38 protein-coding genes and 1 other RNA gene (1 of these 39 running past the window's edge) are annotated in these 57,671 nt (G+C 63.8%); 22 read left to right on the plus strand and 17 right to left on the minus strand.

All coding sequences use genetic code 11. The annotated features are described in order from the left end of the window. Positions 1-197: 197 nt before the first annotated feature. From IRI77_RS00005 to IRI77_RS00015, 3 genes are read right to left on the minus strand one after another with little or no spacing between them, the layout of a single operon-like run. Positions 198-1,442, minus strand: coding sequence for a DUF362 domain-containing protein (locus IRI77_RS00005; RefSeq protein WP_194450049.1), 1,245 nt, complete (start codon positions 1,440-1,442; stop codon positions 198-200). After that, a complete protein-coding gene (locus IRI77_RS00010) occupies positions 1,439-2,932 on the minus strand; it encodes a hypothetical protein (protein ID WP_194450050.1) in 1,494 nt (497 codons plus the stop codon). Before IRI77_RS00010 ends, IRI77_RS00005 begins: the two co-directional genes overlap by 4 nt. Then, positions 2,929-4,173 carry an amidohydrolase/deacetylase family metallohydrolase gene (locus tag IRI77_RS00015; RefSeq protein WP_194450051.1) on the minus strand — a complete coding sequence of 415 codons (1,245 nt, stop codon included), beginning with the start codon at positions 4,171-4,173 and terminating at the stop codon, positions 2,929-2,931. Before IRI77_RS00015 ends, IRI77_RS00010 begins: the two co-directional genes overlap by 4 nt. A gap of 116 nt (positions 4,174-4,289) precedes the next feature. On the opposite strand from IRI77_RS00015, the gene IRI77_RS00020 reads away from it, so the two are divergent. Continuing rightward, entirely contained in the window at positions 4,290-4,643 is a 354-nt protein-coding gene (locus IRI77_RS00020; RefSeq protein WP_194450052.1) for a nuclear transport factor 2 family protein, read from the plus strand. On the opposite strand, the gene IRI77_RS00025 is transcribed toward IRI77_RS00020, so the two are convergent. Continuing rightward, entirely contained in the window at positions 4,640-6,037 is a 1,398-nt protein-coding gene (locus tag IRI77_RS00025; protein ID WP_194450053.1) for a glycoside hydrolase family 125 protein, read from the minus strand. The genes IRI77_RS00020 and IRI77_RS00025 overlap by 4 nt on opposite strands. 246 nt (positions 6,038-6,283) lie before the next feature. On the opposite strand from IRI77_RS00025, the gene IRI77_RS00030 reads away from it, so the two are divergent. From IRI77_RS00030 to IRI77_RS00060, 7 genes are all read left to right on the plus strand, one after another. Then, positions 6,284-7,627 (plus strand): ankyrin repeat domain-containing protein, encoded by a 1,344-nt coding sequence (locus IRI77_RS00030; protein ID WP_194450054.1) that lies wholly within the window; start codon positions 6,284-6,286, stop codon positions 7,625-7,627. A 218-nt stretch (positions 7,628-7,845) separates the two neighbouring features. Further along, the gene (locus IRI77_RS00035; RefSeq protein ID WP_194450055.1) at positions 7,846-10,611 is read left to right on the plus strand and encodes an InlB B-repeat-containing protein; all 2,766 of its coding nucleotides are present in this window, start codon (positions 7,846-7,848) and stop codon (positions 10,609-10,611) included. A 32-nt stretch (positions 10,612-10,643) separates the two neighbouring features. Next, positions 10,644-10,832 carry a hypothetical protein gene (locus IRI77_RS00040; protein WP_194450056.1) on the plus strand — a complete coding sequence of 63 codons (189 nt, stop codon included), beginning with the start codon at positions 10,644-10,646 and terminating at the stop codon, positions 10,830-10,832. Between the two features lie 150 nt (positions 10,833-10,982). After that, the gene (locus IRI77_RS00045) at positions 10,983-11,330 is read left to right on the plus strand and encodes a hypothetical protein (RefSeq protein ID WP_194450057.1); all 348 of its coding nucleotides are present in this window, start codon (positions 10,983-10,985) and stop codon (positions 11,328-11,330) included. A gap of 23 nt (positions 11,331-11,353) precedes the next feature. Continuing rightward, on the plus strand, positions 11,354-12,928 hold the full coding sequence (locus IRI77_RS00050) for a M28 family peptidase (protein ID WP_194450058.1): 1,575 nt from the start codon (positions 11,354-11,356) through the stop codon (positions 12,926-12,928). A gap of 26 nt (positions 12,929-12,954) precedes the next feature. After that, on the plus strand, positions 12,955-13,503 hold the full coding sequence (locus IRI77_RS00055) for a DUF1572 domain-containing protein (RefSeq protein ID WP_194450059.1): 549 nt from the start codon (positions 12,955-12,957) through the stop codon (positions 13,501-13,503). A 53-nt stretch (positions 13,504-13,556) separates the two neighbouring features. Next, positions 13,557-14,018, plus strand: a complete 462-nt coding sequence (locus tag IRI77_RS00060; RefSeq protein WP_194450060.1) for a hypothetical protein — start codon at positions 13,557-13,559, stop codon at positions 14,016-14,018. A gap of 81 nt (positions 14,019-14,099) precedes the next feature. Here the strand turns inward: IRI77_RS00060 and IRI77_RS00065 are convergent, their stop codons facing one another. The 4 genes from IRI77_RS00065 to ssrA all read right to left on the minus strand — a co-directional run bounded on the left by IRI77_RS00065 (position 14,100) and on the right by ssrA (position 17,234). Beyond that, the gene (locus IRI77_RS00065) at positions 14,100-14,798 is read right to left on the minus strand and encodes a HEAT repeat domain-containing protein (RefSeq protein ID WP_194450061.1); all 699 of its coding nucleotides are present in this window, start codon (positions 14,796-14,798) and stop codon (positions 14,100-14,102) included. A gap of 16 nt (positions 14,799-14,814) precedes the next feature. Continuing rightward, positions 14,815-16,092: a Gfo/Idh/MocA family protein gene (locus IRI77_RS00070; RefSeq protein WP_194450062.1), complete on the minus strand. Its 1,278-nt coding sequence runs from the start codon at positions 16,090-16,092 to the stop codon at positions 14,815-14,817. Positions 16,093-16,477: 385 nt separating this feature from the next. After that, a complete protein-coding gene (locus IRI77_RS38515) occupies positions 16,478-16,723 on the minus strand; it encodes a GIY-YIG nuclease family protein (RefSeq protein WP_194453520.1) in 246 nt (81 codons plus the stop codon). A gap of 161 nt (positions 16,724-16,884) precedes the next feature. Then, positions 16,885-17,234, minus strand: a transfer-messenger RNA (tmRNA) gene (gene ssrA / locus IRI77_RS00080). A 212-nt stretch (positions 17,235-17,446) separates the two neighbouring features. Between ssrA and IRI77_RS00085 the strand changes: the two genes are divergently transcribed. Continuing rightward, complete coding sequence (locus tag IRI77_RS00085; RefSeq protein WP_228486527.1) at positions 17,447-17,716, plus strand: ATP-dependent Clp protease adaptor ClpS; 270 nt, start codon at positions 17,447-17,449, stop codon at positions 17,714-17,716. Positions 17,717-17,739: 23 nt separating this feature from the next. Here the strand turns inward: IRI77_RS00085 and IRI77_RS00090 are convergent, their stop codons facing one another. Further along, positions 17,740-21,225, minus strand: a complete 3,486-nt coding sequence (locus IRI77_RS00090) for a carboxypeptidase-like regulatory domain-containing protein (protein WP_194450064.1) — start codon at positions 21,223-21,225, stop codon at positions 17,740-17,742. Positions 21,226-21,443: 218 nt separating this feature from the next. On the opposite strand from IRI77_RS00090, the gene IRI77_RS00095 reads away from it, so the two are divergent. The 7 genes from IRI77_RS00095 to IRI77_RS00125 all read left to right on the plus strand — a co-directional run bounded on the left by IRI77_RS00095 (position 21,444) and on the right by IRI77_RS00125 (position 29,883). Then, the gene (locus IRI77_RS00095; protein ID WP_228486528.1) at positions 21,444-22,772 is read left to right on the plus strand and encodes an aspartate aminotransferase family protein; all 1,329 of its coding nucleotides are present in this window, start codon (positions 21,444-21,446) and stop codon (positions 22,770-22,772) included. Next, positions 22,772-24,001, plus strand: coding sequence for a Gfo/Idh/MocA family protein (locus IRI77_RS00100; RefSeq protein WP_194450065.1), 1,230 nt, complete (start codon positions 22,772-22,774; stop codon positions 23,999-24,001). Before IRI77_RS00095 ends, IRI77_RS00100 begins: the two co-directional genes overlap by 1 nt. A gap of 123 nt (positions 24,002-24,124) precedes the next feature. Then, the gene (locus tag IRI77_RS00105; RefSeq protein ID WP_194450066.1) at positions 24,125-25,741 is read left to right on the plus strand and encodes an SLC5 family protein; all 1,617 of its coding nucleotides are present in this window, start codon (positions 24,125-24,127) and stop codon (positions 25,739-25,741) included. Positions 25,742-25,759: 18 nt separating this feature from the next. After that, positions 25,760-26,560 (plus strand): IclR family transcriptional regulator, encoded by an 801-nt coding sequence (locus IRI77_RS00110; RefSeq protein WP_194450067.1) that lies wholly within the window; start codon positions 25,760-25,762, stop codon positions 26,558-26,560. After that, positions 26,557-27,960, plus strand: coding sequence for a hypothetical protein (locus IRI77_RS00115; protein WP_194450068.1), 1,404 nt, complete (start codon positions 26,557-26,559; stop codon positions 27,958-27,960). The genes IRI77_RS00110 and IRI77_RS00115 overlap by 4 nt, the downstream gene beginning before the upstream one ends. Continuing rightward, positions 27,957-29,120, plus strand: a complete 1,164-nt coding sequence (gene dgoD / locus IRI77_RS00120) for a galactonate dehydratase (protein ID WP_194450069.1) — start codon at positions 27,957-27,959, stop codon at positions 29,118-29,120. The genes IRI77_RS00115 and dgoD overlap by 4 nt, the downstream gene beginning before the upstream one ends. Positions 29,121-29,124: 4 nt before the next feature. Next, positions 29,125-29,883, plus strand: coding sequence for an SDR family NAD(P)-dependent oxidoreductase (locus IRI77_RS00125; RefSeq protein ID WP_194450070.1), 759 nt, complete (start codon positions 29,125-29,127; stop codon positions 29,881-29,883). Here IRI77_RS00125 and IRI77_RS00130 read toward each other — a convergent pair. Then, positions 29,880-31,619, minus strand: a complete 1,740-nt coding sequence (locus IRI77_RS00130) for a hypothetical protein (protein ID WP_194450071.1) — start codon at positions 31,617-31,619, stop codon at positions 29,880-29,882. The two genes, IRI77_RS00125 and IRI77_RS00130, sit on opposite strands and share 4 nt — an antisense overlap. 184 nt (positions 31,620-31,803) lie before the next feature. On the opposite strand from IRI77_RS00130, the gene IRI77_RS00135 reads away from it, so the two are divergent. The 4 genes from IRI77_RS00135 to IRI77_RS00150 all read left to right on the plus strand — a co-directional run bounded on the left by IRI77_RS00135 (position 31,804) and on the right by IRI77_RS00150 (position 40,076). Then, complete coding sequence (locus IRI77_RS00135) at positions 31,804-34,992, plus strand: TonB-dependent receptor (RefSeq protein WP_194450072.1); 3,189 nt, start codon at positions 31,804-31,806, stop codon at positions 34,990-34,992. Positions 34,993-35,082: 90 nt separating this feature from the next. Next, entirely contained in the window at positions 35,083-36,285 is a 1,203-nt protein-coding gene (locus tag IRI77_RS00140) for a Gfo/Idh/MocA family protein (RefSeq protein WP_194450073.1), read from the plus strand. Positions 36,286-36,524: 239 nt separating this feature from the next. Beyond that, complete coding sequence (locus IRI77_RS00145; RefSeq protein ID WP_194450074.1) at positions 36,525-37,265, plus strand: PEP-CTERM sorting domain-containing protein; 741 nt, start codon at positions 36,525-36,527, stop codon at positions 37,263-37,265. 105 nt (positions 37,266-37,370) lie between these two features. Beyond that, positions 37,371-40,076, plus strand: coding sequence for a serine/threonine-protein kinase (locus tag IRI77_RS00150; RefSeq protein ID WP_194450075.1), 2,706 nt, complete (start codon positions 37,371-37,373; stop codon positions 40,074-40,076). A 6-nt stretch (positions 40,077-40,082) separates the two neighbouring features. Here IRI77_RS00150 and IRI77_RS00155 read toward each other — a convergent pair whose 3' ends face one another. Continuing rightward, positions 40,083-45,842 carry an MG2 domain-containing protein gene (locus IRI77_RS00155; protein ID WP_194450076.1) on the minus strand — a complete coding sequence of 1,920 codons (5,760 nt, stop codon included), beginning with the start codon at positions 45,840-45,842 and terminating at the stop codon, positions 40,083-40,085. Positions 45,843-46,190: 348 nt separating this feature from the next. On the opposite strand from IRI77_RS00155, the gene IRI77_RS00160 reads away from it, so the two are divergent. Beyond that, positions 46,191-46,940, plus strand: a complete 750-nt coding sequence (locus tag IRI77_RS00160) for a hypothetical protein (RefSeq protein ID WP_194450077.1) — start codon at positions 46,191-46,193, stop codon at positions 46,938-46,940. Between the two features lie 55 nt (positions 46,941-46,995). Here the strand turns inward: IRI77_RS00160 and IRI77_RS00165 are convergent, their stop codons facing one another. From IRI77_RS00165 to IRI77_RS00175, 3 genes are all read right to left on the minus strand, one after another. Continuing rightward, positions 46,996-49,281, minus strand: coding sequence for a response regulator (locus IRI77_RS00165; protein WP_194450078.1), 2,286 nt, complete (start codon positions 49,279-49,281; stop codon positions 46,996-46,998). Beyond that, positions 49,278-49,895 carry a thioredoxin domain-containing protein gene (locus tag IRI77_RS00170; protein WP_194450079.1) on the minus strand — a complete coding sequence of 206 codons (618 nt, stop codon included), beginning with the start codon at positions 49,893-49,895 and terminating at the stop codon, positions 49,278-49,280. The genes IRI77_RS00165 and IRI77_RS00170 overlap by 4 nt, the downstream gene beginning before the upstream one ends. 169 nt (positions 49,896-50,064) lie before the next feature. Then, the gene (locus IRI77_RS00175; protein WP_194450080.1) at positions 50,065-51,366 is read right to left on the minus strand and encodes a Gfo/Idh/MocA family protein; all 1,302 of its coding nucleotides are present in this window, start codon (positions 51,364-51,366) and stop codon (positions 50,065-50,067) included. Between IRI77_RS00175 and IRI77_RS00180 the strand changes: the two genes are divergently transcribed. After that, positions 51,365-53,362 (plus strand): glycosyltransferase family 39 protein, encoded by a 1,998-nt coding sequence (locus IRI77_RS00180; protein ID WP_194450081.1) that lies wholly within the window; start codon positions 51,365-51,367, stop codon positions 53,360-53,362. The genes IRI77_RS00175 and IRI77_RS00180 overlap by 2 nt on opposite strands. Here the strand turns inward: IRI77_RS00180 and IRI77_RS00185 are convergent. The 3 genes in view from IRI77_RS00185 to IRI77_RS00195 are tightly spaced (at most 47 nt apart) and all read right to left on the minus strand, a layout consistent with a single transcriptional unit that may run on beyond the window. Continuing rightward, positions 53,334-53,831: a hydrogenase maturation protease gene (locus IRI77_RS00185; protein WP_194450082.1), complete on the minus strand. Its 498-nt coding sequence runs from the start codon at positions 53,829-53,831 to the stop codon at positions 53,334-53,336. The two genes, IRI77_RS00180 and IRI77_RS00185, sit on opposite strands and share 29 nt — an antisense overlap. Before the next feature lie 47 nt (positions 53,832-53,878). Next, positions 53,879-57,349: an ImcF-related family protein gene (locus tag IRI77_RS00190; RefSeq protein WP_194450083.1), complete on the minus strand. Its 3,471-nt coding sequence runs from the start codon at positions 57,347-57,349 to the stop codon at positions 53,879-53,881. A 9-nt stretch (positions 57,350-57,358) separates the two neighbouring features. Next, a protein-coding gene (locus tag IRI77_RS00195) for a DotU family type IV/VI secretion system protein (protein ID WP_194450084.1) crosses the window boundary here: on the minus strand, positions 57,359-57,671 show its 3' portion. The gene runs 404 nt beyond the window's last position; 313 of the gene's 717 nt are visible here — the last part of the coding sequence; its start codon lies beyond the right edge, outside the window — the gene reads right to left on this strand; its stop codon occupies positions 57,359-57,361.

Genomic DNA, 57,671 nt, shown 5'->3' on the forward strand with positions numbered 1-57,671 from the left:
ACCGCCCACCGCAGCCAACCCCGGAGGAGGGCGGACGCCCTCGTCCGCGCCGGACCCCCTGGTCTGGCCCCCTCAGTCGTAGAACGGATCGCAGTCAAGCCTCTGCCCGGTCAAGCACCAAGCACCGCCCACCGCAGCCAACCCCGGAGGAGGGCGGACGCCCTCGTCCGCGCCGGACCCCCTGGTCTGGCACCCCCTCACACCTTGTACTTGTCGTAGTCGAACCGCTCCGCCGTCAGGTGCAGCATCTCCTCGCCGGCCTTCACCAGGTACGGGCTCTTCAGCGGAGTCCTCGGGAAGTCGCTCAACTTCCGGGGCACCGCCCGCCCGTCCACCCACTCATACACCGGCACGTCCCACGGATTGAACGTATCCGACAGCCCGCGTTCCTTCGCGATCCGGTACAGGTGAACATTCCCCGGCTCATGCCCGCCTAGCCACAGCCCGATCAGGTCCAGCCGGAACTTGTCCTTGCCGAACATCACCAGGTTCGTCAGGTAGTCGTTGCCGATATCGAAGCCGTCCCCATCGCGGCCATAGATGCCCTCAATCATCGACAGGCCCGTCTTCAGCACGCTCTGGTTGTCGCAGGTCTTGTGCGCCCAGATCTCCTGCGCGATCGGCGAGACCTTCTGCTCCTCCGGCACGTTGTACCGTTCATACCCGATCCGCCGGTGGTTCTCAAAGAAGGTCTCCACCCGCCGCTCCACGTTCTGTGCGATGTTCTCCTTCATGTGGTCCGGACAGCCGGTCACCATCGACCAGCCCGGACAGAACCGCACATACGGCAGCACCACCAGGCCCTGCTCGTTCTTCACCGACTGGGTCAGGCACATGCTGTGGCCCTTCCACTTGGCGATGTTCAGCAGCCAGGTATCGCTCTCGTTCGTCGGAGCGAAGTGCGGGATCCTCTTATAGACCACCGCGTCCGGCACCGTGCTCCACACCACGTCCGGGTTCTTCCGCTTCGTGTCGAACCGCTGCTCCGGCTCATTCGATCGCACCCCATGCCGCTGGTGAATGTCCATGAACCCGCGGTAGTGCCAGCCGTAGTAGAGGTTCGCCTCGGCAAAGTGGAACCGCTTCAGGCCCAGCTCCTTCAGCCCCAGGATCAGGCCTTCGTAGAAGTCCGGATCCGTGCCCGTGCCCCAGTTGTCCACATCGGGCCGCCGGCTCCGTACACTCGTGATGTTCGGCTTCAGCAGGATCTTGTGGCTGATCGGAATCCCGCCCTCGGGCTTCGGCACGAAGATCTCACGAGCCAGTTGCAGGCCCTCCTGCAGCTTGCGCGCCGAGTCCATCTTCTGCGGCACCTTCGTCCGTCGGATGAACACTGCCTTCGGGTTGGCCTCAATGAAGGAATGCAGGCCGAAATATGGCGCCTGTCGCAGCAGAGTCCCAGCGGCTGCGGAGGCTAGAAACTCCCGTCGGGAAGTAGTCATCGCCCAAGCTCCTCTAGGTAGATAATGGCGCTTCGGCCCGCCTGTTTCAAGTTAATCTCCATCCGGCCCGTCCTCGGCATCAGCGTCAGGGGCTGCTTCTCCGGCCGCGCCGGGTCGATCATCGACGCGCTGCGGTACCGCCCCCGGAAGCTGATCAGGAAGTCGTGGTTGGGTGGATTGCCATATGAGGTCAGCACCGCCGCCAGTTGCTTCGGCCCGGTCCGGTGCAGCACCACCTGGATCGTGTCCGCCGCCCACAGCCGCACATCCAGGTTCTTCGGCCCGTCCGTGGGTGCGCTCTTCTCCGCATAGGCGTCCTTCAGATCCAGCGCGAAGGTGCCCGGGTCCAGCACCGGGTCATGATAGCCATACACCAGCCCGCGCCCCAGCGCGTACTTGTCGCGCTCCTCCTCTGACTCGATCTTCCGGCCGCCCGTCCACCACCGCGTCTTGTCCCCCTCCGCCGGAGCCGCCAGCACCGTGCCGCCCGCGGCCGCAAACCGCTTCAGGTTCGCAATCACGGGGGCCGGCAAAGGAACATTCGCCGCCACCACCACATCGACCTGCGCAGGGGACAGCGCCGGCACCTGGGACGCCGCCACCACCTGTGGACAGAGATTGCGCCGGTACGCCAGGTTCAGAACCTCGCCGGACTGCTCCAGGTCGCCCGCGATCACCAGCGTTCGGGCGTACCCCGGCTTCTGCACCACCTCCCGGTGGGCCGCCTGGAACGCCGCCAGTTTCGCCAGTTCTTTCCAGCCGGAGGTCATCCGCGCTTCGCCCGCCAGCAGGCCCTTCCGGAAACTCTCCGGGACGGACAGCACCACATAGCCCCCCGCCGCGTACGCGTCCGCCAGCACAACCTCCATTGCCCGAGGCGGCAGACTCCTAGTCTCTGGTACGCCCGCATCCTTGTCCGGCCGGTAGCCGAGCACCGCCGGCCGGTTGGGGTACATCGCCCGCAGATACGCCACCAGCGAGGCGTTCGCGTTCAGCCACACGGCCTCGGTAGCTCCGGACGCACCCGGATCCCGCGGCGCAATCCCGGGCCACACCCCGCTCCGCAACACCGCCAAAGCCGGCGCCACAGCCCAGCCGAGCTGCTCGGGCTTCAGGTAGACCACCGCGACGAAGCCCGCCTGCGCCTTCACGAACGCCTGGAATGCCGCCGCTTCGCCCACCGCCTGGACCGCCGCGCCCGCGTAGCCCGCCGCCTTGGCCGTCTCCAGCGCAGCCGCCAGCGCCTCAATCGATCCGCCCGCCGACGCCTCGAACAGCAGCGTCATGCCCGCCGCCTTCGCGGCAGTCGCCGCCTCCGGCGTTGTCGAGATGAGCGTCTTGACGCCCAACTCCTTCAGCAGTCCGACAGTCTTCCCGTTGGCTTCCGGCCAATAGGCAATGAGACCCTGTTGCGGGTCCACCAATCCCGGAGCGGCGCAGACCAGGTTCGCCGCGCACAACAGCGTGGCCATCAGTCTGCTCCACCTCATTGTGCGAATACCTTCAGGGTCTTCCCGTACGAGTAGTCCTTCCAGTCCGGCGCCGCGATCCCGTTCAAGTCCCAGACGACGACGCCCTTCCGCACCGTCAGCTCCGCCACAAAGCGCTGCGTGCCGGGATACCTCGCTCCGGCGCCGTCCAGGAAACCGAAGTGGCCCTTCTCCACCTGCAGCACGGCGATATCCGCCTCGGCGCCCACGTCTAGGTTGCCGAGCTCCGTCCGTTGGATCTCCTTCGCCGGATTCCAGGTGGACAACCGGATCACGTCATCCACCGGCAGGCCCAGGGCCAGCATCTTCGACATCACGTTCATCATGTCCTTCATGCCGGCATTGATACTCCCCATGTGCAGGTCCGTCGACACTGTATCCGGGAAGAACTTCTCCTGGATCGCCGGCAGCGCCACCGGCCAGTAGAAGCTCGCTCCGCCGTGGCCGAGATCAAACAGGACACCCCGCTTCCGCCCCTCCTGCATCACGGGATTCCACTTGCCGCCGGGCAGCACTTCCAGCCGCCGCCCCGAGTAGCAATGCGTATAGATATCGCCCGGCCGCAGCTTGTCCAGCAGCAGGGTGCTGATGTTCCGGTCCGCATCGGTAGTGCCGAAATCGACCATCACCGGACGCTTCGTCGCGTTGCCCGCCTTCACGGCATTCTGGATGTCGAGCCAACCGCCATGCGGGAAGTGCGCGACCTTGAAGCCCACGATGACATCCTTGTTCTCCTCGGTCACCCGGATCGCTTCATTCGGATCCATGTCCTCCGGATTGTTCTCACCCTTTGGCGCCATGCCCACCGCGCCGATGTTCAGGAACGCCAGCACGCGTGTCTTCGCCCGGTCGATCACGCGCTGCCGGAAGTCCGGGAAGTTCCGCCACCCCGACGTGCCCGCATCCACCATGGTCGTCACGCCGTTGCGGAACGAGATCGGATCCGGATACACGCTCAGGTCGCCGGTCAACGACTTCAGCCCCGTGCCCGCATAGACATGCACGTGCATGTCGATCAGGCCCGGTGTCACGTAGAGCCCGGCCGCGGAAGCCACGCGTTTGGCCGTTGCCGGGTCAATGTTCGGCGCGACCGCAGCGATTCGCCCGTTCGCCACGGCGACATCCATCAGCCGGCTGATGTTGTTCTTCGGATCGACGACGTGCCCGCCCTTGATCAGCAGATCGTAGACCGGTTGCGCGCTAACTGATAGGGAAATGAAGACAAAGACCGCCAGTTTCATGAGTTCTCCACCTGAGCGGACAGTGTATCGACAACGGTCCGCGTTGGGAAGCGCCGCCTATCCCTGGTATCTTCAAGGCAGAGGGATGTAGTCGACTCCTCGGAAACAGGAGCACCATGCCGGCAACAGAGCAGTCCCGGTTAGAGACGATGTATGAGGCCTTCAATCGCCGCGACATCGAGGCCGTTCTCGCTGCGATGCACCCCGATGTCGATTGGCCCAACGGCTGGGAAGGCGGGCGCCTGCAGGGGCGCGACGCCGTACGCGATTACTGGATTCGCCAGTGGGCCGTGCTCGACCCCATCGTGGAACCCGTTGGCTTCCATGCCGGCGAGCAAGGATCCCTGATTGTCGATGTCCACTCAGTGGTCCACGACAAGGAAGGCAAGCTGCTGGCCGACTCGACAATCCAGCACGTTTACCGGTTCGGGGACGGCCTCGTCCGGTCGATGGAGATTGTCAAAGACTAGCCGCGCAGCAGGCCCGGCTTCGTCTGGTGGACCTTCAGGATCAGTTCACCGAACATCGTGTTGGCCCACGCGAACCACTTCCGGGTGTACTTCGCCGGATCGTCCTTGTGGAAGGACTCGTGCATCAGGCCCGTGCCGGCATGGGTCGATTTCAACGTCGCCAGGCACGCCGCGATCTCCTTGCTGTCCTCGGTCGTGATGGCCTGAATGATGATGCCCAACGGCCAGATCATATCCAGCCCGCTGTGCGGTCCGCCCAGCCCGGCGCCGGCCTTGCCACGGTAGTAGAACATGTTGTCGGAGCTCAGGATGAACTTCCGGGTGTTCAGGTACACGGGGTCATGCGGAGCCACGCTGTTGATATACGGCAGCGACATCAGGCTCGGCACGTTTGCGTCATCCATCAGGAGCCGGCTGCCGTAACCGTCCACCTCATACGCGTAGATGCGGCCATGGACGGAGTGCTCCACCACGGCATACTTGGCCAACGCCTCGCGGATCTCCTGGGCGAAGGCCTTGCACTCACTCGCGAAGGCGGAGTCCGACAGCACGGTCGCATGGATCTCGGCCAGTTGCGTCAGCGACTGGGCCGCGAAGAAGTTGGAGGGTACGAGGAAGGGAAAGACGCAGGCGTCGTCAGAAGGACGGAAGCCGGAATAGATCAGGCCGACCGGCCGGGCAGGATTGCCGTAGCCGCCATTCGGCATCGTGTCCGAGGCGACCGGCGACGAGCGCTGGAACTTGTACGGTCCGCGGTTGGTCTTGCGCTGCTGTTCGCGGAAGGTCTTCACGGTCAGGGCGGCGGCTTTGCGCCACTCGGCGTCGAAGCACGACGCGTCGCCGGTGGACTTCCAATAGGCGTGCGCCAGCCGGACCGGGAAGCACAGCGAGTCGATCTCCCACTTGCGCTCGTGCAGTTCGGGCTTCATCGTGGTCAGATCCTTGGCCCACTCGCTGCCCGTCGGTCCGAAGTTGAAGGCGTTGGCGTAGGGATCGATCTGGACGCACTGCGCCTGGCGGCGGATGACGCCCCGCAGCAGCGACTTCAGTTTCGGGTCGCGTGAGGCGAGAGGCAGATACGGCCAGACCTGCGCCGTGGAGTCGCGCAGCCACATGGCGTTGATGTCGCCGGTAATGACGAACGTATCGGGCTGGCCGCCGTTCTCGCTGTAGCGGACCGTGGTGTCCAGCGTGTTGGGGAAACAGTTGGAGAACAGCCAGGCAAGCTCAGGATCGGCGATGGCTTTGCTGACCGTCGAAATCGTCTCTTCCACGGCGGCGCTGGTGAACTTTCGATCGGCCGCAGCGGGCCGGCGGCTGGCAAAACTGCCCTGCTGGGCAAACGCGGCAGGCAGGGCCGCGGCGGTAGTCAGAAAAGTGCGACGGGTAGGCATGAGGAGGCTGGAAAAATGAGGTATCCGCGACCATTGTTCTGCCTGGCCCACGTGCGCGTCAAGTCGGGAAAGGGAGAGGGATGTCGGAAATGCCAGCCATGGTAGAATCCTTCGCAAGGCCGTTTGGGCGGCCCACGGTCCGCGTAAAGGGTCGAACCCACCCCACAAGTGCTTTGCCAGGTCAGAGACCCTGACTTCCAGCCCGAGAGACGCGGACACCGGGCACGAAATGGAAGGAAGGTGTCTATGCCGAATGCCCAACTCCCCGAGCGCCCCTCGCTGGAATACCTCAAAAAGCTGGCCAAGGAACATCTGACGGAGCTGCGCCGGTCCGATCCGCACGCGAAGCTGGCCAGTGCGCTGCTTGCCGTGGCCCGCGACCACGGGTTCCCCAGTTGGCGGAGCCTGAAGGCCGAGGTCGAATCTCGGCTAACGAAGGCCACTGAGGAGTTCTTCGAAGCCTGCGACCAGGGCGACACGGAAGTGATCACCCGCCTGCTCGCCAATGAACCCGGACTGGTGACCGCCCGCAACCCGCGCCGCTACAACGCGACTGGGTTGCATGCCACCGCCGTCCGTGGACACCTGGACGCGGTGCAGTTGCTGCTCGCCAGGGGTGCCGACCCGAATGCGCGAGAGACGGGCGACGACACCTATCCGCTGCACTGGGCTGCCGCCCGCGGCTGCCTGGACGTCGTCCGCGCCTTGCTGGATGCAGGAGGCGACGTCCACGGCTTCGGCGACGACCATGCGATGGATGTCATCGGCTGGGCCACGTGCCTGTGCGAGCCCGGCGACAACCCGCGGGACGTGCTGCCGCTCTTGCTGGAACGCGGTGCGAAGCACCACATCTTCTCCGCCATCACCGTTGGCGACCCACAGCTCATCCAGAAGTTGGTGGAAGAGAATCCAGAGGCCCTCGACCGTCGCATGTCGCCCTTCGAGAACGGCCAGACCCCGCTTCACTTCGCCATCAACCGCAAGCGCCGGGACCTGCTGGAACTGCTCATAGAACTCGGAGCGGACCTGGAGGCCACCGACAAGAGCGGGCAGACCGCGATGAACATGGCGATGCTGCGCGGCGATCGGGAGGCGATGAGCCGCCTGCACGCGGCCGGCGCCAAACAGCCGGAGGCGGTGCCGCCAGCGGACTTCCGCGCGGAGATGGCGAAGCTGGTAGGCTCCGTGAAGCGCGTCGTTCCGTTGATCAGCGTTCCGGACGTCGCGGCGGCGCTCGACTGGTATGTTTCCATCGGCTTCCAGGAACTGGGCCGCTACGAGTACAACGAGGTGGTGAACTTCGGCATGGTCGGGCTGGGCGAGGCCGAGATCATGCTCAACCTGCATGGCAAGTCCGGGCCGCACGACGTGAGTCTGTGGCTGCACACGGATCGGATCGACGAGATCTACCAGACGCTGAAAGCCAGGCAGTTGCAGGCCGCCCAATCGGCTCTGGCCGGCGACACGAGCCCGTTCAGCATTGAGTTCGAAGAGGACCTCAACGACACCTTCTATCACGCAAGGCAGTTCGGCATCCGTGACCTGAACGGGTACGTGCTGTACTTCATCCGGCCCAGCGGCTCAACCTAGGGCACATGCGAACCGCCGCTTGAGGGCCGATCTCGAATCGCTCACTTCAACTGGGCATCAGGCTTGAGCCGTCCGCTAATTGGCGAGTATATACATTATCCATTCCGTCATATATGGATGGATTTGGATTTGCAGCCGTCGCCGTGGCGTACTATCTTAGATCTATTGCTCGCGCCTGGTCGACGCGAGGTGCAATGATCCATTTCTGGTGGTGCTCAATGAACGCAAGGCATGAGATTCCGGCTGGCTTGCGGCAGGGCTGCCGCGTGGCTGGGCTAATATTCGGCACGATTCTGTCGGTGTCTGGACAGAATGGGGCTCTCCAATGCGTCGCCAATTCCACGGCGGTACCGCGTCTGAACACTTCGGAGATCACGGCTCTTGCGGGGGACCTGGAAATTGCCTGCACGGGCGGCACGCCGACTCCGGTGGGCCAAGCCGTGCCCCTGATCGATATCCGCGTGTATTTCAATACGAATTACACGGGCCGGTCCACGGGCACTCACACGGAATCCCTGCTGTTGATCGATCTGCCGCAGCCGGCGCAGCAGTTGCCGTGCTCGACGGATGCCGCGGCCTGCGGCTGGGTGGGCGGTTCGCGCGGCGCCAATGTGTTCCAGGCTCAGGTGCTGTCGGCGAACGGCATCACCTTCGCGGGCATCCCGCTGGATCCTCCCGGCCCGGGCGGAGTGCGCCGGTTTACGATCACGAACATCCGGGTGGATGCCTCCCTGCTGCGCAACGCCTCCGAATCCGCGCCGGTGCCGATCGAGGCGGTGGCGGCTTCCACGGGGCCTTCCATTGCGAATTCTCCGACGATTATCGGGTATGCGCAGGCGACTCTGAAAGCCGAGCTCGTGGACGCCAGCGGCGACACGATCTTAAGTGGTCCGACAGGCGTCGAGTTTCCCAATTGCCTTGGAGTCCAGCAGCAGCGTTTCGCATTTCTGCGTTTCTCTGAGCAGCTTGGCGCCGCTCCGTTGTTCAGGCCGCGCACTACGGCCGCGGAGACAGGATTCGAATCCTCGCCGGCTCCGATCCCACAGAATTCTCCGGGGTTCTACTACAGCACGGAGACGGGCTTCTACAATCCAAGTTTCCCGCCCGCGTACGATATGAATAAGGCCGGCCTGGCGGAATTTGGAACGAGGATTCGTGGATCCTTCAGCAATCTTCCAGCGGGTGTTACCCTTTACGTCTCTACCACTCCCGTCAACTTCAGAAACGGTCAGCTCAGGACATACTCGGACGATTTGCCACTGGCCAGGCTGGTGTCCTCCTCCACAGGGGCTTTCACCCCGGTGCCGGCGACGGACACGCTGAACGGCATCCCGGTTGCTGCCCTGACGATCACCAACGGAACCGCGGAAGCGGTGTGGGAGGTGCTGTCCGCGAACTCTACCCTCACTGAATTCCTGCAATTCCCCGTATTTGTCTCTTTTCCCGCGAATTCAGTCGGCCTGGGCACCGCCCAGGTGACGATGGGTTTCGCGCCGGTCTCCAGTAACTCCTCAGCGAGCGATTCCGCGGCGGTACCCCGGTTCGCGGAGCTGGACACGACGCTCCCGCTATTTACGACTCTGGCGATGTGCCCGGGGTCGGGGTACATCGTAACGACCGCGCCGGCGCAGCTGCAGGTGAATGTGGACGGGCAGGTCTACCAGACGCCACACTCCTTCGCATGGCTGCCGGGCAGTTCGCACACTGTAAGCGCTTTGCCCTCGCAGGCGACTGGGTCTGGTGTGCGGCAGGTATTTTCCAGTTGGAGCGATGGCGGCGCGGCGACGCACACCATCACGGTTCCGTCCGGGCCGGCTACATTTACCGCGAGCTTCAAGACTCAATACCGTGTGGATGTTGCCGCGGCGCCGGCTTCGGGAATGGGGACCGTCACCGCGGTGCCGCTGGCCGGCGGCACATCCAGCGATGGCTATTTTGACGCAGGCTCGCAGGTAGTGATCTCAGCGATCCCGTCCGCGGTTGCCAGCTTCAGCGCCTTCGGCGGAGATCTGGCCGGACCGCTGAGTGTTCAGACCGTCACAATCACAAAACCGCTGAACATCACCGCCACGTTTGTCAGCGCCGCGGAAGGCACCAGGACCATTGGCATCACGCCTCACGATGGACAGGCCTATCACAGCGTATTTGAAGCGGTCTTTCAAGGCGCACGAGGCGCTCAGTCGTTGCGCTGGGTGCAGGTGCTGTTCGCGGTGGCGCCCGATGGAGGTGGAGAGTCCTTCTGCTTTGTTCACTATGACGTGCAGGGCGGGGCTTTTTGGCTTTACTCCGATGTGGCCGGGTACTTTCAGGGGCCAGTCCAGCCGGGTGTCGCCTCGGCTGCGCTGCAGGGTTCCGCTTGCGCGCTGGCCACGGGGGTGTCAAGGGTGTCGACCAACGGAGCAAGGCTTCAGCTGAGCTTGAACCTCCTGTTCAAAGCGACAGGCGCCCGGAAGATGTATCTGCGGGCGCTGGACATGGAGGAACGGGATACGGGCTGGACGGAGCATGGGACTTGGACACAGGTTGCCATAGCCAACCCGGTGCCCTTTGCGAATCCGTTCTCCGGCGGCCCTTCCAATCAGAGGTTCAATCTGACGTTTAGCCAGAAGGGTACAAATTACGCAGGCATGCCATCCGGTTGGAACCAGTTCCTGATCGCGGTCGACCCCAGCGGCGGCAACCGGCCTTTCTGCCTGGTGCATTATGACCGGGCGGCTGAATCGTTCTGGCTGTACTCATCCGATACCGGCTTCTTCCTAGGGCCTGCGCGGCTGGGCGTGCCCGGTTTGGCGCTAGACAGTTCAGCGTGCTCGCTCGATATTTCCACTGCCTTCGTCTCAGACTCCCCGGACACGTTGGCCTTGAATTTCCCTTTGACACTCAAACCCGGTATGAGCGGCGCTAACAAGCTCTTTCTGCGTTCCATGGATCAACTTCAGAGGGATTCGGGCTGGCAGGAGGTTGGCAGCTACCAGGTGCCCTAGGGGCGAGCGGGCGGCAGCGCCACGATGAACGAATGACACTCCGGTTGGCGGCCCTGGCCGTCGACTTCCTGATTGTGCCGCTGCCCGGCAGGGCAGAGGACTCCGCGCAAGTCTTTGTCTATGCCCCGCGGGAGACCGAGGCGCGCCGATGGACTGCTGCCTCCTGTGGCGGCAGCGTGGTGGCCGAACTGAAGCAGGGTACCTTTTCGCTCTCCAGTTGAAGCCAGGTCGCTATTCGCTGAGTGTCGCCACCGCCGCCCTTGTCATGCCTGTCGTCTTCGAAAGCGCTGCTTTCAGGTCTTTTGCGGAAGCCTCACCGCCGATGCTGCCGAGGGCGGCCGCGGCGGCCCGGGCGATGCCGCGTCGGGGCCGTGCATCATTTTGACGAGCGCGGGGCCCACTCTGGCATCGAAGCGTTTGCCCATGCAGCTGATGACGCCGACCAGGCGGACGCCCTTCAGTTTGGAGTGGGCGGCGCGGAGGGCATCGTCGGCGGACGGATCGGCCATCTGCGGTTGAGGGCCGCAGCGTCCATGGTGGCGATGGCGCCCTCCCGAAACTCGGGCGGCGGCTCAGGCGGCTTGGGCTTGGCAGCGGGGACTGCGGGCGCCGGGTTTGAAGAGGGCATTAACGACACGTTCTACCACGCGCGCCAGTTTGGGATCCGCGACCTGAATGCCTACGTACTGTACTTCATCCGGCCCAGCGGGTCAGCCTAATGCAGATGCGTCAGAATTGATCCATGCGCCTCGCGATCCTTGCTGCCTGCCTGACGTTGGAACTGGCGGGTCAGAGCCCGCAAAGCCTCCGGTTGCGGGCCGATCTCGAATTCCTGTGCTCCGACGCATTGGCCGGCCGGGTGTCGCTGAGTCACGAGGCGGAGATTACGGCTCGCTACATCGCCGCCGACTTTCAACGAAGCGGGCTCGCGCCCGGGGCTGGAGGCTCGTATCTGCAGGAGTTTCCGCTGGTCGCCTACCGGACCGATTCGGGCAAGCGGGCGTTGCGGATGATACGCGCCGGGGTCCGGAAGGAATGGACGCCGGGTGCGGATTTCACGGGCGCGTTCAGCCGAGACGTGCGCATCGGTCCGAGTCCGGTGGTCTTCGCGGGCTTCGGCATCACGGCCCCTGAGTATGGCTACGACGACTATGCCGGGATTGAGGCGAAGGGCAAGATCGTCCTGATCTTCGATCACGAGCCGAAGGAAGACGATCCCCGGGCGGTGTTCAACGGAACGGGGCATACGCTGCATGCGGGCCGCACGACGAAGGTCGCCAATGCCCGGCGGCATGGAGCTCTGGCGGTGCTGGTTGCGAGTGAGCCCGTGCGCAGCCATCGCGGGTTACTCGAGCCAACGCCTGGCGGAACCACGCAGGGACAGCCGCTGCGGGCGAATGCTCCGCCGCAGTCGCTGGACGACGACTCGCAGATCCCGGTGTTCTCCATCTCGGATGAGGCGCTCGCGGAGTTGCTCGCCCAGCCCGCTGACCGGCAACGGGCGATCGAGGCGGGGTTGCGGCCGCAATCCGCAGACCTGCCGGATACGAGGATCGAGCTGGCCAGCGGCAATGCGGAGATGCACCGCGGCGTCTCGTTGAACGTGGCCGGACTACTGGAGGGCTCGGATCCGGTATTGAAGTCGGAGACAGTGTTGATCACGGCGCACTACGACCACCTGGGTACGCAGAACGGCAAGGTCTACGCGGGCGCCAACGACAACGCGTCCGGCACCGTGGCGGTGATGGAGCTGGCGCGGATGTTTGCGGCCAGCGGGCAGCGTCCCAAGAGGAGCCTGCTGTTTGTCGTCTTCGGATCGGAAGAGCAGTTGATGCTGGGCTCGTTCTACTACACGGCGCATCCCCTGCGGCCGCTCGCCGGAACGCGGGCGGTGTTGAACCTGGACATGATCGGCCGCGACGAGGCGCACATCCCGCAGAGCGAAGGAGTGCTGAAGATCCCTGCGGATACGAGCAACGAGTTGAACCTGGTAGGCGCCATGTACAGCGCCGATCTCCTGAAGGTGATCCAAGAGGAGAATCGCGGCGCCGGGCTGGTGCTGGACACGAAGTTCGATCGGGACCATTCGCTAAATGCGTTGTTCCGCTGCGATCATCTGCCGTTCCTGGCGGAGGGCATCCCGGCGGTCTGGCTGTTCGGCGGCTTCCATCCCGGCTATCACGAGCCGTCGGACACGGTGGAGAAGCTGAATTTCCCGAAGTTCGAGAAGGTGATCCGGCTGACGTACGCGGCGGCGGCGAAGGTCGCCGATGGAGCGAAGCCGCCGAAGTTCGGAGTCGAGCCGGCGCCAAGGTGAAGCCGTGCCGACCTTAGAATAGTGGGATGGCCCTGGAATTCACCACCTCCTATCTCAAGGAATCTCTGGAGTTGTTCCGCTATTACAAGAAGCTGGCAGAGCGCGCCATGGACCAGGTCGCGGACGACCAGTTATTCACCGTGCTCGACTCGGAGGCGAACTCCATTTCCATCGTGGTGAAACACATGGCCGGCAACATGCGATCCCGCTGGTCGGATTTCCTGACCTCCGACGGCGAGAAGCCAAGCCGGAACCGGGACACAGAGTTTGAGAATCCTCCGGAAACGCGGGCAGCGTTGATGCAGGCGTGGGAGGAGGGCTGGGCCCAACTCTTCCAGGCGCTGGAGCCACTCTCGGACGAAGACCTGTCGCGCACCATCACCATTCGAGGCGAACCCCATTCCGTGATGCAGGCGATCAACCGGCAGATCGCGCACTACTCCTATCATGTCGGGCAGATTGTCCTGCTGGCGAAGCACCTGGGCTGCGACCGCTGGAATACCCTGACCGTGCCCAGAAACCGGTCGGCTGAGTTTATCCGGCGGGTGGTGGCTGGGGAAGCGAGCCAGCGGTAGTCCGCCGCCTGCTGAACTGGACGACTCCCGGGGCAGGGTGCCAGGATGGACGCATGGTTTTCCGGCCGAAAGCTTTGGTGTGCCTGCTCCTCGCTGCGTCGCTCCCTGGCTTGGCGGAGGACCCGGCGCGAGTCTACGTGTATGCCCGTCGGGAGACGGAGGCGCGGTCGTGGATTGCTGTGTCCTGCGGCGGGTCGGTGGCCGCTGAGGTCAAGCAGGGTCACTTCTTTGCTCTGACCCTGGCGCCTGGCCGCTATTTGCTGAGCGTCGAGAATGGCGTGCCTTTGGCGCTTGATGCGGCCACCGGTAAGGACTCTTATGTTCGGCTGGACTGGCAGTATCAGGTGGGCCGGCCGCCCATTGCGGCGTTGTCCAAAGCCGGGCCGGAGGACGCTCGCCGGGAGATGCAGTACCTCGCCTATGTGCCCTCGAAGCGCCTGCACTCCAGCTTGGCGGCGAGGAGCGACCCACGTGCTCCGGTTCAGCCGCGGTGGAAGAACAGGGCAGGGCAGTGAGGAGTGGGCTCCAAAAACATTCAGCCGCCCCACACCATGGATGGGCGGGGGCGGCTGAGGTTCGATCGAGGGTTTGCTGGCTTAGCGCGGCTTCACGGAAAGGGTCTCTTCCCGGATGATGCCGCTCATGGCCGCCAGGCGCACCGGCTTGGGTAGATCGGTGGCGCTGAGCGCGGCATAGAAGGCGAGGGCCTGGTCGCGCTTGCCCTCGGCTAACAGCCGTTCCGAGCAGACCAGGCAGGCGTCGGCGACAGCCGCCCGCGTCGTGCCGGTCGTCTTGGAGAGAGCTGCCTGTAGCTCCTTGGCGGAAGTTTCGCCGCCGATGCAGCCCAGGGCCGACGCCGCCGCGCGGGCGAGGTCGACGTCGGGGCCGTGCATGAACTTGACGAGGGCCGGGATTGCCTTGGCATCCCGGCGCTTGCCGATGGAGTTGATGACGCCGATCAGGCGCACCCCCTTCTGCTTGGTGAGGGCAGCGCGGAGCGCGTCGTCGGCGGACGGGTCGGCCATCGGTTCCAGGCCGTAGCGGGCGTAGACGCTCAGGTGCTCGTCGCCGAGCAGCGAGGCAAGCACGGGAATCGCTTCCTTGGCTCCGAGTTCGCCGAGCCGCACGCAGGACTTGGCCTTCTGAAACTCAGTGGACTTCGCGTCACTGACGATGCGGAGGAGGCCCGCGGCGTCCATGGTGGCAATGGCGCCTTCCTGGAACTCGGGCGGCGGCTCAGGCGGCTTCGGCTTGGCGGCGGGTACTGCCGGCGCGGGTTGTGTAGGTTGCTGCATGGTGTGTCTCCTTCGTTCAGACTCGCCACGGCTCGCGCAGGGCGCGGGACCGCATCCGGTTCGCAATCTCGTCGTTCGTGAATTCGTGCTTCGTGGTGTCCCAGGTAAGCGTCTTGCCGCGCTGATAGGCGATGAAGGCCGCATGGCAAGTGACGTGGGAATTGGCGGCGGCGGAGGCGCTGGCGCTGGTGGCCTGGCGCGTTTTGATGCAGCGGACCAGTTCCTTTACGTGGTTTTCCAGCGCGAGGGCGGCCGACTCCGTGGGCCGCAGCAGCGGGCGGATGTTGTCGGAGCACTCGATCCTGGTGGCGTCGCCGGTCTCGACCCAGCCCTTGTCGCCTTCAATGCGGAAGCTGCAGGAGCCGGTCTTGAGAGCGCCGTCCCAGGCGTTGTCGCGCATGACGAGCTTCACGCCGTTGGCGTAGCGGCAGTTCACTTGGTAGGGGCCGACGTTGGTGCCGACGGGCTCGTACTCCACCGGTTGGGTGTCGTCGTAGTCGGCGGCCCAATGGCAGAGGTCGACCGTGTGGGAGCCCCATTCGAGGATTCCGCCGCCATGGAAGTCGTAGAAGTTGCGCCAGCCGCCGGTGACGTAGGAGGAGTGGTAAGGACGCCAGGGCGCGGGGCCGAGCCAGCGATCCCAGTCGAGCACCTGTTTGGGCGGCAGTTCCTCGGCGGCGAGCCAGTCGCGACTGGGCAGCGGCGGCCAGTTCACGGACGGGCCGACATTCGCATAGAGGGCTTGGAGTTTGCCGAGGGCTCCGGACTTCAGGAGCTCTTTGCAGAGCTGGAAATTGGCGCCGTTGCGGCGCTGGCAGCCGGCCTGGTAGAGGCGGTTGTAGCGGCGGAAGGCGGCTCCGAGGGCCCAGCTCTCTTCGATCGACATGGAGCAGGGCTTTTCGCAGTAAACGTCTTTGCCGTGCTGGGCCGCGATGATGGAGAGCGGGGTATGCCAGCGATCGCCGGTGGCGATGAGGACGGCGTCGATGTCCTGGCGGGCCAGCAGTTCGTACTGGTCTGAGTACATCTGGCAGCCATGGTCGCCGTACTTCTGGTCGACCGTCGACTTGATGGTTTCGCGCCGGGAGTTGCGCACGTCGCAGATGGCGACGAAGCGTGCCTGCTCGACGTTGAGCAGCTTGCTGAGGACGTGGGCACCGCGGGAGCCGATGCCGATGCCGCCGAAGGTGATCTTGTCGCTCGGCGCAATGGCCCCGGCCCGTTGGCCGAGCACCAAGCTGGGGACGATCATCGGCGCGACCGCGCTCTGGAGTATCTGGCGTCTGGTTGTCATGGCCTTGGTAACCAGAATTCTATACCTGATTGACTGGTGTTGTCTCGGGTGGGGGGGAGACGAATGCGCGGGCCAGAGACTTGGTATTCGGAACCAGTTGGTTGGCGGCGGGGTCGAATAGTGCGTGCTGCTGGATCGAAGTGACTTGAAATCGGCCCGACGCTCTCAATGGATTGCCGGATCGATTGTGGCGATCGTGCTGACTCTGTTCACGGCGGATTCCATCCAGAGGATGCTGTCCCTGCCGCCGATGCCGCCCGAGATCCGCTGCAAGCTTGAGCACAACTGCCTCATCGTGGACGATTGGGGCCCGCCGGTTCCTCTTGTCGCACCGAGGATGTCGGAGATCAAACCTCTACCGCCTCAAGTTCATCGCACTCGATAGTTATGGCCAGAGGCGTTTGTTGGCGAAGGCCCGGCCGGATGCGGATTTGAGGTAGCTTTCGAAGGCGGCGGCTTGAGGGCGGGTTTGGAAGGCGACGTAGGTTTGGAGGGACCAGGGGCGGTATTGGGAAGTATGCGGGGAGCCGCCTTCGTTGTGCTTTTGGAGGCGGGATTTCAAGTCAGACGTTAGGCCGATGTAACGCTGGTTGGGATGGGTTTGGCTTTGGAGGAGGTAGACGTAGTGCATGGAGACGCTCACGTGAGTTAGTTTTCCAGGACTGCGGCTGGATTGGGTTGGAGGAGGAGTCCTCGCTCGCGCTTTGAGTTAGAGTCCGCCTTCGCTCTTGGAGCTACGGCGGACAGCCTTCGTCAATTCTTCGGCTTGCCAGCCGAAGGATTGGCGAAGGCTGGTGGAGGCGGCGGGAGTTGAACCCGCGTCCGAAATGGCCCGCCATGACAAGAACTACGTGCGTTTCCGATTCAGTTTCTCGACCGTACTCTCAGAACCGGCAAGAAGAGACACGGCCCAGCCTGATTGATCTCGACTTACAGCCTCAGGTGGCGGCTTACAGCCTATCCTGCAAAATGACGCTCGGCCCGCAACGCGCAGGCTCATTGCGGCGAGCGGCTACCTAAATTTTAGGCAGCGTATGCAAATTGCTGATTGGCAATTTTGGTTTTCCGATCGTTTTACGGGAGCTCGGAACCCGGCACGCCTCATCACAACGAAATCATCCCGTCGAAGCCGTTACGCCCCCTCCTTCTCGTACGACTCCAGGATAGCACCCGGGTCAATGGGCATCCGAACCGCGGGGCGGCCGCAGCGGCCCTGCCCAGGTTCCCGTTGTCACCAAATTGAAGCGCTCCTCCGCTCGCGGGCGGGCGCCAAGCATGCGAGACTAGTTAGTCGAACATGGCTTTCGCTGCGCCCACTCCGGGTACGGAGTCGAGCGAACAAGAAAAACAGGATTTGGTCCCTCTGTGGAACGTCGTCCTTCTGGATGACGATGACCACACGTACGACTACGTGATCGAGATGCTTTGCCGGCTGTTCTTTAAGACAGTGGAAGAAGCTTACGGGAACGCCGTCGAAGTGGATTCCACCGGCCGGACCATCGTCATGACCTGCGACAAGCCGGCTGCCGAGTTTGCGCGGGATCAGATCCACGGATACGGCGCCGACTGGCGCATGCCCAACTGCAAGGGCTCGATGTCGGCCATCCTCGAACCGGTCGCCTGACGCTGCCGCGTTTCCCGGACTCCCTAGAACTGATACTTCAGGCCGAATTGGATCAACCTCGGCGCCACGGCCGACTGGGTGATTACGCCAAAACTTGCCGTGCCCAGGGTCGTACCCGGGTTTGAGAACTGCGGGTGGTTCATGGCGTTGTAGAACTCCATGCGGAAACCGAGTTCAGCCGTTTCCCGCAATCCGCCGACGCGGGTCCGTTTCCCCAACGAAAAGTCCGTGTTGACCTGGCCCGGGCCATTCATGATGCTCTGTCCGGCGGTGCCGTAGCCGGTGGAACCGTCGGAGCCGACGGCGGCGGCGGAGCAGAGCGCGCCGGTATTGATCCAGCGATCCAGCCGTTGGCCGATGCCGCCGGGGGTGACGAGCTGGCTGTAGGTGGCTCCGGGACAGAGGGTAACGGTGGAGGTGCCGGCGCGGCCGTAGACGGAGCCGCCGTTGGGATCGGTCAGGGTCATCGGCAGGCCGCTCTGGAGAACCACGATGCCGGAAAGCGACCAGCCGCTGAGCAGGCTGCCGCGGAAGCCATGGGTGCCCAGGAAGGCGGGCAGGTTGTAGTCGAAGTTGGTGATGACGCGATGGGTGCGGTCGAACGAAGCGCGGGCCTTCGCCAGCTCCAGGTTGTTCTGGTCGTTGAAGACGCTGGTATTGTTCATCGCCTTCGAGAGCGTGTAGGCGGATTGGAACGTCAGCCCCCGGGCGGTGCGGCCGCGCAGCGTGGCTTGCATGCTGTGGTACCACGACTTGGCTCCAAATTCGCTCAAGACGAGTGCGGTGGGCGTCTCGCCCAGGATGGGGACGCGTTGTTTCGCGTTCTTGGATGTGTTGGTGGTGATGCAGTGGGAGGAGTCGCCGTCGTAACCGCAGTTCACGGGGTTGGACGGGCCGGCCAGCACGGACTGGTTCATGCCGTGGGAGAACAGCAGGTCTCCGGCTCGCGAGCCGACGTAGGCGAGATCGAACGACATGGCCTGGGTGAGGCGCGTTTTCACGCTGAAGTTCCACTGTTGCAAGCGGGGCAATTTGTACTCGGGACCCGCGAGGCGGTCTGACAGTTGCGATGTCAGGGTGCGTGGGACGTAGCCCAGGGTGGTCTGCGGGAAGGGCTGCTGGAAGGTGGACTGGCTGTTGCTCGCGTCGCTGTTGGTGAAGCTTTGGGCGAACGGCACGGCGGTGAACAGGGGCGCGGTGGCGGCATTGGCGCTGAAGGTGGGGGTCTGGTAGAACCAGCCGTAGCCGCCGCCCAGGACCAGGCGGCTGGAGGCGCCGAAGGGATGCCAGGCGAAGCCGGTGCGGGGCGCGAGGCGGTCGCGCGGGGTGCCGTTCTCGTAGAAGCTGCTGTTGGGCCGCACGATGACGCCCTGCGGTGGCGGTCCGAAGGGGCTGCCAGTATAGGGATTGACGAGGTTCGGGTCGTAGTTCGCCGATACGGTGTTGCCGGCCAGGGTGCCGTCGGCCGGTGGAATGGCGGTCTGGCGCAGCAACGCCAATGACGCATTGCCGATGGTTCCCGTGGTGTCGTAGGAGGGGCCGATGAACTCCCAGCGCAGGCCGAAGTTGACGGTGAGCCGCGGGCTGAGCTTGATGTCGTCCTGGAAGTAGGCGGAGCCGTAGTGGCGGCGGTAGTGATACTCGACATCGCCGAACTGGCCGACGCCCTCGCTGGCCTGCACGGTCTGGATGTTGCTGCGGCCGGCTGGGCTCAGGTTGTCGGCTGCGTTCATGCCGAGCAGGAAGTCGGCGAAGGTCTGAAACGTCAGCTTGCCGCGGGCTCCGCCGGTGTCGGCGCGGCCGTTGTACTGGTTCACGTAAGCGCCCCCGACTCGAATCCGCTGACGGCCATGGACCCACGAGAGATTGTCCATCACCGAGTTGGTCACCGTCTTGAAGTGGTTGTCGTTGGGGTTGGTGCCGAACAGGCGGAACGTGCCCAGGCCGCCGAGGACGGTGATTTCGGGCGGATGGGGGAAGAGCGGGTCGACGGCGGTCATCCCGAAATCGGAGGCCTTCGGCAGATTTGGGGCGACGGCATCGGTGTTATTCCGGGTGAAGGCGAAGGTGGCTTCGTTCACCAGATTGGCGGTGAGGTTGGAGGTGAGGCGCCCGCTGGTGGCGATATCGGTGGCGGTGAGGGCCTGGTTCGCGCCCCAGCCAGGGACAACCGGCGCTCCGGGATAGCCGCCGGGCGAACCGAAGGTCCGCAATTGGTCGACAGTTGCCGTGAAGAGGCGGCCGGAGAAGGTGTGCTTCGGCGAAAGGACGTAGTCCGAGTTGGCCAGGAAATGCTTCTCGCGATAGAACGAGGGCTGGCTGTAGGCCGAGAAGCCCAGGCCGGCATTGGAGCCCGAGGTCATGATGGTCTGCGGGATGGGGATCAAGTAGCTGCCGTCGGCTGCCTTGGCCTGGAGCAGGCGCAGGGCGACGGGGCTGATCGCCGCGGTGGTGCCGGTGTTCTGGTTGTTGCAGTCGAGTTGCCGGCCGCCGGCGAAGGAGAGATAGGCGGCCGGGTTCGAATGATTGCCAGGGCAGAACTGGGCGGCCAGGGCGGAGGCGGAGCGGTCGTTCCCCAACGGGGGCAGGATCAGGTTGGCGATGGAGGTGGGGTCGATACCGTTCACCTGGCGCGTGCCCTGGTAGGAGCCGAAGAAGAACCACTTGTTGCGGCGGACGGGTCCGCCCAGAGTTGCGCCGAACTGATTCTGCTTCAGATTCGGTTTGTCCTGCCCGGTGGAGCCGCGGAAGTAGGAGTTCGCGTTGAAGATGTCGTTGCGCAGGAACTCCCACATATTGCCGTGGATCTCGTTTTCGCCGCGCCGGGTGACCAGGTTCGTGCTGGGGACCATGGCTCCATAGCCGGCGTCATATTGGGATGTTTGGATTTTGAACTCCGAAATAGTGTCCGGGTTCGGCACCGTGCTGGGGGAATAGGCGCCGTCGATGGTGTACGCGCCGGCGGTGGTGTTGCCGTTGATGTTGACGCTGGAGGAGCCGCGTCCCAGGGTGCCGGCGTTGTTCACTCCAGCGGCGGAGCCGGACGACATGGAGAGCACCTGGGTGAAGTTGCGGGTATTCAGGGGGACGGCGGTGATGGTCTTGCGGTCGATCAGGGTGCCGGTGGAGGGGGCGGCGGCGGTGACTTTGCAGTGGCAGTCGATGGACTCGGCCGGATTGCCGGGTTCAAGGGTTGCTTCCAGGACAGGGATTTCGGAGACGCTGATGGCCATTTGAGGCATGCGGGCGGTCTTGAAACCGGTGGTGGTGAAGGTGATCTCGTAGGTGGCGGGCTCGAGCAGAGAGAAACGGAAGCCGCCTTTTTCGTCGGTGGTCGCGGTGAGGGACTGGTCGGTGGCTGGATTGTGGATCGTGATGGAGGCGTTCGGCACCGGGGCGCCGGCGGCATCGAGGACCGTGCCTTCCAGGGCTCCGGTAGAGCCGGACTGCGCACGCAGAAGGGTGCTGGTGAGGAGAAGAAGAGCGAAGCGCCAACGGGGATCAGACACGGTTGAGACAGGACCTTTCTGCCAATGACGGGGCGGCTTCAGGGCTCTTGGGCGGTCTCGTGTCCCTGAAGCCGGATTCTATCACGGCAAGGGAGGACCGGCCTTGGAACGGTGGCCTCGTTTTCGTCCAGGCATCTGGACAATCCACAATGCTGGTTTGATGCTGCCGCTATTGCGCTTGATAATCAACGTGATTCACAAGTGAGGGAACCAGTATCGTGTCGACCAGCAACATCGATCAAGTGATTGAAACCGACTGCCTCATCGCGAAACAGCAGCACCTGGAGCAGGCGATGGAGTTCATTCCGGGCGGGGTGAACAGTTCGCTGCGAGCCGTGGAGCCGCGGTTGGTGCCAGTGCGCGCGGAAGGCGCGTACTTCTACGACATGGACGGAACCAGATACCTGGATTATCACGGAGCCTTCGGCCCGCCGATCCTGGGGCACAGCCATCCGGCGGTGACGAAGCGGGTGAAGGCCGCCATCGAGGAGACGGATCAGGTGGGCGTCGGCATCGGGCCGCTGGAGATCGAACTGGCGCGCAAGATCGTGCAGCACATTCCTTCGGGGGACAAGGCCCTGTTGTGCAATTCGGGGAGTGAGGCGACGTATCACGCGATCCGCCTGTCGCGCGCGGTGACCGGCCGGAGCAAGGTCATCAAGTTTCAGGGGTGCTATCACGGCTTCCACGATGCCCTGGCCATGAACGTCATCACGCCGAAGGAGAAGCTGGGCCAGCGGGATCCGCTGTCGGCCGGGTCGCACTCGGCGGTGCTGGCGGATACGTTTGTCTGCGAGTTCAACAACCTGGACGAAGTGACGCAGGTGTTCGAGAAGAATCCGGAACAGATCGCGGCGGTGATCCTGGAGCCGATTCCGCACAACATCGGCTGCGTGATGCCGCGGCAGGAGTTCCTGGAGGGCCTGCGGGCGCTGACGCAGAAGCACGGCACCATCCTGATCTTCGACGAAGTGATCACCGGCTTCCGGCACAGTTTGGGCGGCTACCAAAAGATCTGCGGCGTGACTCCGGACCTGACGACGCTGGGCAAGGCGATCGCGAACGGGTATCCGATTGCGGCGCTGGCCGGACGGCGCGACCTGATGGACAGATTCAACACGCGGACCGGGGGCGATGTGTTCTGGGCCGGGACGTTCAACGGACATCCGGTGGGCGCGGCGGCGGCGTTGGCTACTATTGAAGTCTTGGAGAAGCCGGAGTCGCACCAGTATTTGTTCCAGTTGGGCGACCGCATGCGGGCGGGGCTGCGCGAGATCACGTCGCGGCGCGGCCTGACGGCGGAAGTCGCGGGATTCGGGTCGGTCTTCCTGACCTACTTCATGGAAGGACCGATCCGCAGCTTCACTGACCTGTACCGCAACGACGCGGCTTTCTTTATCGAGTACCGGCGCCGCCTGGTGTCACGGGGCATCTTCAAGCTGCCCATGAACCTGAAGCGCAATCATCTGAGCCTGAGCCACACGCAGGCCGATGTCGATCGTACGCTGGAAGCTTGTGATGCCGTGATTGGGGAGTTGAAAAAGTAATGAGCGAACCCACCGTTTCCCGCCGTGGATTTCTGGGTGTTGCCGGAGCCGCCAGCGTGGCGGCCACCGCATCGCCCGCGCTGCACGCCGCGCCCGGACCGCGCCCCAGCGGGCAACTGCGCATCGGCGTGGTGGGCGGCGGGTTCGGCAACACGTTCTTCTGGCACCTGGATCCCGATTGCAAGGTGGTGGCGGTGTGCGACCTGCTGCCGGAGAAGCAGAAGTTGCTGGCCGAGCGCTACCGCTGCACGAACACCTACAAGAACTTCCGCGAGTTCCTGAAGCATCCCGACCTGGATGCGGTGGCGGTATTCACGCCGGCTCCGCTGCACGCGTTCATGGCGGTGGAGGCGATGAAGGCGGGCAAGCACGTGATCAGCGCCGTACCGGCCGGCCTGAGTGTCGAGGAATTGGAAGAGATCCTCGATACGGTGAAGAAGACCGGGCTGCGCTACATGATGGCGGAGACCAGCTACTACCGGCAGCCGGTGATCACGTGCCGGGAACTGGCCGGGGAAGGGAAGTTCGGGACGATCTTCCACTCCGAGGCCGAGTATCACCACGAAGGCCTGATGAAGGTGATGTTCGACGACCGGGGGCTGCCCACGTGGCGGCACGGCCTGCCGCCGATGCTGTATCCGACGCACTGCACGGGGCTGATTATCCCGGTGATCCGGGAGCGGATGTTGGAGGTGACGGCCGTCGGCTGGGGCGACGGGCACGAGGTGCTGCGGACGAACCAGTATAAGAATCCGTTCTGGAACGAGACCGCATTCTTCAAGACCTCCAAGGGACACTCCGCGCGGGTAGCGGTGTACTGGCACGTGGCGGCGGCAGGCAGCGAGCGCGGACAGTTCTATGGAGACCGCATGTCCTACCTGATGGAACGGCCGGAGGGTACGCAGAACACGTTCGTGCGGATCTCGTCGCAAGGCAAGACCGTGCTCGACTCCAACGGGTATCCGGAAGGCGAGACGGAGATGCTGGCGGACAAGAAGGCCAACTATCTGGAACGGCTGCCCGAGCCCCTGCGGGTGAAGAGCGGTCACGGGGATTCGCACACCTTCCTGACGCACGAGTTTGTGCGCGCCGTGCTGGAAGACCGGCACCCCACGGTGAACGTGTGGGAGGCGATTGCGTATACACTGCCGGGCATCATTGCGCACCAGTCGGCATTGCGCGGCGGCGAGTCGCTGAAGATCCGCGACTACGGCCAGGCGCCGGCCTGATCCAGCATTCTGGATTTGGATTTGTCCAGTATCCTGGACATTGAGGCGTAAACTCTTGTTTCCAGGGGGCCCAGCCCGGACAATAGGGTTTCCTTGAGCTGAGCCCTGGAGACAGATATCCATATGTTTGGCGGCCGTCTGGATCAACTGCTGTTCGCCCTGTATCTGGTGGCGAACATTTGCCTTGGCCTGTGGGTGTCGCGGCGGCGCAAGGCGAGCGTCAAGGACTACTTCCTGGCGGGCGAGCAGTTGCCGTGGTACGCGATCGGCGGCTCGATTATCGCCGCCAACATCAGCACGGAGCATTTCATCGGGATGGTGGGCGCCGCCTACGCGGTGGGCTTCGTGGTGGCGCAGTGGGAGTGGGGGAACTGGTTCACGTTCTCGGCCCTGGTCTGGATCTTCCTGCCCTATTACCTGCGCGGCGGCATCTACACGATGCCGGAGTTCCTGGAGCGCCGGTACAACAAAGAATGCCGGTACATGTTTGCCGTCTGTTCGCTGGTGTTGTGGATTGTCGCGCAGATGGCGGTGGTGCTGCTGGCCGGCGCGAAGGCACTGCAGGGGATGTTCGGCCTCGACCCGTTCGTCACGATCATCGGACTGACGATCCTGGCCGGCAGCTATACGATTTATGGCGGGCTCATTGCCGTGGCCTGGACGGACTTCCTGCAGTTCGTTGTGCTGATGGTGGGCGGGCTGATCGTGTCGTACCTGGGGCTGGAGCGCGCCGGCGGCATCGTCAACCTGATGCACCAGTTCCCGGCGAAGTTCAAGATCATCTACCCCATCACGGATCCGAACTATCCGTGGTTCGGGGTGTTCACGCTGTTTCTCTCCATCGGCATCTGGTACAACTGCACGAACCAGTTCATCGTGCAGCGCTGCCTGGGTGCGAAGTCGGAGTGGGATGCGCGCATGGGCGTGATCTTCGCGGGCTTCATGAAACTGCTGCTGCCGTTCCTGGTGGTGATTCCCGGCATCGTGGCGTTCCAGATGTTTCCGGGCTTGACTGACCCGGACCAGGCGTATCCGCGGCTGGTGAAAGAGCTGGTCCCGTTGGGCCTGGGCGGCGTGGTGATGGCGGGCATCGCCAGCGCGCTGCTGTCGCACCTGAGCTCGGTATTGAACTCGTGCAGCACCGTGTTCACGATGGATCTGTACCGGCCGTTCTTCGGGAAAGGCAAGAGTGACGCGCACCTGGTGAGCGTCGGGCGCTGGAGCGGGTTCCTCATTCTCACGTTCGCGATGGGGCTGGCGATCTGGTTTACGCGCGGGCAGCATAGTGTGTTCCTGGTGATCCAGAACGTGGGCGCGTGGGTGGCGGCTCCGATTGCCGTGGTGTTCCTGTTGGGGGTGCTGTGGAGGCGGGCCACGGCGCAGGCCGCGACGTTTGTGCTGATCTTCGGCTTCCCATATACGGCACTGGTGGAGTATGTGCTGTTCAAGCACGTCTGGTTCCTGCAGCCTTTCGACAACTGGCTGAACCGCACGTTCCTGGTGTGGGCGACGTGCATGGTGGTGATGGTGGTGGTGTCCTACCTGACGCCCGCGCCGCCGGCGGCGAGTGTCGACGGCATCATCTGGTCAAGGAAGTATCTGGACCTGCCGGAGTCCGAACGGGCCTATGCCAAGGGGGCGCGGAGCCTGCTGCTGTGGTGGGGGCTGATGGTGGGGCTGGCCGGTGCGCTCTACGCGTACGTGATCTGGTTCCAGTTCTGGGGGCCAGGCCGGGCTTAGGGGTGGAGAGGAGTCGAGATGCCGACAACAACGACTGTTCCTTCCGTCGAGAGAGCGCTGCAGATTCTGGAGGTGCTGGATGCCTCGCGGCGCGGCATGAACATCGCGGAACTGGGCCGGAAGCTGGACATCCCCAGGAGCACGGCGCACGTCCTGGTGCTGACGCTGGAGCGCTGCGGCTACGTGACGAAATCGGCCAGCAGCCGGAATTATATGCTGTCGATGAAGGTGTTCAATCTGGGCCGCGAGATGGTGCAGAACCAGAAGCTTTCGGAGATTGCCCTGGAGCCGATGAAGTGGCTGTCGGCGCAGGCGCGGCTGACCAGCCATCTGGCGGTGCTGGAGAACGACCAGGCGGTATATGTCCAGAAGGTGGAGGGCCCCGGGTTCATCCGCTTCGACACGACAGTGGGCAAGCGCACGAACCTGCATTGCACGTCGGTGGGCAAAGTCCTGCTGGCGTACTGCCAGGAGGTGCACCGCAAGGAGTTCCTGTCGAAGATGACGTATGCGCGGTATACGCGGAAGACGATCACGACGGCGGCGGCGCTGCGGGTGGAACTGGCGAAGACCGCGGAGCGCGGCTACGCCATCGACGATGAGGAAGAGGAGTTGGAGGTGCGCTGCCTGGCGGTTCCGGTGTTCAATCCGCGGGGGGAGTTGGTGGCGGCGCTGAGTGTGACCGGCACGCTGGGTACGATCGTCGATCAGAGTATTCCTCCGATTGTGAGCCTGCTGCAGCGGGCCTCGGCGAGGATCTGCAACTATGCGGAAGCGCGGGAGGAGCACGAGCGGATGGAGCCGGAGACAAAGGCATGACGGGACAACTGCTGGCAGGCGCGGGGCGCAGCGAGATTACGCCGTCGCCCGGAACTCCCCAGGGCGGTTGGGGTGCTCAGACGCACACGCGCGGCGACCGCGCGGATATGCCGTTTTACGCGACGGCGCTGGCGCTGGCGCAGGGTGCCGAACGAGTCGTGATTGTTGAGGCGGATGCCATCGGCTTCGATGCCGTGTGGACCGGCCGGATCGTGCAGGCCATTGCGAAGAGCACCGGTCTGGCGGAAGAGCGGATCCGTTTCTCGTGCTCGCACACGCATTCGGGTCCGAATACGTTCCGGCTGGCCAATATCGCGGAAGGGCTCGACATGGCGTTGAGCTACCTGGAGAGCCTGCCGGATCGCATCGCCGGGGCGGCCTGGCAGGCGCTGCAGGATCTGCGGCCCGTGCGAATCGGCGCCGGGGCAGGGCAGTGCGGCATCAACTGCAAGCGGCGGGTGACGGTGGATGGCGGACTGACGGTGGTGGGAGAGGATCCCGACTCCGAGTGCGACCAGTCGTTGCATGTTGTGCGGCTGGAGTCGCTGGATGGCGACCCGGTGGCGCACCTGCTGCACTTTGCCTGCCACGGCACGACCATCGCCTGGCAGAGCCGCGATTTTACGCCCGATTTTCCGGGTCCCGCGCGCCAGGAGATGGAGCGGGCGTTTGGCGGGCTGTGCCTGTTCCTGCAGGGAGCGGCGGGCGACCTGGGTCCGCGTCGCGGGTTCACCGGCGATCTGGAAGTCTATCGGCGGATGGGCCGTACGTTGGGCCTGACGGCGGCGGGTGTCGCATCCTCCATCGAGATGCAGCCAGTTCTCCGGCTGCTTACCGGGATCGTCCGTAGCGGCGCGAACATTGCGCAGTACGAGTACGAGCCCGTGGAACAGGCCGCGCCCCGGCTGCAGGTGGAGACGCGCGTCATGGCCCTTCCCCTGAAGCCGTTCCCGGATCCAGAGTCAGAGGATCTGGAGTTGGCGCGGCTACGAGCCGAGGCGGCGCGGCTGCGCGAGGCCGGAAGGATGGAAGAGTTCAGTGTGGCCAACGGCCTGGCGACGCAGATGGGCTGGCGTGCCAACAATGCGCGGCTATTTCACGGCAAGACGGAGACGCCGTGGCAACTGCAGGTGATCCGGGTGGGTCCGGTGGCGCTGGTCAGCGTACCAGGCGAGCCCTTCTCGTCGATCGCGCAGCGCGTGGCGGACGCCTCACCGTTTCCGTTTACGTTGATGTCGGGTTATTCCAATGGCGGGTTCGGCTACATCCCGGACCGGAGCGCCTATGACGAGGGCGGCTACGAGATCGAAGCCACTCCGTTTTCCGCCGATGCCTGCGACGTGGTGGTCGCCGAGGCCCTGCGGCTATTGAATGAATTGCACGAGAAGGAGCACGCGTGAAAATCACAAAGATCTCCACGATGGTGGTGAATGCCCGGATGCGCAACTGGGTGTTTGTGAAGGTCGAGACGGATCAGCCCGGGCTGTATGGCTGGGGTGAGTCCACGCTCGAATGGAAGACGAAGGGCGTGGTGGGCGCGATTGAGGACCTGTCGGTGTTGCTGATCGGGCAGAATCCGCTGCGGGTGGAGCACCTGTGGCAGGTGATGCACCGGCAGTATTTCTGGCGCGGCGGCATCACGAACTTCTCCGCCATCAGCGGCATCGACCAGGCGTTGTGGGACATCAAGGGCAAGGAGTGCGGCAAGCCGGTCTGCGAACTGCTGGGCGGACCGGTGCGGGATACGCTGCGGTTCTACGATCACCTGGGCGGCGGCACCTTGGAAGGCATGTACAAGACCGTTGAACCGGAAGAGTTTGGCGCGCGGATCCAGGACAGTCTCTCTCGCGGCTTCACGGCCGTGAAGGCGATGCCGATCCCGGTGTCGGAGTACATCGAGAGCGCGTCGACGCTGAAGCGCGCGGCCAAGTGCGTGGAGGCGATGCGCCTGTCGGCCGGTGACGACATCGACATCATGCTCGACCTGCATGCGCGCACGACTCCGGCGGCGGCCATCCAGTTCGGCCGCATGCTGGTGGACTACAACCTCTACTGGTACGAGGAACCGTGCTGGCCGGAGCATACGGAGGCCCTGGTGGAAGTGGCTCGGGCGCTGCCTTACCCCATCGCGACGGGCGAGCGGCTGGTGGGCCGCTGGGAGTTCCGCGAGTTGTTCGAGAAGCGCGCCTGCTCCATCATCCAGCCCGACGTGTCGCACTGTGGGGGCATCAGCGAAGCGCGGCGCATCGCGGCGATGGCCGAGACTTATCAGATGTCCGTGGCGTGCCACAACCCGCAGGGGCCCGTGAGTACGGCGGCGTCGACGCATGTCGGCTTCGCCACCCCGAACTACCTGATCCAGGAGATGGTGCGCGCCGACGTGCCGTGGCGCAACGATGTCGTCAGCGAGTTCATTCCGCTGGAGGCCGGCATCTGCACGGCGCCCACCCGCCCGGGTCTGGGCATCGACATCAATGAAACCGAGGCGGCGAAGTACCCCTTCCAGCCGGAGGTCCTGATGGCCTACAATCACCGCGACGGATCTGTTGCGGACTGGTAGGAACATGGAAGGCAAACTGGCGGGTCGCGCGGCGCTCGTAACCGGGGCGTCGCGTGGGATTGGGCGGGCCATCGCGGTGGAACTGGCGCGCTTGGGCGCGAATGTCGCGATCAACTACGCGAGGCATCGCGAAGAGGCGATGGATGTGGCGGCCGAGATCGAACGCATGGGGTGCGACGCCATGGTGATCCAGGCCGATGTTGGGCAACGGGCCGAGGACGAGGTGATGGTCCGCTCGGTGCTCGAAGAGTTCGGCCGGCTGGACATCCTCGTCAACAACGCGGCCTATAGCGTGCGGAAGCCGCTGCTGGAGATGGATCCGGCGGACATGGAACGAACTTGGGCGGTCTCCCTCTGGGGCGCGTTCCATTGCAGCCAGTTCGCGGCGCGCCTCATGGCAGAGCGCGGCGGCGGGTCGATCCTGATGGTCAGCTCCGTGCACGCGTCGCGGCCTTATCCGAACTGTAGCGCCTACAACGGAGCCAAGGCGGCCATGAACCAGATGGCGCTGACGTGGGCCGTGGAGTTGGCGCCGCACAAGATTCGCGTGAACGTGCTGGAGCCCGGCTGGACGGATACGCCGGGTGAGCGGGTCTACTATTCCGAAGACCAGATCGTAGAGAAGGGCAAAGACCTACTGCTGGGCCGCCTGGCCACGTCAGAAGAAGTGGCGAAGACCGCGGCGTTCCTGGTTTCCGATGATGCCTCGTATGTCACGGGGGCGGTGCTGCGCGTGGACGGCGGGTACGCCATCACGCACTAGTCGACGCGGATGCGGATGTCGAACTGCTGCTCGGCGGGGCGGAGCCACGGGTGCGTTCCGCCCTTGAGGGTGAAGGGGATGGTGACGACGCCCACCGCGCGTTCCAGCCGGTACTCCGGACCATTGCGGTATGGGTTGTAGGGATAGACGGGCCATTGGAAGCGCGCTCCGGCAGGCAGGGCAAGTGTCCAGCCGTTGTGCTTCAGCAGGCCGCCGAGTTCTTCGGCTGTCCAGAGGACTGGATCCTTACCGGCCGTCGTATGCTTCTCCGCGGAATCGAGGGACTGGCCGGGCTGGATGGTTACCTGTAGCGCCAGTTGCGCCTCTTCTGGAGCTGGGCCCATGCCGGTGATGCTCCAGTGGAGCGAGAGTTCCTTGCCGGTGGGCGGCGTGGTGGTGAGATCCGCGAAGAAGCGCTGGAAGCCCAGGGACAGGCGGTCTCCGCTTGCTTCCATCGACAGCTTCCCGTCGATTGGCAGGTTGTAGACCTTGCCGCCGATCTTCTCGTTGAAGGTGGCGAGTTCGGGCTGGTTCTTCGAGTTCGCGGCCGTGAGGATGAGGCCCGTCTTCTCATGCCACACGCTGACGTGCGCCTGGCGCTCCAGGAACCATTGGCTTAGCGGCAACGGCGTGTCGCGCAGGGCGGAGAGGTTCACGACCCAGGGGCCGGTCTTGCGGATGCCGGCCGGGATCTGCAACTGGCGCGAGTAAGCCTGTTGAAGCTGTGGGGGCGGAGCCGTGGGCCCTGCGTGATAGTAGACGGCGTTCTGGGCGATGCGGCCCAGCGCGTCCATGTCGAGGTCGTGTTCCGGCAAGTGGCGGGCCAGGAACTCGGCGTAGCCTCGGCCATCGGGGAAGTAAGAGAACGCGAACTGGCCCCAGTCCATCACATGCCAGTAGCGGTTGCGGTCGTTCAACGTCTCCACGGGCTGGCCATCGGGATAAGTGAAGTACTTGTGGAAGCCGGTGGAGCGGCGCAGGGCTTGCAAGGCCGCGGAATCCCTGGTGTTTTCGTAGTAGAGCGCCACGGCGCTCATGGTCAGGTGGTCGTAGCCGATGGTGGGCGTCAGGCGGCTGCGCTCGCCCCAGAAGCCATCCTCGTGCTGCTGTTGCACATAGCGTTGGAGGATCTGCTTTCCGAGTGTTGTCCACTCCGGCTTGTGGAATAGCGGTCCGGCGATCATGAGGTTCACAGCCCACAGCGAGTAGTGATTCGTGGAAGTACCGATGAAGGCCGAGGTGTACCAGGGCACATCGCGCCACGCCCGGCTTTCGTGCACGATGGTGGCGATGTTGGTCTCCAGGGCCCATTGCCAGCGGGCGCGGCGCGCTTCGCCCAGATCGTCGCGCAGCAGGCGGTAGGCCTCCAGCCACATATAAACGTCCCACCAGCTATCGGGCCGCGACTCGAAGCCACCCTTTTCGTTCTCTTTCACCAGCAGGTCGCCAATCTGTAAGGCCAATGACAGCATGCGCTTATCGCCGCAGCGCGGATTGGCCGGGTGCTGTTGCTTGTAGAGGACGGCGGGCGTGAGTACTGCGTAGGGGAAGTGGTTCCAGCCGGCTGGCTGTTCCAGTTGCTTCAGCTCGGCGCCGGGCGAGGCCTGCAGATGCCGCTGGATGCGTTGTGCCCCCTCATCGAGCCACGTGTAGTAGCGGCCGGGCAGATACTGCGCACTGGCTGTACCCGCGCATCCGAGAGACAATAAAATCAGGCAGATTAGAGGTTGGCGCATTCGTAAGGATCCAAAGGTACCGCGGCGTCAGAGTACCGGAACCTGAGAGATTCAGTCAATCCATCCACCGTTGCAGGCCAGGGGTTTTCGTCCAGGATGCTGGATGAACGTTTTATTTCAATTGAGAGGATCTTCGCGGGCACCCATACTGCGAATCAGAAGATTTCTCGGGAGGTCGCTCACCATGCTGCGAACAATCCTCATATTGGTCTTGACTGCCGCCGGTCTCTCCGCGCAGAGTATCACCGGCACCATAGTAGGCACTGTCACAGACTCTTCCGGCGCCGTCGTTCTTGGCGCCAAGGTCAACGTAACCAGCGAAGGCTCAGGGGCCGCCTTCATTACCAGTACCAATAATAACGGCGACTACACTGTGCCGAATCTTCTCGCGGGCGAGTACCGCGTGCAGGTGTCGCAGGCGGGCTTCCGGCCCGTGGATGTGAAGAACGTCACGGTCCTGTTGAACCAGACCGTTCGCGCCGATGTCCGGTTGGAGCCGGGCTCGCTCGATCAGCGCGTCTCCGTCACGGCGGAGGCTCCGCTGGTGCAATCGGAGACCTCGTCAATCTCCAGCATCATAGACACGCACGCTGTGCAGTCGCTCCCCGTGAACGGCCGAACCACCGCCACGTTCATCCTCATTGCGCCCGGCAACGCCAGCGATTGGGCGTCGAACCCGAACATCGGCGGCGCGCAGCACTGGGGCGGCAGCAAGTTTACCGTGGATGGCGTTTCCACCGACGATCTCGGTAACGGCGGCGGCACCTACTCTTACGCTACTTCCCTCGCCACACAGCCCTCGTTGGAAACCATCGACGAGATGAAGATCGAAAGCAACAGCGCGAAGGCCGAGTACTCCGGCTCAGTCGCGGTCTCCACCATCACCAAGCGCGGCAGCAATACGCTGCACGGCTCGCTGTTCGAGTTCAACCGCAACGCGCAACTGGCCGCCAATCAGTTCTTCTCGAACGCGGCCGGCAAGGCGCGGCCTCCCTATAACCGCAACGAGTTCGGTGGTTCCGTGGGCGGGCCGGTCATCAAGAACCGTACCTTCTTCTTTGGAGCCGTGGAAGCACTCACACTGCGGCAGTCGAATGTCGGGACGTTCTCGGTGCCCGTGCAGACGCTGCGCGAAGGTACGTTCACCACCACGGTGAAGGATCCTCTCAACGGCGGCGCGGCGTTCCCGAACAACCAGATCCCGGTGAACCGCATCGACTCGCGCTCGAAGACGATGCTGGGCTTCATCCCGCTGCCGACCAAGGCGGGCGCCACCTTCAACTACGTGGAGAACCTGCCGGTGCAGATCGGCGTGCAGCGCTACTCGGCGCGCGTCGACCACAACTTCAACCAGTCGAACATGCTGGGCATCTCGCTGGCTTATGCCAAGGGCGACCCTTATTCGACGAACCTCTATTCGCCGAGCATGTACGGCAACTACTCCAACGCCGGCTTCCTCACGAAATCCGCCAGCCTGACCTATACGCGGATTCTGTCGGCCAACATGACCAACGAGCTGCGCGGCTCCTACTTCACGATGGTGAATATCCGCATCGGCCAGAACCAGGACTTCAATCCCGCCTCGATCTTCCCCGGCCTGTTCACCCCCATCCCGATGGGCGGCTTGCCCACGTTCAACATCTCCGGGTATACGAAGGTGGGCGATGTGGGCGGTGCGCAGCCGAACCCGCAGATCACCAATCAGTTTGGCGATACGTTCTCTTGGATTCATGGTTCGCACGTGACCAAGGCCGGTATCGACTCCTCCTTCGGCCGCGTCTCCACCAATCCGTCAGTCTCCGCCTCGGTGCTGGGGAGCTTCAGCTTCCTGGCGCGCTATACCGGCAACGTGATCGGAGACCTGTTGCTGGGCTACCCCACCTCGGCTACCCGCGCCACCGCCACGCCGCCAAATGTGATGAACCAGAACCGCTACGGCTTCTACATCCAGGACGATTGGAAGGTCTCGCGCAACCTCACCGTGAATGCCGGTCTGCGCTATGAACTGCAGACGCAGTTCACGGAACGCGGCGGCGCCCTGTCGAACTTCGACTTTGGCTCCGGCCAGATGGTGGTGCGGACCACCGGCGGCGGCCAGTATGCGCCGGCGGCCATCGCCGCGCTGCTGGCGGCTTACCCGACAGTGAAGTCTGAGAACGTGGGCTGGGGCTCCGATCTGCTGCTGCCCGACCACAAGAACTTCGCGCCGCGCGTCGGCGTGGCTTACCGGCCCTTCGGCAACAACAAGACCGTGGTGCGCGGCGGCTACGGCATCTTCTACAACCTGATCCCTGTCTACCAGGGCATCTATCAGTTGGGCATCAGCAACACGCCCTACCGGCTGGCGCAGTCGTTCACCGGCGGCGCGACCTCGCCCACCATCAGCCTGGCCGATCCCTTCAGCGTCACGCCCACTGTCTCCGCCAATCCCGTGGCCTACGCCGTGAACCGCCAGATCCGCAACCCTTACTCGCAGCAGTGGAATCTCTCGGTGGAGCGAGTGCTGCCCGGCGAAGTCGGCCTGCGGGTCGCCTACCTCGGCAACAAAGGGAACCGGGTTCTCTTCGTGAACTCCGACATGAACCTACCGGCGACCATGTCCCTCGGGAATCTGCAGACCCAGCGGCCTTACCAACCCTGGGCCAACATCTACACGATGAGCCCCACGGGCAACATGTTCACGCACCAGATGCAGGTGGAAGGCACGCGCCGCTTCAACAACGGCCTGTTCCTGCAGAGCAGCTTTAACTGGACCAAGACCCTGGATAACGTGCCCTACTCCGGCACGGTGCAGAATCCCTACAACACCTCGCTGGACCGCGGCAATTCGGAAGGCATCCGGCGCTTCACGTTCTACGCAACCGGCACGTACGACCTGCCGTTCGGTACCGGCAAGAAGTTCGCCAACTGGGACAACCCCATGAAGTACGTGGTCAGCGGCTGGCGCCTGGCGTCGGTGGTGCAACTGCGCTCCGGCGCTCCGTTCAGTGTCACCTTCACGCCCACCCTGGGCGGCTGGTATGCGAACCGCGCCAACGTGGCCAGCAGCGATTTCTACGGCTCAGACCAGTCGATCGCGCACTGGTTCAATCCCGCCGCTTTCACGGCGCCGGCGAACTTCACCTTCGGCAACAGCGCCCGCAACATGCTGTTCGGGCCGGGGTCGAAGTCGATCGACGCCAGCCTGACGAAGATCACCGCCATCACTGAGCGCTTCAAGACGGAGTTCCGGGCCGAGTTCTTCAATGTGCCCAACACTCCGAGTTTTGGCCTACCGGCTACGGACATAACCGTGCCCTCGACGGTAGGCATCATCAGCAGCACAACCGTGGATGCCAGAACCGTCCAGTTTGGGCTGAAGCTGTTGTTCTAATGCATGGGGCGGACGCGCTCCGGGTTATGACCCAACCCGGAGCGCGGGCCCATGCGGCATTTCCCCATTTCCCTCGGAGATTCTCCCCCTATGTCTTCCCGCCGTGAATTCCTGCACGCCGCCGCCGCCGGTACGGGCGCTGCCCTCACCACTCCTTCGAAGGCGCTGGGCGCGAACGAGCGCATCCGCGTCGGTATCATCGGCCCCGGGGCGCGCGGCATGGAACTGATCCGCGACCTCAAGGCGTGCCCGAACACGGAACTCGTGGCTGCGGCTGACATCTACACCGGCCGCCTGGCCGCCGTGCAGAAGGCTGCTCCCGGCGTGAAGACCGTGATGGACTACCGCCGGCTGCTGGAGATGAAGGACGTCGACGCGGTGCTCATCGCCACGCCGCAGCACCTCCACTGCCAGCACTTTGTGGCCAGCCTGCAGGCGGGCAAGCACGTCTACCAGGAAAAGACGATGGCCTTCACGGTGGAGCACGCCAAGAAGATGCGCGCCGCGTACCGCGCCTCCAAGGGGCTGACCGTCCAGATCGGCCATCAGTCGTGCTCGTTCGGCGACGTCGCCGATGCCTCACAATTCACCACGCCGGCGGCGATGGGCAAGATTACCGCCGTGCATGCCCACATGTACCGCAACACGCCGCACGACAAGCCGCAGTGGTCGCGCGCCGTCAGCCCCGACATGAATCCCGAGAGCGTCCTGTGGCAGTCGTTCCTGGGCGATGCACCCAAGCGTGCTTTCGACGCCAACCGGTATGTGAACTGGCGCTTTTTCTGGGATTACTCCGGCGGGAACGTGTATGAGAATATGTGCCACCAGCTCTGTTTCTGGTACAAGATCCTGAACTTGCAGATCCCGAAGAAGGCGACGATGACCGGTGGCATCTACCTGTGGAAGGACGGCCGCGAGGTGCCCGACACGATGAACGTCGCGCTGGAGCAACCGGAAGACCTGCTGTGGTCGTGGGACTCGGGCTTTGGCAACGACTACCTGGGCTTCAGTGAAGACGTACTTGGGACCGATGGCACGGTTTCGCGGTCAGAGCGCGTCACCTACACACCGCAGGCGGTGAACCGCAAGGACGCGGCGGTGCTGCGCGGCTCCACCCCCACCGCTCCCGCCTGCCACATGAAGAACTTCGTGGAATCGATCCGTGCCAGCAGGGAGCCGAACTGCCCGTTCGACCTCGGTTTCCGGGTCGCCATCGCCTGCCGCATGACCGTGGAGAGCTACCGGCAGGGCCGGAGTGTCCGTTGGGACGCTCAGAAAGAAGAAATCGTCTAGAGAGGGGCGTCGCACGAGTTGTCAGTTTCTCGGATGAGGGGGCGAACAAGTCTCGTGAAGCTCCTGCTGTCATGCCCGCTCGGCATGCGCGGCAAGAGTTGGCGTCATACGGATAAGTATAAGTAGGAGCGGAACTTACTGGCCGATTCGTATGACATCGCCATTGAGTGGCCTGGTTCCTTCGTGATACGCTCTTAATGCTTTCGAACGGGCGTTTGAAAGCAAAGGAGGAAGGTCAATTGAAGTCAAAACCGGAAGTGTGCGCCGCGATACGGCGCACTTTGGCGGTTTCCGCCCTACTGCTGGTAGCGTTAGCCTGGAGTGCACCACAAGGGAAGGCCGCGGTAATCCTGAAGATTGACGTGGTTGAGGTCTCGGTCACCTCATATTCACCCGTGGTTGTCCTGGAAGGCGGCAGCCTCTCCATCGTGAATTCCACGGTCGGGAATGTGACAGGTCCGAAGATCGAAGGCAGCCAGGGGTTCGAGACCTGCTTCCCCTGTTACGGCCCCACTGATTTCGTCTCGAACATCCACATCGTGGCCACCAACGACGCGGGCAACTCGGGCACGTTCACCGGAAACCTGCCGGTAAAGTGGGATTTTGACCTCTCGCAAGGGCTTGGCGCCGGTCAGGTGTCGGCCCTGGGGTCGTCGTCCCTGGAGTGGAGCCTGCAGTACCTGGTCACCTCACTCGCGGATTCGACAGAGTTCACTTTCCAAACCAGCGGCTCCGGCTTCGGCAACTTCTCCGGTACTGGAGAGATCACCGGTCTCGCCGGCGTCACGCCCGCCGTCTGGGCGATCACGCTGGACATCTTGTGGCAGACGAACTCCAATGGCGCGCAGCTTGTGCTGGACATCCCCGACAAGTCTCTCGCCATGCCGGGCGCTTTGGCGTCCGTCCCAGAGCCGGGCACCTACCTGCTGATGGGTGCGGGCCTCGCCGCCGTCGCCGGCTTGCGGCGCTTCCGCCGCTAGTCTGCGAAACTGTTTGAATTGCCGGACAAAGGCCACCGCGCTGCCCGCAGCATGGCGGCCTTTTCTGTTCAGCTCCCAGCGACGAACATGAGAAACTAATCCAGAATGGATCGCTTCGCCCGGTTGGAGACGCTGTTCCACAAAGCCCGCGCGCTCTCTCGCGCAGAGCAGGGGCCGTTCCTCCAGCGCGAGGCGCCCGACGACCCCGAGTTGCAGGAAGAGGTTCTTCAACTACTTGGCGCCCACAGTGCAGCCGATCCGCGCATGGAGCCCCAACCCGATGCAGTGGCTCGCGCGGTTTCGGAGCTGGCGGGGCTGACCCAGTTCGGGGCGTACCGGGTGATCCGCCTGCTGGGCCGCGGCGGCATGGGGGCGGTCTATCTGGCTGAGCGGGCCGACGGCGAATACACGCAGAACGTGGCGCTCAAGGTGCTGGCTCCGCACCTGGCCGACGACGCCTTTGCCACACGATTCCGCACCGAACGCCAACTGCTGGCGCAGATGAACCACCCGAACATCGTGCGCTTGCTCGACGGCGGAGTGAGTGGCACGGGCGAACCGTACCTCGTGACGGAGTACATCGACGGCGAGCCGCTGGACAGCTACTGCGACCGGCTGAAGCTGAACGTTCGCGACCGCCTGCGGCTGCTGTTGGAGGTTTGCGACGCCGTCGCTCACGCGCACCACAATCTGGTGATTCACCGCGATCTGAAGCCGGCCAACATCCTGGTGGACAAGACCGGCGCCGTCAAGCTGCTGGACTTTGGAACGGCCACGCTGATCGGCTCGCGCGAGAGCACCGCGGTGACGACGCTGCCCCTGCTGACGCCTCGCTATGCGAGCCCGGAGCAACTGCGCAATGATCCTTTGAACATCGCCACCGATGTCTACTCGCTGGGCCTGATCCTGCATGAACTGCTTGGCGGGCATCGGGCCTTCACGCTTTCCAACGACCTGGCGCAGGAGTTCAGCCGGGCTACGCAGGACCTGCCGGTGCTGGCGCTGGGCTCCGTATCAACGGTGGAGGCGGCGGCGGTCCGAGGGGCGAGCCTCAGCGAACTGCGAGCATCCCTGGGTGGCGACCTGAGTGCCATTGCGTCCAAAGCAGTGGCCTATCATTTGCGCGATCGCTACCAGAGTGTGGAGGAGCTGAAGGACGACCTCAGCGCGTTTCTGGAATCGAGGCCGGTCCACGCGCGGCCGCTCACTATTACCTACCGAGCGCGCAAGTTCCTCTACCGCCGGCGCTATATGGTAGCCGCCGTGACCGCCGTGCTGCTGGCCTCCGCCGTCGGCTTCGTGGCGACTGTGCAGCAGCGGCGTCTGGCGGAGCAGCGCTTTGAGGAAGTCCGGCGCCTGGCCCGGTATCAACTGTTCGAGCTCTACGATCGGGCTGAACTGATTCCCGGCACCCTGCGGATGCGTGCCGGCATGGTGCAGCAGTCTCTCGACTATCTCGACCGCCTGTCGTCGCAACGCGACCTGGACGAGGGCTTGGCCATAGAAATCGCGCAAGGCTACCGCCGCCTGGGCGATACGCAAGGCAACTTTGCCAAGGCGACGCTGGGGAATCCCGCCTTGGCTGCGAAGATGTACGAGAAAGGCCTGGCCGTGCTCAAGCCAGTATCCGGCGGCAGCGAGCAGGCACGCCGGGCGCAGCGCGAGCTCGAAGCCAGCGCGGCGATTGCCTCGCTCACCACCAATCCCGCGGCCGGCTCGCTGCCCAAGTTCGAGCAAACGATCCAACAGCTCGAGAAGGAGGTGCAGTCGAACCCGTCGGACGACGAGAGCCGCCTGCTGCTGGGCCGTGCGCTGATTGCGGTCTTCAGTTCTCCCGAAGCCCGGGACAGCACGCGCGACGCGACCGCGGAGGTTGCCCAGAAGGGCGAAACGATCCTGCTGGAGGGGATCGACCATCAGGGCGCGCGGCAGACCTCCTTCCAACTCGCCTTGCTCGACCTCTACCGGTTGCGTGCCATCGCGCTGGCCGACAAAGCGCCGAAGGAATCGAGGGCGTGGGTGGACCGCGGCTTCCGCCTTCTGCGCGGCCTGCCTCCGGAAGTGCAGAACAGTTCCATTGCCCGCAAAGCCCGTGCTTCGTACCTGATGACCCTTTCCGCCGTAACGAATGCGGAAGGCGACTCGAAGCAGGCCCTGGCCATGATGGACGAGCCGCTGTCCATCGGCCGTGAACTGGCTCGAGACCCCGACGATCTGCAGGCCTGCGCAAATCTGGCGGTGCTGCTGGAAAATCGCGCGATGATGCGCTGGAACGTGGAAGACTACGCAGGATACCTGGCCGACTATTCAGAGTCGACGCCCCTGAACGAACGCCTGGTGAAATCGAGTGCGGGTGAACGCTTCCGCCTCTCTTACCTCTCGTCGCTGAGGAACCTGGCCTACGCCCACGACAAGCTCAAGACGCCGCAAACCGCCGCCGCTGTGCGCAAGGCTTACGACGAGCTGAAGAAGGCCGCGAGCGACGAGAGCCTGGGCTTCCGCCCCAAGGCGGACCTGGCGGACCTGCTGCTGAATCTCGGCATCGATGGAACGCAGCGGCCGGAAGAGGCCCTGACCTATGCCGAGGCGGCCGCGAAGCTGGAGCCCGGCGCCATGAACTCGTGGGAAAGCCTGGCGGAAGCCAACCGCCAACTCGGCCGCTATGACGCGGCCCTGGCTGCGATCGATCGCGCGATCGCACTGCTGGACGCCCCCAAGGATGGCGAGGCGCCCACCCTGACCTACAAGCAAACGCTGGCGAAGCGTCAGCAGATCCTCGCGCAGCAGGCCGGCGGCAGTCAGAAGAAATAGGGCGAGCTACCGCACCTTGAATGTAGCGGGCTCCACCTCCGAGAGGGCCTCCGGATTGTAGTAGTCGTATAACGTCGAAGCGGCCGCCTTCGCGGTCATCGCCAGGCGGCCGGAAAGTTGAAACGTGAGCGAAGCCCCTCCAGCGCGAGGCCAGAGGTAGAGGACCACGCGATCGGGCAGGATCTCGTAGCGCTGCAACGCGGTGGTGTCGTCGTCGAGCAGTTCTTCCAGGCTCGACCGGTCGACCTCCGCACCCGGAGGCAGGCCGATCTCGGCCAGCATCATGCCGTTGCCCCGGAAGCCGACGCGCTCCGCTTTGACCGTGCAGCGGATGGGCTGGCCCACCCGCGACTCCAGCCTGTCGTACCCCACCGAAAGGCGCAGTTCTGGCAAGGATCGGGGTTTGGTCGTGGGCCAGGGAGTCCAGTGCGTGGTCGTCATCCGCACCAACGCACCGCCGGAGCCGCCGGCCGGCGCCAGTTCCACCTGATTGGTGCCGTTGCCGAGGAAGGGTGACATGTCGATCAGGATCGGATCAGTGGACTTCGATTCCGCAGGCAGAGTGATCGTATGTACCAGCCGGCCATTCACCCGGATGCCGATGGAGCCGCCCGGCTTCGAGACGGGCCCCAGCACGGCCGAGGCTTCGGCGACCGCCCGCATGGCCCGGACCGTGGATTGAGTCGAGTGCCAACTGCCCTGCGAATCGCGATGACGCAGCAGGAACAGCAGCCCGCGCCGGATGGCCGAGTCGATGCCGGTGGTTTGTGGATGCAGGGTGCGCCAGGCGGAAAGAGCGCTGATTACCAAGCCGGTGGTCTCGGCTCGTCCGGCGATGCCCCAGCCATAGAACGGCGAGTTGGACTTGAGGTCCCAATAAAGGGCGGTGTTCTCCGGAAGGGCCAGGGCGGAGAGCCGCTCCACGGCTTTGCCGAGCAGGGACTCGTTGCCGGAATCCAGGGCAGCGAGGATGAACTGCGCCAGCATGTACGGCTCATCGGTCGAGTCTGTGAGGCGCGCCAGGTGATGGTAAGCGCCGGCCAGCGTCGTGGGCTTGAGTTGGATGCCTGCCCGCTTGGCCGCGGCCAGCGACCGTGCAACCTGGGCCGTAATCAGCGTCTGACGGCGCTCGCTCGCCGCCACGCCGCTGAGACCCTTGTTCCAGCGTCCGTCCGGCGATTGTGTGGATTCGAGCCAATGCACAAGATCCTCGATGTCTTCCTCATCCGGCTCCACATCCGGCTTGGCTGCCAACAGGAAATCCAGCACGTAGGCGGTGACGGACGCGTCGCCGTCTCCGCTGCCCCAGTAGCTGATGCCGCCGCCCGCGGCCCGGAACGAGACCAGTTGGTCGACAGCCAGCCGGATATTCTTCAGTGCCTGTGTTTCGAACTCCGGTGTGGCGCGGCCGGCCGCGCGTGCATAGTGCAAAGCGATGAGATTCGCGAAGCCGGCTGATGTCGTCTGCTCCGCGCAGCCGTGCGGGGTGATGAGGAGGGCCGCCGCGCTCTCGCTGAGTACGGTCAGGATGTTGGGATACAACCTGAGCTCGCTGGTGGTGGCGCCCGCGATGGCTGTGGCCGGGATCGTAACGGGAAACGCCGTCTTGCCCGCCGCGAGATCGCCCAGTACCTGAGTAACAGACTGCCCGTCCGGATGGACATCGGTTGTCCTCTCGATGGCGTCGCTGAGCGCGCCGCCCTGCGCCGTAATCCGCTGGGCCGCCTTGCGCCGGCTGGTCTTCGCCACAATCTCGAAGGACTGATTGTCCGTGGTGTTGGCAGGGATGGTCAGTTGCAGCCTGGTTCGGCCGCGGGCGGCGGACCAGTCGTTGGGCAGCAGGGCGACATCGACGGACAGCGCGCGATCCAGATAGTTCCGTACGGCCACCGGCATGCGTACCTCGTCCCCCTGCGTCAGCACCAGGGGCGGGTCGAAGTCGAGGAAGAAGGGTTGGAAGACGCGCAGGTCAGCCTCTGTCTCCACCTGCCGGCCGTCGAGCGTGGAGGCAATCGCGGCGACCTTCCAGGTCGTGATGCTGTCGGCCAGCGGGAAGCGTGTCGTGGCGAGACCTTGCGGATTCGTGGTCAACTCAGGTGCCCAGTAAAGCGTCTCTGGAAAGTACGTGCGGATGCGCGGAGTGGACGCCGGCCCTTGAGAAACGGCGGCTCGTGAGACTCTTGCAGATTCCGACTGCAGCATGACACTCTGCCCCTGCACAGCGAGGCTCTCACTGACAGCGCCCACCTGTAGGGTGATATCCAACTGCGTGACCTTTCCGCTGCTCACTGGAATCGCCTCGATGACATTGGTCATGAAGCCGTGAGTGGCGGCCTGAATGACATACGTTCCATCCGGCAGGGCGGGGAAGGAGTATGCTCCGTTTGGATCGCTGATTGTGATGTACTCCAGCCCCTGGGGTGTGGTGAGCACCACTTCAACCAGCGGTATCACCGCGCCCGAGGAATCCAGCACGGAACCCGTGATTTCGCCGCTGCCGCGCAGGCGAACCGGCGAACCGGCCGGAGGCTCCTTCGCGGGCACGGCGCTTTCCTCCTGCAGCAGGATCGGGAAACTCAGGATCTCGAAATCGTCCCTGGTTTCCGGCTTGCCGTCCGGACCCGAGCTGCGGAGGACAAAGACGATGAACTTGCGCGTCACGGGCGTGAAGTTGGTGCGGATTTGAGGGGTGCCGCCATAGATCTGCACTGTGCGCGTGGAGACGCGGTCGCCATATTCCGTGGACGTCCTGCTCTCCAGGCGGTAGGGATGCCCCCACGCGTCCGAGTAACGGCTCAGCTCGATGCCTCCATCGGCGAGCACTTTGTTAAACTCCTGCAGCGTCCTGGGCGGAGTCGGGGCGCTTTGGATCACCCGGCGGAGCTCCGCCTCCTCCTTCAGGAAGTAAGAGCCATAGAGAGAATCTGCGCCGAAATCATCCTCGGTATGAAACACGCGATCGGGTCCGGCGCTATAGAGATGAACGTTTCGATTTCGCTGAATGGTTTCCACCTGAATGAGATAAGCCGTCCCCCAGGGATCGTGGAGTGTGTCGACGAGAAGGCCGTTGCTGCTGAGCAGACGCCGGACCCCGGCTTCATCGGCTGGGAAGTCCTGCCGCCGGTGGAAGATCCCTGCCAGGATCCTGTGCAGCGGCAGGAAATAGGAGCGCCGGAACTCGCCGGCCACGAAATCGTCGTCGGTGCCGGACAACTGATCAGGACCCGTGGACCTGAGAAGGATGGTGCGATAGTTCCTGTGAAACCCGAATTCCGTCAGATAGGGGCGGTTCCAGGGATCGCGCTTGGCGTACCAGTCAGGACCCAGGGTCTGGGCCAGACTCGTTTCATCCGTGGGGAACTCGAATGTCTCGGTGTACCTGCTGGTGAACGTCTTCTCCATCCATTGCACGAGTGAACGAATCGACCCGAATTCAGGTCGCTCTGAAATGTCTTCGCTGGCGGTGAGAAGCGGATGCGACGAAATCTGAGCCAGCAGCGCTTCGGCCACCAGATTGAGCTCGGGATCCCGATACTGGGCCGGTTTCGCCGTCAGCAGGTCGCTCAGTTGGACCCCTCCGATTGCCCCAGAATCGCCGGATGGGCAGTACACGCAGTCGAACCACTTTCGCTGTCCGAACTCGCTGTCGGTCCGGGCGCGCTCCAGTACGGCCTGATCGACCACCGCCAAGCCCAGGGCGGCTTCCACGGGGCGGCCATCCGCTGTCTGAACACGCATCTTCAGGGCGGCTTGCTCACCGGGTTTGTAGACGGGCTGGCCGGGTTTCACCGTGAGATGCAGGTCTGACCCCTCGGGAAAGATCACCGATGTCTGACCGGCCCCAGCGCCGTAACCCGGCTCGTCTTTGGAGCGGCTGCTGCCGGTCCACGCGGCGAACGTCACGATCCCCTGGAACTCCCGCTGATACGGGAAGGTGACCTTCCCTTGATTGACGGTGATGGTCGCCACCCGGCTCGCCACCACCCGGTTGTCCACCAGGGCCTGCACCTGGACCGAGGGTGTAGCCGGCCCGCCGTCAGCTGTCTCAATCAGGATCTCCACCGGGTCGCCTGGCTGAAAAAGACTTCGCGCGATCGTAAGGCGGGCGGAGATGCCCCAATTCGGTCGAAAGTCGTTGGTCCACTTGCCTTCGATTCCGCCTGCATCTCGCGCCTTCAACTCGATTTCCCCGGCCCCGGCATCCCGGAAGGGGAGAAGCAGGCGAGCCACTCCATACCGATTCGTACGAGTCGTGTAGGCCGCCCCGGCGAGCGATGCCTCGACCGTTGTGACCGCGGGCCGCCCGTCGGCATACGATGTCGTCACGTAGACCCGGCGAGGCAGCGGTCCGGCATCCAATCCTTGCAGGACGTAGATGTGGATGGGCTCCCGCGTGAGGCGGATGTCGAAGCGCCACTGCTCGGTTCGATGCGACGCCGGATCGGTGTAGTAAGCGGCAAAGGCAACGTCCCGGTAGCGCGTCTGCTCCTCTTGCCGGAGCTCATCGAATGTCTCCTGCACATCGAGTCTGGCTTGGAAGGTGCCGTCCTCTGCCGCATCGCCTTCGGCGGCAACCGGGCTGTCGTCCTGAAGCTCGCGATCGGCCCTGCGCCGGTCGCCATGGCTCGCGCGCACGACTCTCACGTGTCCCTTGGGCACCGGTTTGCCAAACAGGAACGACCCATTGATGGCCACCACCGGCGTCTGACCCGGAAGGTAGGCTGTCCGGTCCGGCTTCACCGTCACCTGGAACTTTGGCAGCTCGTAGCGGCTCACGCGGATCGTATGTTGCGCCACCACGCGCTCGTCATTGCCGAACTTCAGTTCTATCGAGTACGCGCCCAGCGGTGCCGTCTCGGGCAGTGTCCAGTCCTCCTGGATGATGCCGAATCGGGAGGCCGTCAGCTGGGCTGTGTGCGCCCGCTGGCCGTCGCCGTCCTCTACACGCAGTGAGGCTTTTGCGCCAGCGGCCGCACGACCCTGAGGATCCAGCAGGATGGCGCGCATGTGCAGCGTTTGACCCGGTTGGTAGATGGGTTTATCGGTCTGGATGGTGGCGGTGGGTTCAACTGGGATGTCGAATTTGAGGCTGGCCTCCTGCAGGAAATCCCCGTTTTTCGCGGTAATGCTCACCTTGGCGGTGTGGTCTCCGTCTTCCGGAAGAGTGGGTGGCAGGCTGAACGCGAACTCCATAAAACCGCGGCCTTGCTTCTCCACCCGGACGGGGCCCTGCGTCCGCTGTCCAACCTCCAGGCGGGCGGTCCAGTCGAGGTCCTCGAGAGGCTCGCGGGTACTGGGATGGACGGCCTGTGCGTGGAAAAGCACGGTGCTGCCTGGATGCAACGTTCCGGCCTGGGTCGCCTTCAGCTCGAAGACATGACTGGCTATCCGGGCGATGCCAACAATGCCGGATTGCGGAGGAAACGCGCGCGCATCCTGGGTCCGCGGGGATAGCGAGTAGCGCAACCGAAGCCAGATCGACGAGGCCGGCAGCGGCAACGGTACCTCGAGCCGGTTCTGCCCTGCCTGAATCCGCACCTCTGTCTGCGAAGCGTGCAGGATGGTGTCTTCCCTGTTGAGCCACGATAGCGTGAGCGTCGCACCCACCTCGTGATCCATCTGGCTCCGCACGGGGATCCTCACCACCGTGGAATGCCCCTTCAGGAACGACTGGATCTCCGGCTCGCTAATTGTGACGGACGACTGCGCGCCCGCCGGCAACAGGGACAGGAATAGCGCAGCGGCAGCAAACACGATGAAGCGCATATTGTTTCAAATATGGAAATACTTCCGTATTTCCCGCACTAACCTCAAGTAACGCCAGAATACGCCGGGAAAAGCGGATTAGCAAGCGGGAAAGCGCCCTAGCCGCCTGTGGCTCAATGGCTTGGCGGCAAAGCCCCAGTTTGGGTGGATGGCTATCTTGTGATATTCCCTGAGAGATTTCGGTTCGTGTTAGCGCCTTGTGGGCGTAGTGTAAAGAACCACTGGGTTCCGGTCTTCCAGGCCGGATTATCAACCATCATCGCGCTGCAGGCGGCACCGGGTCAGGACGCCGTTGGTGTGCGCGGTCAACCGTAGTAGAGGTGACTACCTATGTCGACGAGTTTGCAAATGACAATGACGCGCCGCGCGTGCGTGTTGTCGCTGGGATGCCTGGCTCTCCTGCTGCCGCTCCCAGCGCAGCAGCAGCGGATGATTCGAAGCATCGTCCGCTATCGCCTGAAGCCGGATCGCATCAACGATTTCAACGCGGTCATGCGCGAGCGTGCCGCGCTGCTGAAGAAGGCCGGCTCAGAGCGCTACTTCACGGTGTGGGTGGCGCAATCGGGACCGCGTGAAGTGGGGATTGTGCGCTTCCACCAGAAATGGTCCGAGCTCACGACCAGCCCGGATCCGAAGATGGCGGAGCATGCGGCCGCCATGGCGAATCTCACCAGCCGCATGAATGCGTGCATCGAGAGCATGGAGCGCATTATCGACGAAATTCAACCTGACATCTCGTTGCCGAGGCCGGGAACGCCGCCTCCGTTCGTCCAGTCTGGCAAACTGCGCGCCGAACCCGGAAAGTTGAACGACGTTCTGGCGATGCTGAAGGAGGAGACGTTGCCTGCGGTGAAGAAGGGTGGAGCAACCACGTGGGGTGTGGCTCGCACGAGATTTGGCGCGCCGACGAATGAGATCCACACCTATACCGGCATGAGCGGCTGGAGTGAACTCGATCAGCCTAGCGCCATCCGGAAGGCCCTGGGCGAAGAGGGCTTTCAGAAATATCTGGCCAAAATGGGTTCGATGCTGACCAGCGTGGAATACACCATCTACTCGCTGAATGCTGAGATGAGCCACATGCCGCCGGCTCAGTAAGCAGGTTGGCTCCGGGCTCGGCGTGGCGGCTCTCGCTCCACCGAGCCCGGAATTCTCACGAGTCCGTTTTTTGTTTGGAATCGCTGGTGGGCCTGTAGCGCAGCAGGACCTCCGCCAGTTGGTCCAACTGGATCGGTTTCGCGACATAGTCGTCCATGCCTGCGGCCAGGCACCGCTCCCGGTCACCTTTCAGCGCGCTGGCCGTCATGGCGATGATCGGCACATGGCCCTCGTTACCCTGCAGCCGGCGGAGTTCCACCGCGGTCTCATACCCATCCATCACCGGCATCTGGCAATCCATCAGCACCAGATCGTATGCACTTCGCGTCCAGGCATCCAGCACCGCCCTGCCGTCCTGCGCCAGCTCATAGGTGCACCCCAGCTTTTCGAGGAAGCGCCGCGCCACCATCTGGTTCACAGGATTGTCCTCGGCGACCAGCACCTTCAGCCCCAGCGCCTCCCGCCCGACTGGTTGGAGGGCCATATCTTCCGGTTCTGGCGCGTGGCCGAGGACTGAGATCAGGCATTCGAACAGTTTCCGTTTGCGCGTCGGCTTCGGCAGGTACGCAGCGAAGCCGATCTCTAGCGCTTCAGTCCGATAGGACTTGTCGACATAGGAAGTGAGCAGCACCAGCGGCATTTTCCTGTACGCCGGATTCAAAAGAATCTCCCGCGCCAGTTGCATGCCGTTCATGACAGGCATGCCGAAGTCCAGAATGGCGGCCTGGATGGGTCGATGGTTCGATGCCGCCTCGGCTAGCCGGCTGAGGGCGGCCGCCGGGGTTTCGGCCAGCACCACCTCCGCCCCGAACTCCTGCAGCCAATGCTCGACGATATGGAGATTGGTTTCGTTGTCGTCCACCACCAGCAGTCGCACCCCGGCGAGCTGGTTTGCGGCGGGCGGAGAATCGCCTGAGATAGTCTGGCCCGCGGGCAGCGGCAGGTCAAAGCGGAAGATTGAGCCCTTGCCCGGCTTGCTGGAGAATCCAATCGAACCGCCCATCAGCTCCGTCAGCCGCTTTGAGATGGCCAGGCCCAGGCCGGTTCCGCCGAAACGCCGGGTGGTCGAGCCATCCGCCTGTGTGAACGACTCAAATAGCTTCGATTGCACCGCCGGATCGATCCCGATGCCCGTATCGCGGATTTCAAAGCGAACCGGAGCGGGTTCCGCTGCTCCGGCCGCCGGCACAACCCGGACAGCGACTTCGCCGTGATCGGTGAACTTGATGGCATTGCCCAGCAGATTGGTCAGGATCTGCCGGATCCTTGCGCAGTCGCCGTAGACAAAGTGGGGCAGCTTGGGGCTGACGAAGTAGCTGACCTCGATACTCTTCGCGTGCGCCGGGCTGGAGAGGAGTTCCACTACCTCTTCCACCAACTCCTGCAGATTGAACTCCACTTCGTCCAGATCAAGCTTGCCCGCTTCGATTTTGGAGAAGTCGAGGATGTCGTTGACCACGCCCAGGAGTGCTTCGCCGGAGTGGCGCACCATATCCGCATACCAGCGCTGCTCGGAGCTCAGCGGCGTCTCCAGCAGCAGACTTGCCATGCCGATCACTCCGTTCATCGGAGTGCGGATCTCGTGACTCATGTTGGCCAGGAACTGCGCTTTCAACCGTGTGCTCTCCAGCGCCTGGTCGCGCGCGACAACGAGTTCCGAGTTCGCTTTCGACAACGCTTCGCGGCTGGCGTAGAGTTCCGACGTCCGCTGCCGCACGCGCTGCTCAATCGCTTCCTGCGTCTCTTCCAGTTCCGCCTGGCGCGTCGCGATCTCCGCTGTGTCGCGCTCACTGTGCAGGCAGGCCATGATCAGCACGACGTCCTCGAAGACGACCCAGGCGGTATGCTCCAGGCTGCGCCACAAACTGGCCGACACGACGCCGTATACGGAGTAGGGCAGCCACAGGCCGCGCGCGAAGTGATCGGCGACCACGACCGCCGAAGCCGTGACCAGCACGCGCCAGTCGCGGTAGAAGGCGAGAAACGCCAGTGAGCCGAAGATGTGAAAGTGGGTCTCGATCCGTCCGCCGGTGAAGTGGATGAGCAGCGAGCCCATCAGCATCTGCGCGGCGCCGATGACATGCCGGGTCAAGACCGCTCCGGGCTTTCGTATTGCGAGGAATACGGGCAGGCTGGCGACCAGGGCGCCCAGGAATAGAGCAACCCAGATGTGGAGGTGGGTCGACTTCACCCGGCCGTCCCAGGCGATGGGCGAGACCAGCATGGCCAGGAGAATCCCGAAGTGCCACTCGAATACCAGGAGAACCGCCAGCATCCGGTCGGTCCGGACATGCAGGCGATGCTGGTGCTTCCGGAAGAGTTCGGCGGCCCGCTCGTTCATGAGCCCCCCAGCAGCGAACAGCCGAAGACCGGCGCCTGGACGGTGCCCAGCCGACCCGTCCGGACAAAGGACAAGATGGCACTGTGGCCTATGTTCAGGCCTTCATGCCCGCGGCTTGGGGTAATGCCGCCGCTGAAGCGCAGTTGGCCGTCGGGACTATACAGGAAGACCTGGCCGGAGGTGCGGGCGCCCCAGATCGCGGCCTCGTCCGGTGCGGAATCCAGATGAACCTGAACGCCAGGGATCGCACGAGCCATGGCAATTGAGGCGGATTGTGAGTCAAGGACCCCGGTGACCGCCAGGAAAATGATGTGCGCCGCCAGGCGGCCCGCCGCTTCGCCTTGGATCCGTTCCAGTTCGCGTAGACTGGCCCGTGTGCAGGGGCAACCAGGGTGCGCCAGCATGACCAGCGTGGGCCTCGTCATGTCGCGAGCAAAACTCGAGGCCGCCGGCCAGGCCCGGTGCAGTTCCGCTGACTTGCCGGGCTGAAGCTGGTGCGCGGCGAGCACTGCCAGCCCCGCGACGGTGAGGACCCCCCAGACGCCTACACCAAGGGCAGTGGCTGCCCGGCCGGCCAGGAACCCACGTCCGGCAGTTTTTTGTCCTTGAAACAATACTTATTGATCGACAATCTGGTCCTGGGAGTTTAGGTACTGTTTCAAACGACCGCAGCCCGAGTTCGCCCGGCGCCGGCGCCCCGGCCTCCGTTCTTGGCGTAGCTCCCTACCTTTCAGGGAGTTACAGGGATCAGCCGCCTGCGGTCGAAACTCCAAAGGTCCACACTCAGCCCTCGCTGACGCGATTCGTGGCAAAGTCCCAGGTCAGTTTGCGGCCCTTACGGTAGGCCATATTCGCCAGATGCGCGGCCCCGGCGGCGGCGTGGCCCTCGGTTGCGTTTTCGCGGCTTGGCTTCGATTCGCGGATGCTCTGGATGAAATAGGACCCGTGTCCGGGGCCGGCCTCCACGGGAATCACCTTCGGTTCCGGCCTGGCCGGCCGTGGTTTGTCGGCATCCCTTGATTTCAGGTACTCGTCCCTGGTGGCCTTCGAGAGAGCGGACGAGCCGTACATCTGGATATCGTAGTCTTCCGGCTCCGGTGTGATCGTGATGCCTGACGCCTCCAGCGTCAGCGTCCCCTTCTCGCCGAAGATCTGCATCGCTGGCGACCGCGACGAATTGTTGAGATTCACGCTGACCTGGGCGATGAAGCCCTCTTTGTACTCGAACAGCGACTCCATCACATCGGGTACGGTGCGCCCGTCCTTCCAGCGGTAGAGCCCGCCCTGCGAGACAGCGGAGACCGGCGCCTGCACGTTCATTACCTCGTGCATTGTCGTGAGCAGGTGGACAAACAAATCGGTGGCGACTCCGCCCGAATACTCCCACCAGCAGCGCCACCGGAAGAACACTTCGGGGCTGAATGCCCGCTTCGGCGCGGAGCCGAGGAAGCGGTCCCAATCGATGGTCTTGAGCGAGGCGTCCGGCGGTACCGGGTAGACCCAGGCGCCTTCCTTGGAGTTGCGGTACTGCATCATCCGCACCTGCCGTACGGCGCCCAACTCGCCTGCTGCCACCAGTTCCCGCGTTTTGGCGACCAGCGTGGTTGTCTTTCCGCCGCTGCCGACCATCAGCACCTTGCCGGCCTTCTTCTCGGCGGCAATGATCTCCGGACCCTCCTGCAGCGACCAGGTCATCGGCTTCTCGATGTAGACGTGCTTGCCGGCGGACAGCGTCTCCAGGGTCATCTGCTTATGCCAGTGGTCCGGTACGGCGATGACGATTGCATCGAGATCCTTACGCCCGATCACGTCCTCATAGCGCTTGGTGGTCAGAATCTTGCCCTGCGTGAACTCTTTGGCATGATCCAGATGCCCGTCGTAGAGATCGGCGGCGATGACGGGATTCACCCCTGGTATCTGAGAGAACTCTTCCAGCAGTTGGGATCCGCGGATGCCCACGCCGACGAAACCGAGATTCACCGTGTCGCTGGGAGCGGCCGTGGCGGCCCGGGCTGGAGCGGAGTCGACCAGGCGGTAGATGGTGGCGGCCCCGGCGGAGTTCAGAAAGGTGCGTCTGGAAGGCATGCGCGGAGTATACCGCAGCGCGGCGGCCGGACGAGAGGCGTCTCCGCTATACTGGCCCTTCCGGACGACCATGCTCGAATATCTTCCCTTAGCGGCGTTCCTGCTGCTGTTTCAGGTAGTTAGAAGCCGGCTCAAACGCCTGCGCCTCGCCTTTCTGGCGGCAGCTACGGTGTGGACGGCGTTCACCGTTGTCGTGACGGAAGCGCTTGGCGCGTTCCACGCCCTGCAACGGACCGCGCTTGCCTCTATCTGGCTGGCGGCCTGCGCGGGCCTGGCTTTGATCCTGTTCCGAAGTCGCTCGAGGCCAGCCTCGTTATGGAGCCTGGTGAGGGCAGAATGGCGGGCGATGGACCCCTGGACGCGAGCGCTGGCCGGTGTCTCCGCCCTGTTGGCCGTGATCCTCGGCGTCACCGCCTTGAACTGCGCTCCGAACACCTACGACGTCATGGCCTACCACATGCCACGCGTCATGGTCTGGCTGCAGAACCGGACCCTCGAGTTCTTCCCCACCCATATGGCGAACATGAACTTCATGCCGCCTGGTAACGAGATCATTCAATTGAACTTTGCCGTCCTGGGGCAGGACGATCAGCTCGCCAATGCCACCCAATGGTTCGCCTGGATTGGGGCTCTGGCCGCCGTCTCGCTTTCGCTGCAACTGCTAGGCGCCGAACGCCGCGGGCAGTGGATGGGTTTGTTTCTGGCTGCGACACTCCCGCAGGGTATCCTGGTCGCGACCGGGGCTAAGAATGACGTCACTGTCACGTTTTGGCTTATGGCTGCGTTCGCGTTCGCCCTGGTGTTCGAGCAGGAAGCCACCCGCCGCCATGCGGCGCTGCTGGCTTTGGCCGCGGCCCTGTCGCTACTCACTAAGTCCTTATCGTGGTTTCTCCTACCTGCCTTCGGCCTCTGTCTCCTGGTGGCCTGGAAGCGCAACGCCTGGATGGCTTTGTTCCGTCAATCGGGCGTGATGATCGCCTTGATTGTGCTGGTCGCCGGACCGTTCTGGCTCCGCAGTTACCGCGAATATGGCAGCATCACCGGGCCGCGTATCGGCAATCGCGACATGCTATTCGGCTATGAATGCGAGCGGTTCACCGCCACCGGCATCGCTGCCAACGTCATCCGGAACCTCGCCGTCCAGTTCAATACAGGCCCGGACCGCCTCCACCAGTCCCTCGACAACGGCTTTCGCTCAGCCGTCAGCGGCCTGGGTGAGGATCCCGACGACCAGCGGTCGCTTTGGCCGGGATCCCGTTTCCACCTTCAACCTTTCTATTGGGGCGAAGGCGGCATGTCGAACACGGCCCATCTCCTCTTATGTATAGGACTCGCCCTGGTGGCTGTACCCGGGTGGCGCAAGCCGGACGGCCGTCTGATCCTGGCCCTTTGGGCTTCGGCCGTTGTGGCCTTTCTTCTGTTTAGCGGCTACCTGAGGTGGCAGCCCTGGCATACCCGGCTACACCTGCCGATCTTCGTCTTTGCGGCGATCCCGGCGGGCTGGATGCTTGGCGGCCTGCCCTCCAAGTGGACGGCGGCCCCGGTGCTGGTGCTCTTCGGCGGGGTTGCGCTTTACGCTTCGACCCAGAATACCCTCCGGCCACTGACCGGTCCGTACAGTATCTTTGACGTAAATCGCACGGCCACCCTCTTCTCGGAGCGCCGCGCCGACGGGCCATCCTACGAGGCGGCAAGCTCCTCCATTGCCAACAGCGGCTGCCGAAAGGTCGCCGTGATCGGCGGCCGCAGCCACTTCTATTACCCGGCGTTCGTCCTGCTGGGCGGGTTCACCGGCGAGCGCGAGATCCGCTTTCTCCGCCAGGAAGGGACCAAAGTGGAGCCGGCGGACTACCAGCCCTGCGCCCTCTTCTGCGTGGAATGCGCCAGGATCCAGGACCGCGCGCGGTTGATGCGGCAATTCGACTTCCAAGTCCAGGACTTCGCCGACCATCAGGTGGGGCTGAAGGCTAACGCCGCGCCCGCGCCGGGGCGATAGTCAGCTTCCGCCACTCGGCCTCGATCGCATCCAGCAACGCCGGCATGGCGGCGGCCACGGGAGGCGACAGGGTAGCGGCCCACTCAAAGCTTTCCGCCTCCAGGCCCATCAGAATCAGCTTCTCCGGGAGACACTTCAGCACCCGGCCTAGCTTCACCGCCTGCGCGAGCCCCAGGCCGTGGGTGGAACAGCGAGCGGCCTCCGGTTGGAACGCCGCGTCGGCGGAGTCGATGCGGATCAGCGTGCCCGGGGGTGTCTTGCGGCTCGAGATCGCGTCCACGACGATCACGCTTTCCGCCTGCTGCCAGGCATCCAGCATTTCCGAAGTTTCACCCTGCACGTTGCGCACCGGGATCCTGCGATCTTCCAGCGCCGAGGCGCAGAGCGGACCAATGGCGTCGTCGCCACGATCCATGTGGCCGCAACACAGCAGCAGCGCGCGATACTTCTTCGCTTTCGCGCCAGGCATGAAGCTGTGGCGATGTTACGCAGAATTCCGGCCGGCCGCAAGCGGCTTTATTTCGCGACTTCGCCCACGCAGCGCAGCCCGCGCCAGTAGCCTTTCATGAAAATCGGCGGGGCCGACTCCATGCTCAGGTCGAAGCGGACGGTGAGAGGCTTACCGTTGGGCAGCTTCATCGCTTCCTTGCCCGCGCGGATGATCCACGACACCGAGTATCCGTTGCCCGAAGGCTGGAACTGCTCGGCTTCCGTGAAGAAGTGGAACGGCGCCCAGACGCCGTCCTTGTCGAACCAGGTGATGTCCGTACTGCCGGCGAAGCGCACGCCCGCCTTCGCCTCGTGCGCACCCGGACCCTGCCAGGTGAAGCGTTTTGGCGTCGAGTCGCCCGCGCCAAACGTGGCCGCCTGACCGTCCAGCCGCAGCGACAGGCTCTGGATCCCCTCGCTCTGCGCCGGCTTCAGCGTATACGCCACATGCGGGTCCTTCGAGTCGCCCGCATAGAGGGCATCCGACAATGCCGCCGCCTGGTTGAAGAAGGAGACAAACGCCGGATTCAGGTTGATGCCGCCCGCCGGGTTGGGCACATACTGCTGGCCCTGCTTCTGCATCAGCTTCGACAGGCTGGTCTCGTAGAACACCCATAGCGCCCCATCCGGCTTGTGCAGCAGTCCGTTCACCTCGGCCAGCGTGGCTTCCGACGTCGCGTTCGGATCGAACGGATACTTGTTCCAAACCGCGCTCATCTGCGCGCACACACCCTTGCCCTTGCCGTTCAGCTCCGCCGGACCCAAACCGCGCAGCAGCCCTTCAATGTTAGTGATCGGATCCTCAAGCAGTTTCTGGACCTGCGCCTCGACGTGACCGTCGGGATCCAGCCGGAATGTCTGCGCCAGTTGCCGCGCGGCCAGCTTTGCCGTGGACGCGTTGCCCAGGATCTGTCCGGCCACCGCTTCATTTGGAGCGGGCTGCCCCACAATGCTCTCCAGCGAGGTCTGCAGCCCGATGAGGGCGTTCATGTAGTTCTGATTCGGCGGCGCAATGTAGCGGTCCGTACTGGCCGGCGGCACCACGGCCTGCGCCGGCTGGAAGACTTCCGCTACCGCCGGCCCGTCCACGGCCGTATTCTGCGAGATCAGCCACAGCAGCGCCAGTAGCGGCGACTGATTGCCCGCCAGCAGCGTCAGCTTCTTGGAGGCATCCGCGATATTGGCATAGCGCTGCACGGAGGCGGCGCGCAGGAACGCCCGCCACTCGCCGGTGAAGTCGGTATTGTACTTCTGCTGTAGTTGCTCGATCAGCTTGGCGCGGTCGATCTTCGACGTGACCTGGTCGCCCAGCACCCACTGCTCGCCGCTGAAATACCGGTCGGGGTTCTTAATCGCCCCCTTCATGAACTCCCAGCCCGCCTTCGTGAAGGCGGACTGCACTTCACGCTGATCGGTCATCGCCTGGTCGGCGCCGGGAAAGCGCTTGTGATAGTTGATGGGCGGCCCGCTCTTGGCGGCGTCGGCCAGCATGGCGCGATAGACCCGCATCAGATCGCCGAACTGCACCAGGTAGTGGCGGGCGGTCTCAATCGTCGCCGCGTCGTTCTCGTTTGTGTACGGATTCTCGGCCTGCAGCGCCTGGGCGTAATACTCAAACTGATCCTGCGCCAGTTTCATGCGTTCCGCATCGACGCCGCGGTCCTCGCTCCAGAACTTCATCAGTACCGGTGTCAGGAAGGCGGCTGAACTCTTGTCATGGTGGGCCGTCGTGATGAGATAGGCCTTCAACGCGTCGTAGGTCGGGTTGTAATCGGGCCCGGGGGCCGGCGGCAGCTTCCGCAGGAACGTCAGGATCGATGCCTGGGTCTGCCCGAACAACAATTGCCGGAAGCGGTCGAAGTACACCTTGCGCGCCGGTTGATAGAGGCTGTCGCCCGTGTAGAGCCCCCAATGGAAGCTCCAGGGGGAGCCGTCGCGCTTGTAGGTATCCAGCGTGATGAGCGTATTGCGCAGCGTGTCCAGTTTGCGCAGCGCGTCGGCTGAGGGCAGGTCTGCTCCGGTCGACTCCGCGGAGTTGATCCCCTTGGCGGCCTCCAGCACCCGCGCCTCCAGGGCGTGGTTCCGCACGTAGGAAACGATCATCCCGATGCTCATCACCAGGCAGAAGAAGGACGCCAGGGCCAGTCCCACGCGCCGCACCGAGTTTGTCTTGGTGCTGGACGTGCTGCCTCCCAAGGCAAGCTGGTCAGCCAACATCACGTCGTGGAACAGCGCGCCCAGGAAGGTCCACTGAGGCACACGCCGGCTGGTGACCATCGGAGCCTGTTGCCCCTGCGGCTTGTTGGCCTCGAGACCGACACGGAAAATGGTAGTCGCCTTGGGCACGCCGCCCTGGGCGGAGCCCGGAGCCGCCAGGTCAGTCGTCCCCGTGAACTCCTGGATCACCACCGGCCGCACTCCAGAGAAGTAGAATCCGCGCAGGTACGGTCCGGTCGAAAGCTGGCTGGGCCGGCACAAGTCGAGCAGGAACTGCACGATGGGCGCCTGCAGCTTGCGGAACTCGCGTGGGAATTCGTAAGTCGGGGGCAGGGCATTGGCGTCGTTCTCGCGAGCCAGCAATGGAGGCCGATAGTTGGCGAGTTCCTTGAACAGGCCCTCAAGGGCGGCCGAGATTCGGGCTGTCTGTTCTTCCCCGTACGTCCTGGCCTGCTGGCTGGCGGAAAGCGGCAGTGTCGCGCCCAGCGCCCGGCTCACCTCTTCGTTGCTCAGGTTGCGGACATACTCCAGGAAGCCGGGAATGCGGTCCATGCGGGTGAACAGCGCGTAAACCGGCAGATTGATGCCCAGGTCTTCGCTGAGGGCGGCCAGCCGCTGCCGGAGCTTCTTGGCCGTCGCCGCGGCCGTCTCCGCGCCGCCCGGATGCGCAAAAGTCTCGGCATCAAAGCAGACCAACGCCGCGCGCGGCGCCGTGCCGCCCTTGCCAAAGATCCCCGCGAGCCGGGCCGGTCGCAGGCCCCGGATGAGCCGGTTCCACAGCGCTTTGTCCTGCGTCAGCGCTCCGCCGGCCTCCACCATGGCGATGCCGTTGGCAAACCAGATGTTGGCGACCCGTGTAGGCGTGACGATATTGTCCTGGTGGACGCGGCCGGCCACCAGTTCCGGATCGATGCCGGAACTCAGCACCACGCTCGTTTTCGCGCTGCCCGGTTCGCCGGCGATCAGTACGACAGGCGTAGTTGCGAGCCCCGTCGATTTCCCGTTCCTGGCAGCGGTGAGCCGCTTTTCAGCTTCCCGCAGCAGAGTGGCGATCTCGTCGCCCTCGTTGGCGTCCATCCCCTCTTCGAGTTCCCGTTCCCGTTTGGCCTTGCGCCGGAAGAACCAGATGACAAAGCCGGCCGTGAGCAGGCCGATGATCCAGAGAGAGATCCGCAGGCCCCACAGCACTCCGCCGTGCAGCCCCAGCCACGAGCCGATGAACCAGGCAAGAACCAGCCAGAGCAGGAGGATCAGGATCGTAATGAGAACGACTTTTCGCATCGTGAACTCCTACCGGACTCGGACCGGAATGGCCGCCACGTCGGAGACGCCGGAAACCAGTGACATTTTGAACACGGCGAACAGCAGCAGTGTGACGGCCAGGAATCCGATCGCCGTGTACATCAGCCGCTTGCTCCAAGGATCGGCCCCTTGCACGATCCGTTCGTTCGGCAACCGCCAAGCCTCAGTCAGGGGCCCAAACTCCCCGCGAATCCGGGCGATTTTGTCCGCCACGGTGTTCAGCACCCCCTGGAACTCCATCGGGCTGCGGGCGCTGTAGCGTCCCCGGAAGCCCAGCAGCATGCACAGTTGGTGCACCTCC

Origin of the sequence: Paludibaculum fermentans, from assembly GCF_015277775.1 — a bacterium.
In the GTDB taxonomy this organism is placed as follows: Bacteria; Acidobacteriota; Terriglobia; order Bryobacterales; family Bryobacteraceae; genus Paludibaculum; species Paludibaculum fermentans.

What these genes read in the sequence shown, in the direction of transcription:
- IRI77_RS00010 (WP_194450050.1), bottom strand. Translation starts at nt 2,932, where the DNA reads ATGAGGTGGAGCAGACTGATGGCCACGCTGTTGTGCGCGGCGAACCTG.
- IRI77_RS00020 (WP_194450052.1), top strand. Translation starts at nt 4,290, where the DNA reads ATGCCGGCAACAGAGCAGTCCCGGTTAGAGACGATGTATGAGGCCTTC.
- IRI77_RS38515 (WP_194453520.1), bottom strand. Translation starts at nt 16,723, where the DNA reads ATGCACTACGTCTACCTCCTCCAAAGCCAAACCCATCCCAACCAGCGT.
- IRI77_RS00185 (WP_194450082.1), bottom strand. Translation starts at nt 53,831, where the DNA reads ATGCCTGGCGCGAAAGCGAAGAAGTATCGCGCGCTGCTGCTGTGTTGC.
- IRI77_RS00040 (WP_194450056.1), top strand. Translation starts at nt 10,644, where the DNA reads ATGACACTCCGGTTGGCGGCCCTGGCCGTCGACTTCCTGATTGTGCCG.
- IRI77_RS00070 (WP_194450062.1), bottom strand. Translation starts at nt 16,092, where the DNA reads ATGACAACCAGACGCCAGATACTCCAGAGCGCGGTCGCGCCGATGATC.
- IRI77_RS00015 (WP_194450051.1), bottom strand. Translation starts at nt 4,173, where the DNA reads ATGAAACTGGCGGTCTTTGTCTTCATTTCCCTATCAGTTAGCGCGCAA.
- IRI77_RS00060 (WP_194450060.1), top strand. Translation starts at nt 13,557, where the DNA reads ATGGTTTTCCGGCCGAAAGCTTTGGTGTGCCTGCTCCTCGCTGCGTCG.
- IRI77_RS00135 (WP_194450072.1), top strand. Translation starts at nt 31,804, where the DNA reads ATGCTGCGAACAATCCTCATATTGGTCTTGACTGCCGCCGGTCTCTCC.
- IRI77_RS00105 (WP_194450066.1), top strand. Translation starts at nt 24,125, where the DNA reads ATGTTTGGCGGCCGTCTGGATCAACTGCTGTTCGCCCTGTATCTGGTG.
- IRI77_RS00180 (WP_194450081.1), top strand. Translation starts at nt 51,365, where the DNA reads ATGCGCGGAGTATACCGCAGCGCGGCGGCCGGACGAGAGGCGTCTCCG.
- IRI77_RS00155 (WP_194450076.1), bottom strand. Translation starts at nt 45,842, where the DNA reads ATGCGCTTCATCGTGTTTGCTGCCGCTGCGCTATTCCTGTCCCTGTTG.
- IRI77_RS00100 (WP_194450065.1), top strand. Translation starts at nt 22,772, where the DNA reads ATGAGCGAACCCACCGTTTCCCGCCGTGGATTTCTGGGTGTTGCCGGA.
- IRI77_RS00125 (WP_194450070.1), top strand. Translation starts at nt 29,125, where the DNA reads ATGGAAGGCAAACTGGCGGGTCGCGCGGCGCTCGTAACCGGGGCGTCG.
- IRI77_RS00150 (WP_194450075.1), top strand. Translation starts at nt 37,371, where the DNA reads ATGGATCGCTTCGCCCGGTTGGAGACGCTGTTCCACAAAGCCCGCGCG.
- IRI77_RS00055 (WP_194450059.1), top strand. Translation starts at nt 12,955, where the DNA reads ATGGCCCTGGAATTCACCACCTCCTATCTCAAGGAATCTCTGGAGTTG.
- IRI77_RS00130 (WP_194450071.1), bottom strand. Translation starts at nt 31,619, where the DNA reads ATGCGCCAACCTCTAATCTGCCTGATTTTATTGTCTCTCGGATGCGCG.
- IRI77_RS00175 (WP_194450080.1), bottom strand. Translation starts at nt 51,366, where the DNA reads ATGCCTTCCAGACGCACCTTTCTGAACTCCGCCGGGGCCGCCACCATC.
- IRI77_RS00035 (WP_194450055.1), top strand. Translation starts at nt 7,846, where the DNA reads ATGAACGCAAGGCATGAGATTCCGGCTGGCTTGCGGCAGGGCTGCCGC.
- IRI77_RS00110 (WP_194450067.1), top strand. Translation starts at nt 25,760, where the DNA reads ATGCCGACAACAACGACTGTTCCTTCCGTCGAGAGAGCGCTGCAGATT.
- IRI77_RS00115 (WP_194450068.1), top strand. Translation starts at nt 26,557, where the DNA reads ATGACGGGACAACTGCTGGCAGGCGCGGGGCGCAGCGAGATTACGCCG.
- IRI77_RS00065 (WP_194450061.1), bottom strand. Translation starts at nt 14,798, where the DNA reads ATGCAGCAACCTACACAACCCGCGCCGGCAGTACCCGCCGCCAAGCCG.
- IRI77_RS00030 (WP_194450054.1), top strand. Translation starts at nt 6,284, where the DNA reads ATGCCGAATGCCCAACTCCCCGAGCGCCCCTCGCTGGAATACCTCAAA.
- IRI77_RS00140 (WP_194450073.1), top strand. Translation starts at nt 35,083, where the DNA reads ATGTCTTCCCGCCGTGAATTCCTGCACGCCGCCGCCGCCGGTACGGGC.
- IRI77_RS00165 (WP_194450078.1), bottom strand. Translation starts at nt 49,281, where the DNA reads ATGAACGAGCGGGCCGCCGAACTCTTCCGGAAGCACCAGCATCGCCTG.
- IRI77_RS00190 (WP_194450083.1), bottom strand. Translation starts at nt 57,349, where the DNA reads ATGCGAAAAGTCGTTCTCATTACGATCCTGATCCTCCTGCTCTGGCTG.
- IRI77_RS00050 (WP_194450058.1), top strand. Translation starts at nt 11,354, where the DNA reads ATGCGCCTCGCGATCCTTGCTGCCTGCCTGACGTTGGAACTGGCGGGT.
- IRI77_RS00005 (WP_194450049.1), bottom strand. Translation starts at nt 1,442, where the DNA reads ATGACTACTTCCCGACGGGAGTTTCTAGCCTCCGCAGCCGCTGGGACT.
- IRI77_RS00025 (WP_194450053.1), bottom strand. Translation starts at nt 6,037, where the DNA reads ATGCCTACCCGTCGCACTTTTCTGACTACCGCCGCGGCCCTGCCTGCC.
- IRI77_RS00160 (WP_194450077.1), top strand. Translation starts at nt 46,191, where the DNA reads ATGACAATGACGCGCCGCGCGTGCGTGTTGTCGCTGGGATGCCTGGCT.